We start from the raw sequence: 57,671 nt of genomic DNA on the forward strand, positions 1-57,671 counted from the left end.
AGGGCGCGCCCTAAGCCAGCGACGCACTGCCCCCCGGGACAGCGACATCGCGGTCAAGGCGATGATCAACGCATTGGGCAAGATCGGTGATTCAGCGGCGGTCGAGCCATTGCTCGGCATGCTCGACCACGCCAAGCCACGAGTGATCATCTGGGTGGCCGAGGCGCTCGGCAAGATAGGTGACGTGCGGGCCGCTGAGCGTCTGTCAAGCCTGCTTCTCGGCAACGCCCCTTGGCTCGCTGGCGAACGCGGTCCGGTGACGGGACGAAGCGCGCTCATGACGGTCGCGGCGGCACTCGGCCGGCTCGGTGACAGTCGCCTGGTGGAACCGCTGATCGACGCGTTGGACCGCCAGTACGATGTGGACGTTCGTGCCTCCGCTTTGGTGCTCGGCCGGCTCGGTGACCGTCGTGCGGTGGAACCGTTGATCGCGGTGCTGCGGGGGCCGCGCGACACGGAGGTTCGGGGCGAGGCCGCGACGGCCCTCGGCCGGCTCGGTGATTCCCGTGCGGTAGACCCGCTGATCGACGCGCTCACTGGCGAGCGACACCAGAGCAAGGATGATCTCTTACGGGACGAAATCGTCACCGCGCTGGGGGCGCTGGGCGACCGGCGTGCGGTAGCGCCCTTGGTGACGGTCTTGGACGAGTCGCCCAGGAACGTGATGGCCGCGCTGGGCGACCTGGGTGATCCGCGGGCGGTGCCGCCACTGATCACGTACCTGAACGGAGACAACCTTTACGACCGTGCCGACGCGGCCAAAGCGCTGGGCCGGATCGGTGGCCCCGAGTCAGGCGCGGCATTGCTGGAATCAATCCACACCGACCCACGGCTGCGCGACTCCACGGTCCCGGCGCTGGAGAACACGCTGCGGAACAATGACCGGACGCCAAACGCCGAAGTGCTGGAGAAAATTCTCGAACTCCCGGACAACCTGGACGTGCCGCCATGGACCTTCGACGATCCGACGTCGACCGTGACACTCGGCTCGCTCAAGGACCTGGCCGCAGCCGAACTGAACCGGCACTCCTAGCGCACGGGACGCCGGCCCCCGGGGAAAGTGTCGACATATTCCCCGGGTTATCCGGCGAGGGTGAAGGCCAGCAGCGCGGTGGAGGTGAAATCGATGGCGGGTTCGTTGCTGGGCCACGAAGCCAGGTCGTCGAAGTACCGGGATTCGGGGCTGTCGAAGGACTCGTACGACTTCGTGCATTCCTTGGCACCGGCCGGGAACGGGAGGTCGGCGAAGTTGCCGGCACCGTTCGGGCCGTTGACCACCGCGCCGTAGAGCAGCTTGGTGCTCCCGGCGAGGTTCGCGGCCTGGTGGTGCGGGCACTGCGGGAAACTCGTTCCCGCGCCGACGACAAGGGACACGCCCCAAGCGTTGGCGCCCAAAGTGAAGTTCCGTTGCTGGACACCGAAAGCGTGGTACTTCGAGTCCCCGGTCACGCCCTGGTACAGCCGCGCGGTCGCCGACAGTCCGAAGCTCTTGGTCGCCGCGTCGAACTCCGTCACCTCGACACCGGTCCGGAACGGATTCGCCGACGCGGTCCGCACACCGGCGTCGAGCTGACGCCGAAGGTCACCGGCCAGATCGCTCACCTTGACCTGCGCGCCCGGCACCCCGCGACGCAGCACGTCGGCGAGGTCGGCGTGCGCCAAAGCGCTGGTGTCATAGAGGTTCAGCGTGCTCTTGTCGTCACTCGCGAGGTACGCCTTCGCCCACTGCGTCGCCTGGCGGGCCCAGTCGTTCGCCCGCGGGTCACCGAGTTTCCGGGCCGCCAACGCCAGCTGGGTCGCGCCGAGTTCCATGTCGTCCAGCCACGACGACTCCGGGTAGTACGCGTGCGGGAACGCCGTCACCAGCTCGCCGACGCCGGTCGTCTTGGCCTGCGCGAACAGCGACGCGGCCTCACGCAGGTAATGCCTTGCCAGCGAAGGATTCCGCCACGCCTCGACCTGCGCACCGAGCGCGAAAGCGGCGGAGACCCGGCCGGCGAGATTGGGGCTGATCGGCGCGCCCGCGGGTCCGGCGGGGAACACCGGGCGGTGCTTGACGAAGTACTTCTCGTCGCCGGGCTCGACCTGCAGCGCGTCGTCGTCCTGCGGCTCACGCCAGACGTCGTGGTCGCCGAGGAAGCCGAACTCCTCGCTCCCGGTGCCGATCCCGACCTGCGCGTACAACGTCCCGGACTTCGCGTCCCACATCTTGTCCAGCCAGTTCAGGCCGAACCGGACCTCGTCGGCGAGCGCCGGGTCGTACCGCTCGCGCAGCACGTACCCCATCTCCGCCAGCGAATACGCCGAGTTGGAGGTGAACTTGACGAAGTCGCCCGCGTCGAACCAGCCGCCTTCGACGTCGACCGGGCCGCCGATCGGCTGGAGCGGCTCGGCGATCTCGTCGCCGCCCTCACCGACGAATTTCGGCGGGGCGTAGACGGTCGCACTGCGGTCGGCGAGATGCGACGGCTTGCGGTCCAGCCGTCCGGGGATGACGTCCTGGCCGTCGCGCTGCGCCTGGAAGAACTCGTTGTTGGCGCGGGCGAGCGGCGCGAACAGCGACCGCGCCGGGGCGATCCGGAAGCTCGGCGACTTCGCGCGCACAGCGCCGGAGAACTCGATGCGGTAGGTCCCGGGGAACTTCACCGCGGACACGTCGAGCTGGTGCACGGCCGGGTATCGCGCGTTCCAGCCGCCGAGACCCGCGCCGGCCTGGCCGCGGTAGACGGTTCGGCCGCGCTCGTCGACCACGGAGAACTTGGCGCCATCGGCGGCCGCGGTTCCCAGCAGGTACGCGTGCTTGGTTTCGCCGATGCCGTAGCCGACCTGGTCGACCCGGACCTCGCCGGAGACGGCGGGGGTCGCGGCGGCGGGCACCGCCGTGGCGAGGAGCAGGGACGAGACCATCGCTGTGGTCCAAAACCGAGCGTGCCGCATGGAGGCTTCCCCATTCCGCGAAATAGTTAGGAAACTTTCCTATCTATTTGAGAGGAGAAGTTAGCGCTCGCCGCCACGGCAGTCAATATGTCCGTTTCCGACGAGGTCGGCGGGTTTCAGCTCAGGAAGTCACGCAGGACCTTCGCCACCTGGCGGATCTCCGACGCGGCCACGTGCTCCTGCTGCGTGTGCGCCAGCGTCGGGTCGCCGGGGCCGAAGTTGACCGCCGCCATGCCCAGCGCGGAGAACCGGGCGACGTCTGTCCAGCCCAGTTTCGCCACCGCCTTGCCCCCGGCGGCTTCGACGAGCTCAGCCGCGGCCGGGGCACTCAGCCCCGGAAGCGCACCCGGCGACAAGTCCACAACGGACACTTCGTAACCGTCGAACACCTCGCGCAGATGCTTTTCCGCCTCTTCTGGACTGCGGTCCGGCGCGAAGCGGTGGTTGATCGTCAGCACCGCCGCGTCCGGGACGACGTTGCCCGCGACGCCACCGGTGATCTTGGTGGCCTGCAAGCCTTCGCGGTAGGTGAGCCCGTCGATGTCGACGATCCGCGGCTCGTACGCCTCCAGCCGGCGCAGCGGCTCACCCAGTTTGTGGATGGCGTTCTCCCCCATCCACGCCCGCGCGGTGTGCGCCCGCGTGCCCGAGACGCTCAGCTCGATCCGCATGGTGCCCTGGCACCCGGCCTCGATGTCGGCGTTCGACGGTTCGCCGACGATCGCGAGATCGCCCCGCAACCAGTCGGGCAGCTCGCGCTCGATCCGGCCGAGCCCGTTGCGGGTCGCCTCGACTTCTTCGTTGTCGTAGAAGACGAACGTCAGGTCGTGCCGCGGTTCGGTCAGCGTCGCCGCCAAGTGCAGGAAGACGGCGTCGCCGCCCTTCATGTCGACCGTGCCGAGACCATGCAGTACCTCTTCGTCCCCGGATCCTTCACGGCGGACGGGCAGGTTTTCGTTGAGCGGCACGGTGTCCAGATGCCCGGCGAGGATCACGCGGCTCGCACGGCCCAGGTTCGTCCTCGCGAGCACGGCGTCGCCGTTGCGGACGATCTCGAGATGCGGTGCTTCCTTCTCGAGCGCGGCCTGGACCAGGGCGGCTATCGCCGCCTCTTCGCCGGAGACACTGAAGATGTCCACCAGCGCGGCGGTGATGTCGACGGGGTCGGCGTGCAGCTCGAGGGACGTCATACCGGCACGGTACCCGGGGGTGCGTACGGTGACAGCGTGCGCACACGAAGGGTCATAGCCGCCATCGGCGGTGTACTGGTACTCGTGCTGTCCGGCTGCGGGAGCAACGAAGCCGGCCCGACACCCTCGGGGGCGACGCGGGACGAAGGTCCGGACGCGCTGCCGTTGAAGCTGAAAGCGCTGACGGCCGACCAGTGCTTCGTCGCGCCTGCCCAGCAGCCGCCGAAGACCTGTGAGAAGTACGTCACGGAGCTCGGCAACACCGCGGCCCAGGTGCGCAAACGGGCCGGCGCCAAGGACCAGCCGCTGGCGAACCTGGCCGACCAGCTGGACGTGGGCGTCAAGGCCTTCCGCTCCAACAACTGCCTCACCGTCACCGCCCCCGGCAACGGCCCGTGCACGCAGGCGATCACCGATATCGCCACCGCGCTGCAGGCCATCAAGACCCGGGTCAACGGACAGGCCACGACGGGCTGATCGGCGGGTCTCGGCTACCGTCTGGGCTGTGAGCGAGCAGAGCCCGAACCCCGAAACGACCGGCGCCCGCGGCGTCGGACTGGCCACCGTCACCACCGACGGCACCGTGCTGGACACCTGGTTCCCGCAGCCCCAGCTGATCCCCGCCGACGGCCCCGGCCGCACCGAGCAGCTGACGGACGAGGAAGCCGCCGAGATCCTCGGCCAAGCCGCCGCGAAGCTGCTGAAGCGGGACGACGACCGTGACGTCGAGGTCGTCGCCGTCCGGGTCACGATCGGCGAGCTCGCCGACGCACCCGTCGACGCGTACGACGTCTACCTGCGCCTCCACCTGCTTTCGCACCGGCTCGTCCAGCCGCACGGGCTGAACCTCGACGGCCAGTTCGGCCTGCTGACCAACGTCGTGTGGACGAACTTCGGCCCGTGCGAGGTCGAGGGCTTCGAGGCGACCCGCCTGCGGCTGCGCGCCCGCGGCACGGTGACCGTCTACAGCGTCGACAAGTTCCCGCGCATGGTCGACTACGTCATGCCCAGCGGCGTCCGCATCGCCGACGCCGACCGCGCGCGCCTCGGCGCACACCTGGCCAGCGGCACCACCGTGATGCACGAAGGCTTCGTGAACTTCAACGCCGGCACGCTCGGCGCGTCGATGGTCGAGGGCCGGATCTCCGCGGGGGTCGTGGTCGGTGACGGCACCGACGTCGGCGGCGGCGCGTCGATCATGGGCACCCTGTCGGGAGGTGGCAAGGAGGTCATCTCGATCGGCGAGCGCTGTCTCATCGGTGCCAACGGCGGTATCGGCATCTCGCTCGGCGACGACTCGGTGGTCGAGGCCGGGCTGTACATCACCGCGGGCACGAAGGTCGTCATGGACGGCAAGACCGTCAAGGCGCGAGAGCTTTCGGGCATCTCGGGCGCGGTTTTCCGGCGCAATTCGGCCACCGGCGCGGTCGAGGTCGTGCCGCGGGTGGGTGTCGGCATCGAACTGAACGCGGCGTTGCACGCCAACGACTGATCACTCCCGCGATTTGGTTCACCTAGTATTCACCAGATGACCGCCGAAACTTTGCCCACGAATGCCAAAGCCCGCCGAGGTCCTTCGACGACGCCCACAGCTCTGGGGCTCGGCGAAGAGCCCTCAAAAGCACGTCACGGGGACCCGGCGGCAACCCACGTGCGCGCCCAGCTGGACACGCAGATTCGTGAGTTGCTCGCCAGGGAACCCGGGACGCGCTCGGGTACCGATCCGGAGGACCTGCACCAGATGCGGGTCACCCTCCGGCGGATGCGCAGCGTGCTGAAGATGTCCGGCTCGCTGCTCGGACCGGCCGCCGAGCCGGTACGCGCCGAACTCGGCTGGTTCGGGCAGTCGCTCGGCGAGGTTCGGGACTACGACGTGCTGATCGGCCATCTGCGTGAGCTGGTCGCCGAGTTCGAAGCTCGCGACCAGAGCGCCGCGCGGGAGCTCGTCGGCAAGTTCGTGGCGGACCGGGCTGCGGCCAAACGGCGGCTGACCAGTGCACTGTCCAGCCCGCGGTACGCGACGATGCTGCAGAGCGCCGCGCAGCTCGCCCGCCGGCCGGAGCACGAAGTCTCCGAAGAGTCCACCATCGAGAGCTCGGCCGATCTCGTGGCAGGGCTGAGCAAGCCGTTCAAGAAGCTGTCGAAGGCCGTCTTGGCGCTACCGTCGGATCCGCCCGACGACGACATCCACGCTCTGCGCATCCATGGCAAGCGTTTGCGTTATGCCGCCGAGCTGGCCCAGACCGCGGCGAAGAAGAAGCAGGCCAAGCAGATCCGCGAGCTGATCAAAGCGACCAAGGATCTGCAGACCGTGCTCGGCGACCACCAGGACGCCGTCATCGCGGCCGATCGGATGCGGTCCGTTTTGGACTCGCTCGACGGGCACACCGGCTTCATCGCGGGCCGGATCGCCGAGCTCGAACTGCGCAAGCGCACCCAGGCCCGCGCCGACTGGCCGATGATCTGGACCCGCGTGGACGTCGCCGCCCGCACGGTCACTGCCATTTAGCCACGTAACCGTCCGGCCTGATCGTCACCCTCGCTCCCGCTGACGCGCCGTAAGCCGCGTACGCGTGCCCATCGGTGTCGACGAAGTCGCCGCCCTGAGCGGTCTCGCCGGCGGGAAGGATGCGGTGGACGTGCTCGCCGTTTGCGGGACCGTCGCCGAAGACCAGCGAGGTCGCGTGCGGGCCGAGGAACAGCTCGAACAGGCGAACCTGCTTGCCGTTGACGTCGAACACCGGCGCGTCCGGGGCGCGATCGCCCGCCCGGAGCTTGTCGTCGCTCTTCGGTGACAACGGGCCGCCGCGATAGCTGATGTCCAGCTGACGGGTCCCGGCGCCGCGCTCGTGGGCGTCGGGCTCGCCGTCGGTGTACTTGCGCATCAACTCGGAGCTGAGCCCGAGCACCCGCGCCGCGACAACCCGCCGCTCCGGCTCGTAACTGTCGAGCAGCTCAGGCGAGCCGTCGGCGAGCTTCCAGCCCAGGTTGTAGCCGTCCTGGACGCCGGTGTTGAGGCCCTGACCGCCGGTCGGCGGATGCACGTGGGCGGCGTCGCCCGCGATGAAGACCCGCCCGACGCGGAACCGCCCGGCCAGCCGGACGTTGGGCCGCCACACCGTCGACCAGCTGAGATCGTGCAGCTCGACGCGCAGATCGCCGGTCATCGCGTCGAGCTTGGCCTGCAACGTCGGCAGTGACGCCTCGACCTGGCCGTCGTCGAGCGGGGCGCCGAACTGGAACTGCGCGCCGCCGGAGAGCGGGGTCAGCATGATGCCGGACATCGGGTCTTCGGGTGCGCTGAACCAGTACCCGAAAGCGTGGTCGAGCCCGTCGGCCTGGACGTCACCGAGCAGCATGCGGATCGACTCGTCGGTGCTGCCTTCGAAGGCGATGCCGAGCGACTTCCGCACGAAGCTCCGGCCGCCGTCCGCGCCGACAAGGTAGTCCGCCACGACGGTTTCCTTGATGTCGCCTGCCTCGACGCCGTCGCGGCGGACGGTCGCCCGCACCCCCGAGTCGTCCTGCTCGAAACCGACCAGCTCGGTGCCGAGCTCGACGTGGACCCCGAACTCGGCGAGCCGGTCGCGCAGGATCCCCTCGGTCCGCGACTGCCCCAGGAACCGGACCGTCGGGTACGGCACGTCCGGCGTCGGGTCGACGTGCTCGCCGAACAGCTGCTCGCGGACGAATTCGCCACCGACGTACGCCTTGATCGGCATCGGCGGCAGGCCGACGGCGAGGACGGCGTCGAGGACGCCGAGGTCCTCGAAGACCTCCAGCGTGCGGGGCTGAAGCCCGTCGCCTCGCGAGCCGTTGAAGAAGCTTTCGGCCTTCTCGACGATCCGCACGCCGACGTGTCGGCGGGCGAGTTCGATGGCCAGCGTCAAGCCGGTCGGACCGGCTCCCGCGATGAGTACCTGCTTGGTCATGGCGCCTCTCAGTTGGGTGAATTATGATTCACTGAATACAGATTCATCATGCGCGCTGCTAGCGTTCGCTGTCAAGGAGGCGGGGCGTCAAGGAGGGAGGGGCATGACGGCGACGAGCCGCAAGGAGAAGGCGGCCGAAACCGAAGCCGCGCTGAAGGAAGCCGCCAAGCGCGTGTTCGCCGCGCGTGGCTACCTGAACACCAAGATCACCGACATCACCGCGGAGGCGGGACGCTCGGCGGGATCGTTCTACAACCACTTCGCCGGCAAGGAAGAGCTCCTCGAAGCCCTGCTGGCGGATATCTCGGCGACCGGCGACAGCACCGCCGAGCAGCCGGGGCACAGCCCGGATTTCTCGACCCCGGAAGCCATCCGCTGGCATGTCGCCACGTACTGGCACTTCTACCGCGAGAACGCCGCGACCATGCTGGCGCTGCGCCAGGCGTCGATGATCAACGACGAGTTCGGGCGCAAACTGGCGCGTTTCGGGGCGAACGAACAGGAAGACGTCGCGAATCACCTGGCGTACGTCACCGACGCGGGCCTGCGGTTACCCGCGACACCACAGCTCACGATCGCGATGATGTACCAGCTCATCGACAGCTTCGCGCAGATGTGGCTGCTCAGCCCGATGCCGGCGGGCTGGAACGAACCCACCGACGAAGAGGCGATCGACGCGCTGACGAGGTTCGTCTACCGCGGCTTCACCGGACGGGATTTCTAGCGGCGCTACTGAGCGAGCCGCTCGGCCGCCGCGTCGATGCGCTCGTCCGTCGCGGTGAGCGCGATCCGCACGTGCTCGCCGCCTGTCGGGCCGTAGAAGGTTCCGGGCGCGACCAGGATCCCGCGCTCGGCGAGCCAGCTCACCGTGGTGAACGTGTCCTCGCCGCGAGTGGCCCACAGGTACAGCCCAGCCTCGGAATGGTCGATCTCGAAGCCGTTGTCCTGCAACGCTTTCCGCAGCACCAACCGGCGACGGATATACCGCTCGCGCTGCGCTTCCAGCGATTCGTCGTCGACGAGCGCGGCGATCATGGCTTCCTGGACCGGCCGCGGCACGATCATCCCGGCGTGCTTGCGCACGGCGAGCAGCTCGGCGACGAGCTTCGGATCACCGGTGACGAACCCGGCACGGTAGCTCGCCATGTTGGCCGACTTCGACAGCGAATGGACCGCCAGCAGGTTGTCCGTCCGTCCACCGTGGACAGCCGGGTGGAGGATCGAGAGCGGCTGACTTTCCCAGCCCAGCGCCAGGTAACACTCGTCGGACACGACGATGACGTCCCGCTCGCGCGCCCATTCGACGACCTTGCGCAGATGCTCGGCCCCGAGCACCCTGCCGGTCGGATTCGACGGCGAGTTCAGCCACAGCATCGCCGGACGCTGCGGGCCGATCGCGGTGAGACTGTCCGCGCGCAGAACCGAAGCTCCGGCGAGCAGCACCCCGACCTCGTAGGTCGGGTACGCCAGTTCCGGGATGACGACCGTGTCGCCGGGACCGAACCCGAGCAGCCGCGGCAGCCAGGCGACGAGCTCCTTCGAGCCGATCGTCGGCAGCACCGCGTCCGGCTCGAGACCGTCGATGCCGTGCCGGCGGCGCAGAGCGTCTATCGCGGCGGCCCGCAGTGCCGGAACGCCGTGCGTGGTCGGGTATCCCGGGATCTCGGACACCGACGCGAGCGCGTCACGGATACTCGCCGGGACCGGGTCCACCGGCGTGCCGATGGACAGGTCGACGATGCCGCCGGCATGGGCTCGCGCCGTCTCGGCGTAACCGGACAGCGCGTCCCAAGGAAAATCGGGGAGGGCGACCTTGCTCATTCGCCCTGCGGCGGAAGTGCCTTGATCCAGTCGGGATCGTCGCCGACCTTGCCGACCTTGGACGCGCCGCCGGGCGAGCCCATCTTGTCGAAGTAGTCGACGTTGGCCTTGGTGTAGGCGACCCACTGGTCGGGGACGTCGTCCTCGTAGTAGATGGCCTCGACCGGGCAGACCGGCTCGCAGGCACCACAGTCGACGCACTCGTCGGGGTGGATGTAGAGCATCCGCTCACCCTCGTAGATGCAGTCGACGGGACACTCGTCGATGCACGCCTTGTCGAGCACATCGACGCAGGGCTCGGCGATCACGTAGGTCACTGCGCTCTCCTGCATTTAGTCTGTTATTCCGGTCCAGCCGCGCCCGGAACATTACGCGACCTGAAGGCACATCCGGTGGTGAGGCAACCCTTAGAAACCCCTACCGGACACCGCGATTCTTCCGCGGTTGCGTCCGGTTGTCGCCGGTCACCACGAACCGCGGCTTCTCCGCGGCGGGCTCGCCGTCCTTGACCCGCTTCTCCCCGACAGCGCGGTTGAAGCTGTCGGCGATCTCACCGACCAGGTCATCGTTGTGCCGGTCGTCCTTGCGTGCGACGCTCATCGGCCCTCCTCAGCTCTTTGTCACAATCTATCGCGTGAATCCCGTGGAAACGCTCGAACAGGCGTGTTCGGATGCCTGGCCCCCGCTGAAACAGCACCGGCTGGGGGAATGGCGCCTGCGCTGGGCCGGGGGTTTCACCGGCCGCGCGAACAGTGCGCTGGCCGTGGGCGACCCCGGAATGCCCATCGCGGAGGCCCTGCGAGCGGTCTGTGACTTCGCCCACTCACAAGGCATTCCACCCGCTGTCCAGGCCGTCAACGGCAGCCGGGCCGAGGCGGAAATCCTCGCCGAGGGCTGGCGGGAGAACGTCGAGCACGCCGCCGGATACGAAGTCTCGGTCCTCGTCGGCGTCGCTATGAACGGACCGTTCCTGGCGAAAAACGGTAGGAACGGTCCGTTCATAGCGTCTGTGCGCGACACCCCGACTCCCACCTGGTGGGAACTGAGCGCGGGCACCACCGAGCCGACTCCCGCTCAGCGGCACGTCCTGGGCACCGGAGCGAACGGATACGGCGTTGTCGAGGTCGACGGCGTCACCGCCGGGGCCGTCCGGGTCGCTATCGTCGGACCGGTCGCGCACATCTCGCGACTCGCCGTGCGGCCCGAATTCCGGCGCCGCGGCCTGGCCGCCGAGCTGATGTTCGCGGCGAGTTCGTGGGCGAAGGAACGAGGAGCCGGCCAAGAAGTGCTCCAAGTCTCGGTAAGCAATACGCCCGCGCTGGCGTTGTACCGCGAATTGGGCTTCACCGAACACCACAGGTACCGGTACTGGGTGCCGCCGATGGCCACATGCAAGGATCGGAAATCGTGAAGGTTGTCGTTGTAGTAGGCGGAGTGGGCGGGGCGCGTTTCCTGCTGGGGGTCAAGGCCGCTTTGGGGCTTCCCGCGGTCGGGGAAGCACCGGAGGGCTCGAAGCACGAGATCACCGCGCTGGTGAACACCGGGGACGACGTATGGCTGCACGGCCTGCGGATCTGCCCCGACCTCGACACGTGCATGTACACCCTGGGCGGGGGGATCGACACCGAACGCGGGTGGGGTCACTCCGGCGAGACGTGGACGGTCAAGGAGGAGCTGGCGGCGTACGACGCCGAGCCCAGCTGGTTCGGCCTCGGGGACAAGGACATCGCCACGCATCTCATCCGCTCGCGGATGCTGCGCGCCGGTTACCCGCTCTCCGCGGTCACCGAGGCGCTCTGCGCGCGCTGGAAGCCCGGCGTGAAGCTGCTGCCGATGTCCGACGACCGGGTCGAGACCCACGTCGTCGTCGACGATCCCGACGAGGCCGGTCAGCAGAAGGCGCTGCACTTCCAGGAGTGGTGGGTCCGCTATCACGCCGAGCTGCCGGCGCACTCGATCCTGCCGGTCGGCGCCGAGGAGTCCTCCCCCGGGCCGGGCGTGCTCGACGCCATCTCGAACGCCGACGCCGTGCTCTTCGCGCCGTCGAACCCGGTGGTGTCGGTGGGCACGGTCATGGCCGTGCCGGGTGTGCGTGACGCGCTGCGCAAGACCGACGCCGGAGTTGTCGGCATCTCGCCGATCATCAGCGGGAAACCGTTGCGCGGTATGGCGGACGCGTGCCTGACGGCGATCGGTGTGGAGACCTCCGCCGAAGCCGTCGGCCGACACTTCGGCTCGCGGAAGCACTCCGACGAAGGCCTGCTCGACGGCTGGCTGGTCGCCGAGGGCGAGACCGTGGACGTGCCCGGTGTCGAGGTGCGCGCGGTGCCGTTGCTCATGTCCGATGTGGCCGCGACCGCGGCCATGGCCCGCGCGGCACTGGAACTTTCCGGAGTGCATGTTGACTGATCACGCCTCGGCCAAGCTGGAGATCCTTCCGGTCGAAGGGCTGCCCGAATTCCGCCCGGGTGACGACCTCACCGGCGCCATCGTCGAGGCGGCCCGCTGGCTGCGCTCGGGTGACGTCGTCGTGGTCACCAGCAAGATCGTGTCCAAGGTGGAGGGGCAGCTGATCCGCGTCCCGTCCGATCCCGAAGAACGGGACACCGCGCGCCGGAAGCTGGTCGAGGAAGAGGCCGTCCGGATCATCGCGAGGATCGGCCGGACGGTCATCACGCAGAACCGCATCGGCATCGTGCAGGCCGCGTCCGGCGTCGACGCGTCGAACGTCTCGACCGACGAGGTCGCGCTCCTCCCCGCCGATCCGGACGCTTCGGCACTGGCCCTGCGCAACGGCCTGCGTGAGCGGCTCGGCGTCGAGGTCGCCGTGGTCATCACCGACACCATGGGCCGCGCCTGGCGGATCGGCCAGACCGACGCCGCCATCGGCGCGTCGGGCCTGCGGGTGCTGCATGCTTACGCCGGGCAGATCGACGTCCAGGGGAACGAACTAGCCGTCACCGAGGTCGCGATCGCCGACGAGCTCGCCGCCGCCGCGGATCTGGTCAAGGGCAAGCTCGGTGGCACGCCGGTGGCTATCGTGCGTGGACTGTCCCTTGTGGATGACAAGTCCACCGCGCGCGACCTGGTCCGCCCGGTCGAAGAGGACCTCTTCCGGCTCGGTACCAACGAATCCATCGCCCAAGGCCGGCGCGAAGCCGTGTCCCTGCGCCGCTCGATCCGCTCGTTCTCGGACGAGGAAGTCGACGCCGACGTCCTCCGCCGCGCTGTCGGCGCCGCGCTCACCGCGCCCGCACCGCACCACACGAAGCCGGTCCGGTTCGTCTGGCTGCGCGATGAGGCGACACGGGCCAAACTGCTCGACGCGATGCGGGAATCCTGGCGCGCGGACCTCGTCTCCGACGGGTTCACCGAGGAGCAGATCGCCAAGCGCACCAGCCGCGGCGACATCCTCGTCAACGCGCCCGAGGTCGTCATCCCGTTCCTGGTCCCGATCGGCGCGCACACGTACCCGGACGCGCGCCGCAACGACTGCGAACACACCATGTTCACCGTGGCCGCCGGTGCCGCCGTGCAGGGCCTGCTGGTCTCGCTGGCCGCCGAGGGACTCGGCTCGTGCTGGATCGGCTCGACGATCTTCGCCGCCGACATCGTCCGCGAAACCCTCGGCCTCGGCGACGAATGGGAACCGCTCGGCGCGGTGGCCATCGGTCACCCGGCCGAAGCCGTGGCCCCCCGTGAACCCAGCGCACCCGGCGAAGGACTCCTGGAACTGTGAATATCGACCGAGTGAACCTCCACGACGACACATTGTCCACTTTGGATAAGTGGCGTCCGCCCGTCCCCAGCCAAGAGTCCCTGCGTCAGGCGTTCCTCGGTTTCCTCGCCGCGCGCGAAGACGCCTGCGCCCGCTCGTGCGCGGCCGGGCACATCACCGCGTCCGCGGTCCTGCTCGACGCCGACGGTGAACGCGTGCTGCTCACGCTGCATCCAAGGGTCGGCCGGTGGCTGCAACTCGGCGGCCACTGCGAACCCGAAGACGTCACGCTGGCCGACGCGGCGCTGCGCGAAGCCCGCGAGGAATCCGGCATCGACGACCTGACGATCGACCCGACGCCGGTGCACCTCGACGTCCACCCGATCACCTGTTCACTCGGTGTGCCGACCCGGCATTTCGACGTGCGCTTCACCGTCCGCGCCCCTCGCGGCGCCGAGCCGGTCCGGAGCGACGAGTCCGACGACCTGCGCTGGTGGCCCGTCGGCGCCCTGCCCGCGGGCTCGGAGGACTTGGCCGAACTCGTGACCACGGCGGCCGCCGCGGTGCGACACTAGATCCATGCCTATGGGGGTTTTGACCAGGGTTCGCCTGCACAGCGGTGAAGGCGGCACCGGCACCGGCTGGATCGTGCTCACCGTGCTGGGCGTGCTCGTGGTGGGCTTCATCGTGTTCATGGTGATCAAGGCACACCGCACCAACAAACGCGAAGGCTTCCCCAACCAGCCCAAGCCCAACTTCCCGCCCCCGCCACAACCTGCGCCACCACCACAGCTTCCGCAGCAGCCCTACCCGCCGCAGCCTGGCCCACCTCCCCACACAGGTAGGACTTGGGCAGGTGGCTCGTGAGTGGCGACAAGTTTTAGAACACTCGTAGCCACTCACGAGCCACCCACCCCAGCCGAGCCCGGGCACCCCGCCGCCCCAGCACTCGACCCGCCCTAGGGGATGATGTTCGGGTGATTGTCAGCGTGGACCCCGCCTCCGCCGTTCCCCCGTTCGAGCAGGTGCGCTCGTCGGTGGCCGGGCAGATCAACGACCGCACCCTGCCGGTCGGCACGAAGCTCCCGACCGTCCGCAAGCTCGCCGTCGACCTCGGCATCGCCCCGAACACCATCGCGCGGGCGTACCGGGAACTGGAGGAAGCGGGCCTGATCGAGACGCGTGGGCGCGCGGGCAGCTTCGTGAGTGCTGCGGGAGACCGAAGCCGGGAACGCGCGCGCAAGGCCGCGGCCACTTATGCGAGCACGACCCACAAGCTCGGCCTCAGCCCAGACGAGGCCCTGGCCATCGTGACCGCCGCATTGGCAGCGAGCTGACCCTGGTAGTCACATCGCGCGGTAGTCGCGGATCTCGATCCGGGCGCCGAATCTCGGCCGGGTGAATCCGGCCGCCGAGAGGTACCGGACCGCGCGTTGCCGTTGCGGCGCATAGGGCGCGAGGACTTCGAACATGCCCTCGTCGTCGAGCTTTCCGCCGGTCAGGGCGTGGCCGACCATCGACGGGATGTTGTAGTCGCCGAAGCTGACGGCATCCGGGTCGCCCCAAGCACGCTGAGCGACCTCGGCGGCGGTCCAGACGCCGATGCCGGGGATCTTGCGCAACCACGCCCGGCCTTCCACCCCACCGAGTTCGACGGCCCGTTCGAGCCGGTGGGCGACGCGGGCGGCTCGGATCAGGGTCGAGCGGCGGGTCAGGTCGACGCCGGCGCGATGCCATTTCCAGTCCACAATGGAACGGACGGCGAGCGGGGTCGGCGGCACCCGCAGTCTCGCGGGGGCAGGTCCCGGAGCGGGTTCGCCGTACCAGCGGCACAGTTCACCCCAGGAACGCAGCGCTTCCTTCGAAGTCACCTTCTGTTCCAGGATCGCCAGCATCAGCGCGTCCCAGACCCGGCCGGTCGACCCGATGCGCAGGCCCGGCAGGTTCCGGCGGGCCTGCGCCACGACGTCGTGATGTGCCGTGAAGTCGCTGTCGTCGTCGTTCGCGCCGAGGAGCGCGGGGACGCCGTCGAGCAGCTGATCCGCGCCGGGACCCCACGCTCCGGCTTCGACCTCACCGCCGGAAAGCCGGCGAAGCGCGAGCGTGCCCGGGCCGTCGGCGGTGTTCGCCGCCAGCCAGGTCACGCCGCGCTCGTCGCGGATCAGGTTCGGCGATGCGGTACCGCGGCTCAGCGGACCCAGGACTTCGCCCAGGTCCACTTCGTACAATGGCCGCCAGAGCATGATCAGGCGTCGCTCGAGAACCGCACCGACCCGTCAGGCAGTTCGGCCTTCGGCCACACGCGGGCGCCTTCGAGCAGTTCACAGCCGGCGCCGACGGACGCGCCGTCACCGAGCACGACCCCGCGCAGCACGGTCCCGGCGCCGACGCGGGTGCCCGCGCCGAGCACAGACCGCTCCACGACGGCGTTTTCGGCCACGTAAGCGCCCTCGAACAGCACCGACCCCGACACGCGGGCACCGGCGCACACAACCGCGCCTGCCCCGATCGTGGAGCCGTCGGTCACCGTCGCGTCGTCCGCGACCTTGGCACCGTCGAGAACCAGCGCCGAACCGATCGGCCCAGGCAGGGCCGACGACGGCAGCACGCCACGAACGAGATCCGCGGACCCGCGCACGAACGCCTCCGGCGTACCGACGTCGAGCCAGTACGAGTTGTCGACGAAACCGTGCACGTGGGCGCCGGACGCGACCAGGCCCGGGAACGTCTCGCGCTCGACCGAGACCCTGCGGCCGGCCGGGATGGCTTCGATCACCGAGCGGCGGAAGACGTAGCAACCGGCGTTGATCTGGTCGGTCGGCGGGTTCGGCGTCTTCTCGAGGAACTCGAGGACACGCCCGTCGGCGTCGGTGGGCACCGAGCCGAACCGGCTGGGGTCGTCGACGCGTTGCAGGTGAAGGGTGACGTCGGCGTTCGACTCGCGGTGCGTCCGGACGAGTTCACCCAGGTCCGCGCCCGACAGAATGTCGCCGTTGAAGATCACCGCGTCGTCGGCGCGCAGCTTGTCGTAGACGTTCCTGATCGCGCCACCGGTGTCGAGCGGTTCCTCCTCGACGACGTACTCCAGTTCGAGGCCGAACGCCGAGCCGTCACCGAAATACTCCTCGAACACTTCGGCCTGGTACGACGTGCCGAGCACGACATGCGAGATACCCGCTTCGCGAATTCTCGAGAGCAAATGACTGAGATACGGGATGCCCGCGGTCGGCAACATCGGCTTGGGCGCGGACAGCGTCAACGGACGCAATCTGCTGCCCTTTCCCCCGACAAGCACCACCGCGTCGACACCGAGCTCTGCGGTCACCGGAAATCTCCTCCTCTATCACGCGCCACTGAGCGACAAGCCGCGGGAAACACTGACGGCGGACGCCCGGAGGGCCTACCCTAGACAGCACACAGGCGGCCCTCTTCCCAGAGGGCCCCGGGTCAGTCGGGAGGCCAAGGGGATGGACCCCCGCGATCGGGCGGACGCGTTGCTCGCACGTGCACGGGCACGCGGAGCTTTCGTGGTCACGCCAGAAAACGCGACCTCGCCCATGGACTCCTCGAATACGCAGCAGATTCCGAGAGCCATGGTCAACGAACTGGACCTCGGCCAGGACCCCGACACGACGGGCCGGATCCCGGCGTCGGTCATCGAGGAGAACGATCACCCGCTGGCCGGCCACCAGCCCACCAAACGGCTGGAATTCGGTGGCGACCGCCGCCGTCAGCCCCAGCCCACAGCTCCGCTCTCGCGGCGGCCCCAACCGGCTCCCGTGCCTTCACCGTTGAAGAAGAACCCGGAAAACGTGCCGCCGGAGCCGGCGCCCGAACCCAAAGAAGAGCAGTTCAGCGGCCTGATCCCGACGACCACCCAGTCCACCGGCCGCTCGAACCTCTCCCGCCGCCTCGACGGGATCTAGCCCCAAAGCTCAAAACAAAGCGTGCCGTTCAGCGGGATTCCCGGCTGAACGGCACGCTTTGTTTATGGGGGCTACTTTTCGGTGGTATCTGCGCCTGGGAGGTGGGCCGCATCCCACAGGCGCTCGAATTCGGTCTGGCCGATTTCCTCAGGCGTGAACGGATCCTGAGCCGCGATGTCCTCGACAGACGGCGTGGGCACCTCGCTGAGCCCGGTCTTCCCGGTGGATTCCCAGTCGTCCGCGTACTGCATCCGGCCGTCCGGGAAAACCTCCACCTTACGGATCTCCCAGCGCTCGTCGTCGAGTTCGCTGTAGATGTCGACAGGCGCGTCGGGCGAGTGCTCACGCCAGTTGACGTGCAGGTAGTCCATGGGATGCGCTTCCGTTTCAGGTCGGTTCACCGGCGTCGGCCTGGCCCGTTCGAGGGCCCCGGCGGATCTTCCGGCGCCATACTGCTGCCCAGGTGCGGCCCGTTCGGGTTGGGACCGAAGCCGGTCATCGAGCCGTTGCTGCCGATTTCCACATTGGACGGATTCGGGAAGTTCGTCGGCTGGTTGTCATGGTGCACCACGTAGACGTTCGGCCGGTCCGGCGACTGCGAGACGGTGTACCCCGAGTTTTCCAGCGTATGCGGGTCGACCTCGATGTAGTGCGTGAACCGGTTCCCGGTGAACGGGTTGAGCACCAGCGCTTGCGACAGGTCCTGCTGGGACAGCGAGCCGGGCGCGATGTCGGTGAAGTACCCGCCAGAACCGAAGCGCGCGTGTGCGTTGTTGGGGTTGCCCGGCTGCCAGATCGACGGCCGGACGTTGCCGCTCTGCGAGATGCCGTTCATCCCGCCCGCGTCGGTGTAGTGGTAGAGCATGCCGTTCGGGTTGGTTTCGGTGTGCGGGACCGTCGCGTTCGGTGTCGTGGTCCCCGGCGTGTCCAACCACGGCGGCCGACGCGGACCACGGCCACCGCCACCACCGCCGTTGCCGCCACCGCCGTTACCCCGGCCACCACCGCTGTTGCCGCCGCCGGTGGGCTTTCCGCAGGGCGTGACGGGCGTCAAGCCCAGTGGGTCGATCATCGCCGTGGGGTTGCTGACGTAGGCCTGGGGGTTCGCGCCGCCGCCGAGACCGAGCGGGTCCGCGCTGATGTAGCGCGCGACGCCGGGATCGAAATAGCGGTGGTAGTTGTAGTGCAGCCCGGTTTCGGCGTCGTAGTACTGGCCGGGGAAACGCAGCGGCGTCGATGAAGCGCCGGCGCCGTCCGCGCTCTGGCCCCAGATCGTCCGCGCCGACTGCCGGTTCACGGTCCCGTCGAGGCCGACCAGTTCGGTCGGGGTGCCGACGAGGTCGGTGACGATGGAGTAGAACCGCTGGTCGACGACCTGCTGCGGGCTGTTCTTGCCGATCAGCCGTTCGCTCTGGATCAGCGGGAGCTCGGATCCGGGCTCGACCTCCCAGCTCAGCATCCGCCGGTCCCCACCAGCCGTGAGCTGGTGTTCCTCCGCGAGATCCGTGCCGTCCCAGGTGAAGTCGATCTGCTCGACGACCACGCCGTCGGCGCCGAGGCGCTGTTTGGCGATCCGCCTGCCCATCGGGTCGTAGCGGTAGTGCCACCGCTGACCGTCCGGCGTGACCGCCGCGACCAGCTTGTCTTCGGCGTTCCACTCGAAGCGCCACCGCCGGGCGACGCCGCCGGGGCCGGGGCTGACCCGCTCGACGAGCCTGCCCTGGCCGTCGTGGGTGTAGCCGGTGGCACCGGCCTGCTTGAGCAGGGTGCCGTTGTAGGCCCGCTCGCCCGCCAGCGGATCACCCGCGGCGGCCGAGGACAGTTGGGCGGAGACGACGTTGCCGGTGGCGTCGTAGCCGTAGCGCTCGGCCCAGGAGGGACCGGTGACCGCGGTGATCCGGCCGACCGGGTCCAGCTCGAAGGTCCGGGAACCGGCCAGCGCGTCGTGGGTCCCGGTGAGCAGGCCGTCGGCGCGGTAGTCGTAGGCGCGCCGCTGCAGCATCCCGGCCGCCGACGAAACCGTCTGCGCGCCGAGTCGCCCGGCGGAGTCCCAGTGCTGGCGGATGTCGAGCGCGCCCCACGACCGCTGCACCTCACGCCCCACGAGGTCCCGGCGAAGGGTCATCGTGTGCGTGCCGACCCGGACGCCGATCGGCGCGCCCACCGCGTCGAAGGTCCAGTCGCTCTGCGCTCCCGAAGGCAGGGTCCGCCGGACCCGCCTGCCGAGCAGGTCGTACTGCGAGGTGACCGTGCGGCCGTTGCAGGTTTCGGTGAGCACCCGGCCCTGGGCGTCGAAGGTGTAGCTCAGTTCGGAGTCGGGGTTGACGGCCTTGAGCACCCGCCCGGCGGCGTCATAGCTCACCGTCATCACCGCGTCGCCCATGCGCTGTTCGACCACGCGGCCGAGGGCGTCCCTGGTGAACTCCATCGTCTCGCCGACGCCGTTGGTGCGGTGCACGAGCTGACCGGCGGCGTCGTAGCCGTAGGCCAGGACCCGGCCGTCGAAGTCGGTCTCCTCGACCAGGTTCCCGGACGCGTCGTAGCGGTAGCGCCAGAACCGGCCCTGCTGGTTGCGCACCGAAACCAGGCGCAGCTCGGTGTCGTAGCCGAACTCCATCCGGCCGCCGTCCGGGCCGACCCTGGCGATGGGGAGGTCGAAGTGGTCGACCTCGGTGATCGTCCGCGCCCCGGTCGCGTCCCGGTGCTCGCGGAGGTTGCCTTCCGCGTCATAGGTCCACTGTTCGACGCTGCCGTCGGGCGCCATGGTCCGCAGCGGCAGGCCTTCGATCGTCCACGCGAAGCGGCTGACTTCGCCGACGGGGTTGGTGGCCATGGAAACCCGGCCGAAGACGTCGTACTCGTACTGGGTGCGCGCACCGATCGGATCGATGACCGAGACGACCAGGCCACGCGAGTCGTTGACGATAGTGGTGACGTTGCCCAGCGGATCGGTGACCGACGCGAGGTTCCCCTCGACGTCGTAGCCGAACGTCGTGCGTGCGCCTGCCGGGTCGACGGTCGCGGCGACTTCGCCGCGGGAGCCGTACTCGCGCCGGGTGACCGCCCCGCCCGCGTCGACGATGACCACGGCCCGATGGGCGGAGTCGTACTCGAACCGCTCCGCGAGACCGTCCGGCCGGGTCACTTCGCGCAGGTCGCCGGCGTCGTCGTAGCGGTTGCGCGTGCTCCGGCCGAGCGCGTCGGTCTCGACGATCAGCCGGTGGTGGCGGTCCCACTCGCGCCGGGTCTCGTTGCCCTGCGGATCGACCTCGCGCACGAGCTGCAGCAGCTCGTTGAAGTGGTAGGTAACGGTGTTCCCCAGCGAGTCGGTCGCCTTGGTGATCCGCTCGGTCTGGTCGTACTCCATGGTGTAGCTGAGGAAACCGCCGTCGCCGTCCATCCGGACACAGCGGCCCGTGGCGTCATAGCCATAGCGGTACGAGACCCCGTTGCGGTCGTGCCAGCTCGTGACGCGGCCCTCGGCGTCGTAGCCGAACTGCAGGGGAAGGCCGGAGGAGTTGAGCACCTCGACCAGCCGTCGCGCGTCGTCGTAGCGGTAGCGCACGAGCAGCAGGCCGTCCTGGTCTCCGGCTTTGAGCAGCCGAAACGCCGTGATCAGGCCATTGTCCGTTTCGACGCCGACGCGATAGCCGCCCGAGTGGTCGATCGCGGTCAGCGTGCCCGCCGCGTCGCGCTCGAACTCGATCCGGCCACCGGCGGCACGCACCGCCGCCGTGATCGGCAATTCCCGGCCGCCGGTCGCGGCGAAGTACAGCGTCTGCGCGCTCTCGGGGACCTTGATCACGAACCCGCCCTCGGCGAGCCGGGTCAGCGGCCACCGGGGACCGTGCTCGGGCAGTACCTCGCCGGTCGCGCCCGGGGTCGGGTAGGTCAGCAGCGCGCCGTCTTCGGCGGCGAACCTGATCCCGTCCTCGTCGACCTCGAGCCGCTGGTCCACGGTGGACGCCCAGGTCCGGCCGAAGGACCGGCCACTGCGGTAGTCGGAGAGGTGCGTGCGCGACACCATGAGCGGCATCGACGCGAGCAGCTCGACGTCGACCTGGGTCATGAACATCCGGCCGGTCGCGACGTCCACCGGGTCACCACAGTTCGGCAGGTCCTTGGTCAGGGTCGAGTTGTGCGGCGGGTTGGTGTTCTCGCCCTTGATCCCGCCGTTGCCGCCGGATCCCTTGCCACCGCCCGAACCACCCGAGCCCGCGCCGCTTCCGGACGGCGTGGTGGAGCCGTCCGGCCCGGTGTCGCCGCCCTTCGGCGGCGGCGGGGTGTCACCGCTCCCGGCATTCGGCGAACCGTTGCCACCACCGCCCGCACCGGACGGTGTCGTCGAACCGTCGCCGCCCCTCGGTGGCGGGGGCGCGGACGACGGCGCCGTGTCCCCGCCGCCACCCTTGCCACCGCCGAGCGTGTCCGGCCCCTTCGGGCTGGACGGAAGTTCCTTCGTCTTCACCGGCGGCGCCGCCTTGCCACCCTTGACGTTCTTCAACGCCTTCGCCGCGTCCGCGAACAAATCACCCGCCTTCTTCAACAACGGGATCAACGACTTAAGCGCCTTGACCAACTTATTGGTGATACCCGCGATCTGCGACGCCGTCTTCGCCACCGCCGCCACCACCTGCGGAACCACCCACGTCAACCCAATACCCAGAGTGAACACCACCTGCAACGCCCAGCTGATCATGTGCCCGATCAACTCCGCGATAATGTCGCGCACCAGCGACCGCACCGCCGCGACCACCTCACCAGCGGTCTTCACCCCACTCGACGCACCCTCGGACCCCTCCTTCGCCGAGCCCATCAACGCGACCGTGTCCGACGCCCGCCGCCGATACGCGTCCGCCGCGACCCCCGTCCAACTCACAAGGTCGTTGCTCACCATCGACGTCAGGTCCTCGCCGACACTGCCCAACTCCTTGGCGACGTTCGCCCACGTCTCCGAATTCGCCCGAATCGCATCAGGATTGCCCGCAAGGGCATCCAAAGCCTCCTTCAACGGCCCGACATGCTCGATCAACCAACCAACCCCAGCAGCCAGCGCCGCACCAAACGGGTCCATCGCCATCGACAACGCATCCAGCGCCGTCCCCACCGACCCCATCGCGACCGACGCCCAATCACCACTCTCGATCGCCGACTTCAAATCAACCGCCGACTCCATCAACGAAATGCCGGTATAGGCCTCCGTCGAGCTCTTCACATCGGCCACAAGTGGATTGCTCACGACGAAAACCATCCCTGCTGAGTTGCTGAGTTCAGTGGGACGTCAAACCGTCGCCACGATTTGTCCGTGCTGCCGGCGCCAGCCGCCCGATCACCAGGGTGAGTTGCCTTCGTCGTCCTCGATCGGACCCGGTCGACGGGGCGGCACACCCGGCGCCGGCGGACCGGCGGCGGGTGGCGGGGTCGACGGCGGAGGCGGCGGGATCGGGGCCGGGGGCGGCGGGGCCGCCGGGTCCTCCACCGGTTCGGGGAACCGGCTGCGCAGGCTGTCCAGCATGAGCGACCTCGTCTGGACGTCCTCGTCACCCAGGTTCTCGGCCATCACCGTGGCGACGCGGTTCGCGATGTCGGCCTGTGCGCGGTGCATGGTGGACAGGATCGCCGCGGACAGCTCCGGCAGGGGGAACGACCTGGCCTTGTTGCTGAACACCAGGTCCGTCACCCCGCCGTCGGCGCCCACGGTGACCTTGACCGCGCCGTCACTACTCGTGGCGGTCAGCCGGATCTGTTCCGTCTGCTCCTGAGCGGCCTGGTAGCGCTCCGCCTTCTTGGCGAAACCCTGAGCCCACTCGTCCATCCGCCGCTGTGCTTCATCCGGGTCCCGGATGAAGTCACCGAGTCCGCCCACGCTGGTCATTTCCCGCCTCCACAATCACTTGCCCACTTACCCTGCTGTCGCTTGCCTCCCACGAACCCCCTCGTGGACTTACTACTCGGTCTGTACGGTCCCGATCCGCGGCGTGGCAGCCATCACCGGCTGTACGGTCCCGATCCGCGGCGTGGCAGCCATCGCCGGGGAACTCTCGATACGAGGGCTCGCCAGCTGCTTGGTGAACGGCTCGGCCGCGGTCTTGTCGCCCTCTTCGTACGCCGACGCCGCGGTGCGGACGTTGTCCGAGGTGGTCTGGACCGCCTCGACCGCCGCCTGCAGCGTCTCCTTCGCCTTTTCCCCGGTGGGGTTGATGATCGGCGGGAGGAAGGCGCAGAGCAGGCCGTAAGCGTCGTCGTTCATCGCCGTGTCCGCGGCCGAAACCGCGGTACCCAGGCGTTCGACCAGCCCGTCGAGATGACTCGCGTGCGCGACCAGATCGCCGGGTTCTACTTCGGTGTCCATGTCAGATCACTTCCAGTCCGTGTTCTTCCAGTCACCGATGACCGGTGGGGCGACCACCTGGTCAGGAGCGAAGATCGACGGGTCGTCGGGCTCCAGGTAGTCGGCGAGCTTGTGTTCTTTGTCCTCTTCGCCGCCCTTGCCGGCGCCGCCCATACCGCCCATCGGCATTCCGCTGGAGCCAGGCCGTCCGGCCGCGCCTCCGGCCGCCGCACGAGCCGCCGCGGCTTCCGCAGCCGCCGCCGAACCCGCCGCACCGGACGCGGCGCCCGCCCCGAGACTTCCGGCGCCGGAACCACCGACGCTGCCGCCACCGGCGCCACCACCGGAACCGAGCGACGGGATGCCGCCCTTGCCGAGACCACCGGCACCGCCGCCGGCACCACCACCGGCGCCACCGCCGAGCCCGCCACCACCGGAGCCGCCGAGCCCGCCGAGAGGCGAACCCTTGATACCGCCGGGTTCGATCGGGTTGAGCCGGTTGCCGATGCCGCCGTTCACGCCGCCGTCACGGCCGATGCTCCCCGGCAAGCCGCCGGGGATGCCGCCGGGGGTGAACCCGCCCCCACCCGGGGGGAACGCACCGGGACCGCCGATACCACCGAGAGGCGAGCCGCCCCTCGGGGAGCTGGGGTCATTGAACGACGGGACGTTGAGACCCGGGGCGCCGCCGATACCGCCACCACCGCCGCTAGGGATCGTCGAAGACGGCGGGGTGAAACCGGACGGGTTGGTCGAACCGTCGAACGACGGAACATTGAGACCCGGCGCGCCGGAGCCGGAGAAACCGCCGCCGCCAAGACCACCACCGCCACCGCCACCGCCACCGAAGTTCGCGCCGCCGGCCGCACCCGAAACGTCGAGACCGGGCACCTGCGACGGGTCGAACGCGCCACCACCGGCGCCGCCGCCCGCGCCACCACCGGCACCACCACCGAAACCACCGAGACCTGCGCCGCCTCCGCCTCCGGAAGCCGCGTCGAACTGCGGAACACCACCAGCGCCCGCGCCACCGGCACCACCCGCGCCCGCACCGCCCGCACCGCCGCCCTCCAGCCCCGGAACACCCGAGCGAGCGCTCATCAGGGCCGGTGTGCTGCCGTCAGTGGCGCCGTTCGGCAGACCTGCCGCACCGCCACCACCACCGCCCGCGCCGCCACCGGAGGGCGCGCCCATCACCTTGGCGGCCGTCCTGACGGCAAGTTTCGGCGGGGCCGGGAAGGACGGCGTCTCGACTGCGCCGCCGACAGTGCTGTCGAAGTCGCTCATCACCCGGGCCGCCTGCTCCCGCGCGGCCTGCTGTTCCTTGTAGACAGCCATTTCCTGACCGGCCGCCTGGGCGTACTGGACGGGATCGGTGATGGTCTGCAGCCGCGCGTTGGCGTCCTGCACCGAGAACGCCACCGGCGGGTTGGCCTCCATCCGCTTCTGCGTTTCGTTCAGCGCCTGGGAGTGAAGCTGCTGCTGGTGCCCGGTCAGCGTCGCGCCCTGCGCGGTGGTGCCGAGCCACTTGCCGACGGCCGCGAGGTGTTCACGCGCCGCGTCACCACCGGCGCCCTGCCAGTTCGACGTGCTGTCGGTGATCGCTTCGGCGAGGTTCTTCTGGTGATCGGCGAGCTGGTTGCCGACCACGACCCATTCCTCGGACGCCACCGCGACCTTCGACGCGTCGGCGTTCTGCGAAATGGCCTCGTTCATCTGCTCATGCGTGGCGTTGGCCCACATCGTGCTCGGTGCGCCGCCGGTCTGCCGGATGTCGAGGCCTTCTTTGGCGCTCTCGCGCCGGTCCTCGATCTTCTCCTCGTACTTGTTCTGGATGGTGGGGTCACGGAAGATCGGGTCGAGGATCTTCTGCAGCCAGTTGTCGTGGGTGGCGTTCTCCTGGTCGACCTCGCGGGTCACCTCGTTGCGGATCTCGTCCCCGGACGGGGAGGTTTCCACGATCGGTCCCACGTAGAACTTCGACGACGAGTCGGCGGTGGAGTCGTAGTACGGGCTTTGGGCGTTGTAGTCCGGAGAACTTGGATCGGAAACCGACCGGGTGCGCTCCGTAAATTCCGCGGATTCGGCCACGGGGTTCAACTCCTCGATTTCTCCGGATACGGCAAAGCGGGATGAAGCAGACTTCGGGAAACAATCAGGACAGGGTCTTGAACTGGCTCATCGAAGCCCGGACTTTCTCGTCCTGCTCCAGGTAGTTCTTCTTCGCCAGGTTGATCGCTTCGACGTAGGTCGGGAACTCGTCCCGCGCCTGCTGCAGCTGCGTCAGCAAGCCGCGCTCGTCGTTCGCGGTCTGCTGCATGTGCGTGGAGACCCAGCGCGCCGTCGCCGTCGAGCTCATCGGCGGCGATTCCTGCAGCTTCTCCAGCTCACGCCAGCGCGCCGCCAGGCTGTCGATGACCCCTTCGAGCGACTGGATCATGCGATCGCCCGTGGCATCGTCGACCGCGAACCCACCCTGGACCGCCATGCGCTTCAGCGCGACGCCGCTGAGTGCTTCGCGTGGCGTGGAGGCGACCGTTCCCACCTTGAGCATCGGGGCCGCCGCCGTCATCCTGGGCGTGGCCGCCGACATCCTGGAGGTCGCCTCCATGATCTGGTCTTCCTCGCTCATCGCCAGTCCCTCCCGAGTGTCCGTTACCGCTCACTTCTTAACGCTGTCTTCGAATAGCTGACTTCAGTAGATCGACGAGATGACCTGACGGATCGCTTTGGCCACGTCGGTGAACCCGGCCGGGACGTACTCGGCGGCCGTCGCGCCCTGGTCGCCCTCGGCGGTCCGGACCAGATAGCGGCCGTCCTCGGTGTCAAGCCAGGTCAGCGGCTGCGCTGTCAGGTGCTCACCGCGACGCCCGGTCCCGGTGGCGACGATGTATCCGCCGCCCAGCCGTTTGCCCGTCATGACCCGCTCCAGCACGTCGACGTCGGCGTCGCTCTCCCTGGCGTTGACCCCGGCCCTCGGGCGAACCACGCCCATGAGCTGGATGTTGCCGAAGGCATCGGTTTCTTCTTCGTCTTCTTCCGCCTCGGCGAGCCGCCGCGCGGTCATCGCCGACACCGAACGCTGCGCGCGCTGCTCGACCCGGTGGGTGCCGGTGCTCGCCGGCCTCGCGGGCGGCAACGCCCCCGCCAGGATATCGACGAGCTTGTCGTCACTGAAGAGGTTGAACCACAGTTCGTCCTCGCCCGGCGCCTGGGTGATCGCCAGCGCCTGCGCGCCATCCGTGGCCGACAGCACCGCGATGTCGTCGCCGCGATCGTCGATCCCGCTGATCGCCACCGAAACATGCGAATTCCCGAGCAGGCCGAACGCTGTCCGCACCGGCTCGATGAGCTCCCCGCCGACCGAAAGCCGCGTGGACTCGAGCTCCCGGTAGACCTGCACGGCGACCTTCGCGAACCGGACCGGATCGATCGAACTGTTCCGGATACGCAACGGAAAGCGGCGTACGTCGACGTCCAGCGCCTGGCCGACGATGGTTGCTTCGACGCTCCCCAGCGTGAATTCGAACCTCTCCGCCATAGCCTGAGCGCTACCTTTCTGACCAAGCATCCGAAGCACCTCTCCGCCGGACAGCGAAGGGTGAGCAGTTAGTTGAGGAGGCAACAAAATCGAAATCTATCATGTTGCCACCGGGGTCCGGTGTGAGCCCGGCCGCCCCTCGGGGTACGACTATTGCCGCTGGTCAACCAAGTATTCCGGCGGATCCACTGAGGACATTCGCCCGATTTCGGGGACCACCGTGTCAACCTCTGGAAGCATCCCTACCTCCCCTGTTCATCCCCTCTTACTCTAAAAGCCCCGGTAGCCGCAGACTGATATGTCACTCGTTCGGGAGCCACACAGAGCAACACGAACACGAAGAGCGAACGGTTCATGTCAGTTCCTGAAAATTTTCACCCAACTGCCGTGTTGACGTGACCACCGTGCCACAACGATAGGAAGGCCGTCGCAAGGGACTCCAAGTCCATCAAGATCGCCTTCACGGCAAGCCAGGTGGGCCACGGAGCCGGTGGCGAGCAGCGAATTGCCAGGTCAGGGCAGCTTTGGGCGGCTCGCGCAGTGCGGCACAAACCGCCACACGGGCGCCGGAGGGGTGGCCGGACATGGTATGACCCCATGCGACTCGTCCCTCAAAGTCGGGGAGGTCGTCCATCAACTGTGCCCGTTTGGGCCGAGTTACCACGATCACCTTGTCGGGAAAAGCCTCGCTGTGCTGGAGAGGCGCGGATTGTCGGTGGGGGATGCGAACATGTGTTCGTGTCGATCGAAGGCCCCATCCTGCACGCCGACCTGGACGCGTTCTACGCGTCCGTCGAGCAGCGGGACGATCCGAGCCTGCGGTCGCGGCCCGTCATCGTCGGGGGCGGTGTGGTGCTGGCGTCGAGTTACGAGGCGAAGGCCTGCGGCGTCCGCACGGCGATGTCCGGCAGGCAGGCCAGGGCGCTCTGCCCGCACGCGATCGTCGTGCCACCGCGGATGTCGGCGTACGCCGAGGCCAGCAAGGCCGTGTTCAAGGTGTTCGAAGAGACGACACCGCTGGTCGAAGGCCTCTCTATAGACGAGGCGTTCCTGGACGTCGGCGGGCTCCTCCGTATCTCCGGCACCCCGGCCCGCATCGCCGCCCAACTGCGCCACGACGTCGCCGAGCAGGTCGGGCTGCCGATCACCGTCGGCGTGGCGCGGACGAAATTCCTGGCGAAAGTCGCCAGCGGCGTCGCCAAACCCGACGGGCTGCTCGTGGTCCCGCACGACGGCGAACTGGCCTTTCTGCATCCCTTGCCGGTCGAGCGGCTCTGGGGCGTCGGCCAGGTGACCGGTGGAAAGCTGCGTGAGCAGGGCATCACCACCGTCGGCCAAGTGGCCGAGCTCGGCGAGACCGTGCTCGTGTCGATCCTCGGCAAGGCCTCAGGACGGCATCTCCACGCGCTGGCCCACAACCGCGATCCACGCCCGGTACAGGTAGGCCGACGCCGCCGCTCAATGGGAGCGCAACGCGCACTCGGCTCCAAACGGCGAACCCCGGACGAACTGGACGCCATCCTCGTCATGCTGGTAGACCGCCTCGCCCGCCGCCTCCGCGCCGCCCGCCGCGTCTGCCGGACAGTCGTGCTCCGGATGCGCTTCACCGACTTCACCCGCGCCACCCGCTCCCACACCCTGCCCCAGTCCACCGCCAACACCGAAGCCCTACTCGCCTCCGCCCGCGCTCTCGTCACCACCGCCGCGCCGATGATCACCACCCAGGGTTTGACGCTGATCGGTGTCGCGTTGTCCAACCTGGACAACGACGACGCGATTCAGTTGGCGCTTCCCTTCGGCAACTACGAATCGGGAGCGCTGGACACCACGTTGGATGACGTACGGGATCGGTTCGGGTCTGGTTCCATCACCCGAGCCACGTTGCTGGGGCGCGATCCTGGTACGTCCGTGCCGCTGCTTCCGGATTGATCGGGGCGTCCCGGCACGCTCGCCTATCCTGGACCGCATGGAGCGAGTACTGACGTCACGGGGAGCCGCCACCCGGCAGCGGATCGTCGAAGGCGCGGCCGCCCTGAGCCGGGACCGCGGGCCCGCGAACGTCGGTCTCGACGACATCCGCGCGGTGACGGCGACGAGCAAAAGCCAGCTGTTCCACTACTTTCCGGACGGCAAGGCCGCGCTTCTGCTGGCGGTGGCCGAGTACGAGGCCGAGCAGGTGCTCGCCGACCAGCAGCCGATGCTCGGCGATCTGACCACCTGGCGCAAGTGGCAAGCCTGGCGCCGTCGCGTGATCGAGAAGTACGACGCCCAGCGTCAGCACTGTCCACTGTCGGCACTCACCGCGCAACTGGGCCTGGCGAACCCGGCCACGCAGACGGTTTTGACCGATCTGTACGACCGCTGGCACGGCCATCTCGCCGTCGGTGTCCAGGCGTTGAAGGACTCCGGAGAGATCGACTCCGGGATCAACGTCGGCCAAGCCGCCACCGCGATCCTGACCGCGGTCACCGGCGGTGCGACGCTGCTGCAGGCGACCGATCGGATCAGCTACCTCGAAGTGGCACTCGCCGAAGCGCTCGACAGCCTGCGCCGCCCAGGTCCTCGCCCGCGCCGCAAGGTGAGTGTCGCGTAAGAATAGTCCTAACAGGACTATTCGCGGGCTCGCGCTCATCGTGAGACCATGCGCGCGGCGCTGGTCCGGCAGCCATCTGTCGACAGATGGCGAATATCCCGACTGGCCAGATACGTCATAAGAGCCACAGATGGCGGTCAGGGCATCAGCTGGGCGAGGTTCGCGGCGGTGGCGGCCGCGGAACCGACGTCCTTGGCCGGTTTCGCGGTCTCCCCCTCGGTGGCCCACTCGACCGCGGTCGGGACCTGGCTGCCGGTCGCGATGGTGCCCTGCATGACTTTGCCGAGGTATTCGCCGTCGGCGGCCGGGCCGAACCGCGGCGCGACCGAGTCACCGATCGCCTTCCAGCTGGGCGCCACCTCCGACGCCTGCTGCCCGACTTCCCGCGCACCGGCCAAAAGCGCCTCCGACCGCGTCGCCGCCGGGCCGACAGCGCGCATCGCGTCGAGCACGGCACCGGCGCCCTTCACCCCGGGGATCAGCCCGGCGGAGTCGCCTGCCAGGTCCGTCCACGCCGACGGGTCGTCCCATTTCTCCTCGGTCACCATCTCCGTCCCGTGTGCCACCAACGCGACCGCGCCCGACGCCAGCGCGATCGGCCCGGCGACCGGCGCCAGCACCGGGATCAGCGCCAACGTCCCGGACACCGCGGAGATCATGCCCGCGACATCGCCGACCGACACCTCGCTCTCGGGTTCCGGCGCCGCCGGCGGCAGGTCGGGGATCTCCGGCACCTGGACGCCCGGACCCTCCCCGCCGATTTTCGCGGCCACGACGTCGATGAAACCGTTGACGGAGTTGGCGACCGACGCGACGAACGCGTCCTGCGCGCCTTGGTCCGCGCCGCCCGGCAGGTTCGCGAACTGGGCGTAGAGCGGGATGTTCTCCCTGATGAAGTTACCGATCTCGGTCTTCACGTGCTCGACGTCGGCGGCGAAAGCGTTCACGCTCGCGGTGAGTTGTCGCATGGCCTGCTCGCCCTGTGCCGCGGTGTCGAGGATTTCCTTGGCACGGGCCAGGAACGCGGTGCCGGCTTCGTCCGGCCAGGCGGCGACGATACCGCTGACGTTCGTCCGGCCCGCTTCACCGAAGCCGGTGCCCGCCTGTTCCCAAGCGGCGCCGAGGGCACGCATCCGGTCTTCGTCGGTGTCGGGCCACCCGGTGATGGCCTTGACGCGCGGCCAGAGGTCGTCGTCGCTCGGGGGTTCGGGAACCATGGCGACGAGTCTTCGCCGCCACGTCCCCGCGCGCAGGCCGATGACCGGAAGCGGCCAAAGCTACTTCTGCACGGCCTGGATGTTGAGCCGGATCTCGACGGTCGAACCGACCACGACCACGCCCTTGGCGAGTGTCTGTTGCCAGTTGATGGCGAAGTCCTCGCGGTGCAACTCGGTCTTCGCTATCGCGCCGAGCCGGTTGCCGTTCCATGTCTGCAGACCGAGGTACGACGTCTCGAGGTTCACCGCGCGGCTGGACCCGCGGATGGTGAGGTTCCCGGCCACGTGCCACTTGTCGCCGGAGCCCTCGCCGAAGCTGTCGCTGATGAAGTGCAGATGCGGAAACCGTTCCACGTCCAGGAAATCCGCCGACCGCAGATGCGCGTCCCGCTTCTCGGACGCGGTTTCGATACTCGCGGCCTCGATCAGCACCTCGACGTACGAATCCTGGATGCGCTCGCCGACATGGATACTGCCGTTGAACCGGGTGAACCGGCCGTACACCTGGGAAAGCGCGATATGCCTCGCGATGAACTGGATCGAGGTGTGGTCCGGGTCGAGTTCCCACTCACCGGGTGCGGGCAGCCGCAGATCGGCGTCCGGCATCAACTGGACGACGTCGAGCGCGGCGTGGTCGCCGGTGATGACATCGATGACATGGGTCACCGGACGATAGCCGCCGGCTCTGATCGCCACCGTGTAGTTGCCGGGAGCGAGCGTGGCGACCAGCAGGCCGAACTCGTCGGCCGTCGCCTCGGTGACGCGCTGGGTGCGCCGATTCACGATCAACCCGCGTGCCCCGGAAAGCGGCTGGTCCTTCTCGTCGCGCACTCGCGCGCTGAACAGGCCTCCGTTGACCGCGACCGTGACGGGCTCGCTGTCCGCCTGCCTTCGGCGTGAGCGACCGAACATGCGACCTCCAAGTTTCTCAGATCGCACTCGCGTGGACCCGGACCGCATTGACCCAGCAGTCCAATAATACGCGGCGTCCCCCGGCGTTCGGTTACCGCCATCCACTCAGAGTCACTACGCGCGTTGGATCACCGCCTTGAGGAACTCCTGGGTGCGCGGCTGCGACGGTTCGGTGAACAACCGCTCCGGTGTGCCCTCCTCGACGACCTGTCCCTGGTCGAACATGATCACCCGATCCGAAACGTCCCGCGCGAACTGCATTTCGTGCGTGACACACAGGATCGTGATGTCCGTGGTAGCGGCGATCTGCTTGAGCACCGCGAGTACGCCCGCCACCAGTTCCGGGTCCAGCGCCGAGGTGACTTCGTCCAGCAGCAGCACATCCGGGCGCATCGCCAGCGCACGCGCGATCGCGACCCGTTGCTGCTGCCCGCCGGAAAGCTGTGTCGGATGCGCGTCCGCCTTCTCCGACAGGCCGACCATCTCCAGCAGGTCGACGGCCCGCGCCTCGGCTTCGCCCTTGGACAGCCCCAGCGAGCGGATCGGCGCTTCGGTGATGTTCTGCAGGACCTTCATATTGGGGAACAGGTTGAACTGCTGGAACACCATGCCGATCCGGCGGCGGATCCCGCGCAGGTACTTTTCGTCCGCGGGCACCAGTTTTCCACCGCGTTCACGATGACTGAGGTACTCGCCGCCGACCTGGATCGTGCCGGAGTCGATCTTCTCCAACGTCATCAGCAGCCGCAGGATCGTGGTCTTGCCCGATCCGCTTGGCCCGATGAGCGTCACGAATTCCCCTGGCGCCACGGTGAAATCGAGCTCTCGCAGGACGACGTGGTCGCCGTAGGACTTGACGACCCGGTCGAAGCGGATCATTTCAGAGTTGTCCGGCACGGCGCTCCAACCTTCGTACGGCGATCGACGCGGGAAAGCTGATCAGCAGGAACAGAATCCCGGCCATGGTGTAGGGCTCGACGACCCGGAAGGTCTCCGCGCCGACGGCCTTGGCACTGCTGAGCACGTCGACGACGCCGATCGCGAGCAGCAACGGCGTCTCCTTGAACATCGAGATCGTGTAGTTGCCCAACGCGGGCAGCACGCGCGGAACCGCCTGCGGCAGAATGATTCCCGTCCACACCCGGCGTCGCGGGAGGCTCAGTGCCGTCGCCGCCTCCCACTGTCCTTTCGGGACGGCTTCGATCCCGGCCCGATAGACTTCCGCGGTGTAGCAGGCATAGTGCACGCCCAGCGCGACGACACCGGTGACGAACGCGGACATCTTGATCCCGGTCGTCGGCGGAAGCAGGTAGTACAGCACGAAAACCTGGATCAGTAGCGGGGTGCTGCGGACGAACTCGACGAACAGGTAGACGAGCTGGCTCACCACGGGGATCCCCGCGCGCCGCACCAAGGCGAACACGACACCGAGGACGTAGGCCACAAGCGAGCCGAGCAGCGTCAGCTCGAGTGTGACGACAAGTCCCTTGAGCAGCAACGGGATCGAGTCGACGGCGTTGTTCCAGTCCCAATCCATCAGCGGCCCGCCGTCTCTAGCGCCTTGCCACGGCGATTCCGTTTCACCGGAGTGCGGCCGAGCCGCCGCGCGCCGCCGCGTTCCAGCGCGCGCATGATCATGGTGATCACCACGGCCAGCAGCAGGTACAGCACCAGCTCGATGCCGTAGATCGTCACGATCTCACTGCCGAACACCGGTCTCAGCAGCTCACCGCGTTCGGTGATCTCCCCCGCCGAGATGAACGAGAGCAACGCGGTGCTCTTCAGCAGCTGGATGAAGAGGTTGTTGAACGGCGGCAGCATCTCCACCACCGCCTGCGGAAGGAGCACCCGGAACATCCGTTGCGCGGACGTCAGGTTGAGCGCCACCGCGCCTTCGTACTGCGCCCGTGGCACGGAATTCACCGCGCCACGCACGATCTCCGCGCCGTACGCGCCGTGGTTCAGGCCGAGCACCAGGATGCCCGCGAACAGCGGCACGAGCTTGAACCCGACCAGCGCCGGAAGCACGAAAAAGAGCCAAAAAAGCTGCACGACCTCGGAGGTACCGCGGAAGATTTCGACGTAGAGCCGGCTGACGAACCGCACCAGCCGTACCGGGGAAAGCAGCGCGAGGCCCGCCACGAACGAGAGGACAACGGTCAGCGCGATGCCGCCGAGTGCCGCCCAGATCGTGGCGTTGAGCCCCTCCAGTATCGACGACAGAATCTGCCGGAAATGCTCGGACATCTCAAGCGGCGCAAAGCTTTTCGGTGGTCACGTCGGGTTTGGGCAGATTGCCCTGGCCGAACCCGAACGGTGTCGCGATCTTCACCCACTCGCCGTTGTCGTGCAGCTTCTGCAGTTCGGTGTCGAACGCCTGCCGCAGGCTGTTGTCGTCCGTGCGGAAGACGAACCCACCCGCGGAGAGCACCGGACTACCGTTCGCGACCGGGTCGAAACCGGGCGTGACTTCGACGGCGGCGTCGGGATTCTTCTGTGCCAGCCACTTCAGCGAGATGTCGGTGAGCGCGGCGCAGTACACGCGGCCGTCGGTCACCGACCGCAGCATGTTGTCCTGGGTGTCGAGGGTCTGGATCTGGTCCTCGGCGACGCCGGCGCCGGTCAGATAGCCCTTTTCGACCGCGGCGGAAAGCACCGCGACCTTCACCTTCTTGGCTGCGACGTCCTCGAGCTTGAAGATGCCCTGCGGGTTCCCCTTCGGCACCAGCAACGCGGTGAGCGCCGAATAGTCCGGAATCGAGAAAGCGGCCGCACCACACCGCTGCTTGGTGATGTTCATGCCCGCGGCGACGACGTCGAACTGTCTCGCGCTCAACGCGGGAATGAGCTGGTCAAAGGGCACGACACTGGCCTGCACGTTGTCGATCCCGAGGGCTCTGAACACCGCCCTCGCGACCTCGGGTGCCTCACCGGTGGTGTTCCCCGAGGCGTCGGCGAACCCATACGGGGCCTCGTTCGCGATCCCGATCTTGATCGTTTTGGCGTCTTTGGCCGCCTGCAAGGCGTCCACGCCACCACTTCCCGTGCTCTGACATGCGGAAAGCAGGGTGGAACCACCGAGGGTCACCGCACCCGCAATCGCCGACCGGCGGAAGAAGTCCCGCCGCGTCCATTCACCGTGCGCCACAATCGCACCCCTTTTCGAATCCGTTGTGGTTACCGAACGTAGGACCAGTACCCCAGTTGGATCAACGTCGTTACCGGAACGTGATACGCGCGGGCGGTGGGTGGCTTCGGGTCACGCCGTCCCGGCGTAGAGGTAGGTGCCCGGCTGCTGGGGGTTGGCCAGCAGCAGGACCTGGTCGCCGGGCCGCGGGATGCGCGGCTTCGAGACGATGGGCTGGAGCTCGATGCGTTCCGCGGTCCCGGCGAGCCGCACGACCGGGTCGAAGTTGACCAATCGGCCGGTGCCGAAGTCCTCGGCGCCGACGTAGGCGCAGGTGGCCCGGCCGACCTGGAGGTGGCCGACGCTCACCCCTGTTGTGGGGCGCGGTGACCACTCTCGTCACGTAAAGCGTTGGCGCGCTTGAGAAACAGCGAACGCTCGCCTTCATTGCCGGTGAGTTCCGCGGCGCGCTCGAACTCGCCGCACGCCTCGGCGTGGTTGCCGAACTGGGCCAGCAACTCACCGCGGACCGCCGGAAGCTGCGGATAATCCTTGAGTACCTTCTCCGCGACCAATGCGTCGGCGAGCTCGAGCCCGCGCGCCGGATCACCGGCCATACCGACCGCCACCGCCCGGTTGAGCAGGACCACCGGTGACGGCTGGACGAAGGCGAGCACCTCGTACAGCGCGGCGATGCGCGACCAGTCGGTTTCCTCCGGTCGATGCGCCTTGGCGTGACAAGCGGCTATCGCGGCCTGCAGGGTGTAGACGCCACCGCCGAGCGTTTCGGCGCGGTCGAGGGCGGCGAGACCGCGTCGGATGAGCAGGCGATCCCATCGGCGTCGGTCCTGGTCGAGGAGGAGCACGGGATGGCCGGCGGTGTCCGTGCGAGCATGCAGGCGCGAAGCCTGGATCTCCATCAGTGCCACCAATCCGTGGACCTCGGGCTCGTCCGGGAGCAGTCCGGCGAGGATGCGGCCGAGCCGGAGAGCCTCCTGGCACAGCTCCGGGCGCGTCCAGTCTTCGCCGCCGGTCGCGGAGTAACCCTCGTTGAAGATCAGGTAGACGATCCCGAGCACCGACGACAACCGCTCAGTCATCTCCGACGGCGTGGGCATTTCGAACTGCACCCCCGCGGCGGCCAGCGTGCGCTTGGCCCGCACAATGCGTTGCGCGGCAGTGGTTTCCGGGATCAGGAAGCCCCTGGCGATCTCGCCCGTGGTGAGACCTCCGAGCAGGCGGAGCGTCAGCGCCACCTTCGCTTCGGTGGCCAGGACCGGATGGGCCGCGGTGAAGATGAGGCGTAGCAGATCGTCGCCGATGTGATCGTCCAACGCGTCCACGTCCGGTTCGGCGTTCTCCCGGATCTCGACGTCACGGCCGAGCAGGTTGAGCTTGGCGGTGAACCGCTCCTGGCGCCGGAGCAGGTCGATCGCGCGGTGCTTGGCCGTCGCCATCAGCCACGGCCCGGGGTCGACCGGCACGCCCGTCTTCGGCCACTGTTCGAGGGCGATGACCAGCGCGTCCTGCGCGAGTTCCTCCGCCACGCCGACGTCGCGCACCAGCCTGGCGAGTCCCGCGATCAGCCTCGCCGACTCGATCCGCCAGACGGCTTCGACCGCTCGATGGGTCGCGCTCGGTGGATCGGTAGCCGTCACGGCTACCGATCCAACCACCGCTACGACCGCGGCGCGAAGTCCTCAGGCCCGAACACCTTCCGGACCTCGGTCTCGCCTTCCCAGCCGGGCCACAGGTCGAGATGCAGTTTCATGAACCGCGTCGCCCATTCGACGGCCTCTTCCTTCGTCCGTGTCTCGTACAGCGCGTAACTGATGACCTCCTTCGCCTCGGCGAACGGCCCGTCGATCACGGTCAGGCTCCCCGCGGCCACGCTGACCTGCGCGCCCACCGCACTCGGCGCCAGTCCCGCGGTGTCGAGCAGCACACCGGCGTTGGTCGCGTCCTCACCGAGCTTCATGATCGCCGCCATCAGCTCGGGCGGGGGCGGGGTGTTCGGCTGGACGGCCCTGAGCAAAGTCATGTATCGCATGGTCTCTTCTCCCTTTTCCGGTTTCGGTCAGGCCGTGCGGCCGTAGTAGTGGCGCGAAATCGACGACAACCAGGTCCACGCCAGCAGGATCACCGCGGTGAACACGAGGATCGCCCAGCTGCCCCCGGTCGCCACCGCGGCGAACCCGGCCAGGAACAACACTCCCGTGGCACGCGAGAACGTCGCCCATCCCCGCAGATCGTCGGCCACGAACCGCCTCGCGAGCACGAAACACGCCGCGACGAGACACAGGAACCCCACCCCGGACACCGCGAAGTGCACCATCCCGTGCCAGCTGACGACGACGTCACCCGTCCCTGCGGGGAACCCCGGCTGCGGATCCGCCCGGAAGATCCCGGCGCCGACCGTCCCCAGCCCATACCCCGTCAGCAGCCGCGGCCCCCAAACACCCGCACCCGCGCGGCGCAGTCCGATGGCCCCGGCGACGATCATCAGCCCGGTCAGAACGAAGTTGGCGACCTGGATCCAGCCGGGGCCACCGTTGGCGAGCGTGCTCCAGGCGTGCCGCGTCAGGTCGAAGCCTTCCCTGGTCAGGGCCTGGATCAACGATACCGCGACGTAGAACGGACCGGCGATGACGCCGTAGCCGAGGAGGCTCTTCGTGACCCGTGTGGCCGGGTCGCAGACCTGCGTGGATGTCTCGGTCATGTCCTTCTCCTTCGAGTTCGAGGGGTCCCTCTACTTGAAGCTCGAACGGGAAGACCGGCTTTCGACACCGAGGTGAGATTTTCTTGGAAAAATCTTCTGGCGCTGGTCAGCGCACTGCGCCGGCTGCCTCGGCCAGCCGGCGCACGGTGTCGGCGTCCAGGCTGAGCCCGAACACCTCCGCGATCACCTGCGACCAGCCGTGGATGAAGTAGCGCCAGCCGTCCACCACGGTGAGCCCGTCGTGGCGCTTGGCCGTGGCGAGGAACTCCAGGCTGCCCCGGTAGTTCAGCTCCCAGGCGAAGCCGCCATCGGGAAAGCGGGCTTCGTCGCTGATCGGCGAACCCGGGCGGTCCTTGCCAAGCCCGGTCGCGTTGACCACCAGACTGCCTGGCGGCAACGCGGCCAGCAGCTCGTCCGCCGGTGCGTCGACCAAGACGGTGTCGACGTCCATCACGGCGTTCAACGCCTTGAGCCGCTCGGCCGAGGTGTCGGTACACACGATCCGCTTCGGCGCGTCGTCACGCCGGGACAGGTACCAGATGATCGCGGTGCCCGCTCCCCCGGCACCGAGGCACAGCAGCTCGCCACCTGTCTCGGCGAAGTGGCGCGGCGGCAGGAACTCCTCGATGGACAGTCCCGCGGTGATCGGGTCCTTGGCGTGCCCGATCAGCCGTCCCTCCCTTTTGGACACCGACGAGATCTCGCCACACAACGCCGCGAACTCGTCCAGCTCGTCGAACAGATCCGCGGCGGCCTGGTAAACCCCGATCTTGTGCGTGGTGATCAGCGCCCCGAACATGCCCGGATCCCCCGCGATCCGCCCGACCACATCCCGATACTGCGCACGCGACGCGTCCAGCGGCAGGTCGAACCCGGTCAGCACCGCCGACGGCAGCCCCAGCACCCGAACCCACTCCGGAAACACCTTCACGATCGATGACTGACCGGTACTGACGCCGACAAACCCCATCGCAGGCTGAGTCACTTGATGATCCACAGTCACCCACCCTAGCCACCAAGATCCCCCATCCCCCTGGAGCCCAAACTAGGGTGACCAACCACAAGCCCGGCCCGCGTAGGGCAAAACACGCACGCGGCTAAGTCTCGACCTACCGCAGCCCCTGGGATTACCCCAAAGCGGCGTTGGGGGCACTCAACGCCCCCAACGCCGCTTTGGGGGCACACCGCGAGCACCTCCCACCCAGCACCCCTCGTGAGTGTTTCGCGGAGTTATTGATGGGAAAGGCAGGCATGACGCGGCTCGGTACGCCGCTCAAGGGGGTGCGAGGTGAAGCAGACGGACGACGGTCGTGCCGAACGTTTCCGCTTCCCATGGCACGCCAGGCCCGTCACCGCTTCTTGGGCTTGCTCGGGGCTTCCAGCAGCCGCGCGATCTCTTCCGTCTTCGACGTGACGGCCTTCATGGCCACTCCCAGGTCCGCCCCCTGCGAAGAGTTGCTCAGCACCACGACGATGTACCGATCCTTCTCCCCCACCAACCCGCTCGTATGCGCCTCAGTACCGCCCTGCCCCGAAGCCCACCCCTGCTTGACCGCCCAGGGCCAAGCGTCCAGCGCCCGCGGAATCCCGAAGTACTGGTCCATCCCGTCCGCCGCCACCCTGGGCACCGCCCGCAACGCCTTCAGCAAAAAATCCCGTTTCGCTTGCGGCAGCGCCAAAATGTACTCGTACGTGGTCACCACGTCCGCGGCCGAAAGCAGGGTGTCGCCCCAACGCCCGGCCACCGCGGGCGGCTCGGTGTGCTTCAGTCCCATGGTCTTCGCGGTTCGGGTGACAATCGTTTGCGCGCCGTTTTGCGACCATAGGGTGCTGGCGATTTTGTCGTCGCTCAAGGACAGCATCCGGCTCACCTGCGGATCCCACTTGGACCTGGTCAGCGCATCGACTGCGATGAGCAGCTTCACCAAGGAGGCCGATCGGAACTGTTCCTCCGAATCGCTCTCGACGAGAGTCGCCCCGGTTTCCCGGTCGACCACCATGGTGGCGGTACGACCGGCCGTGTCAGCGGCCGCGCTGGGGTCCGAGGACTTCGCCGCGCTCAGCGTGAGGGCGGCGACGAGCACGGCACAGCCGCCCACCACCAACCACAACACTTTCCGGGGTAGCGGACGGCGTTGCCGCCTGGGGTGATTGAGCGGCTGGGTCCGATCGTCGAACATGACTCAACGGTGGCCGCCGGTTATCCGTGTGAAGTCGCTGTTATGTCATGGTTGCGTAACAGCGTTCAAGGCGGTCAGCGGTCTTTGTACGATTCCTGTACGAGCCGTTCCTATCGTTCTCCCGGGTTCCAGGCAGCGCATCCCGACGAGAACGGAGACCCGTCTGTGCTCGTTACCATGACGTTCTTGCTGGTGGCGGTCGTAGTGGTCGGTGCACTGTGCCTGGCCGACGTGCTGCTCACCGTCGCGGTACTGCGGCGCGTGCGCGCCCAGTCGGCCGAGATCGCCGTTCTCCAGGCGAGTTTGAAGCGCTACGACACCGAGGTGCTGGTGGGGCGCGAGGTTTTCGGCGTTGTCGCCGCCCACGACCTGGTGGGCTTCCTCGACGCCAGCTCGGCGGCCTCCGTGGCGGAGGTGCCGAGGTTCACCGACAAGGCCACCGGCACCAGCGCGCTCGCGGTCATCGAGGGCGACCCGCCGGATATCAAGGCGCTGATCGCACTGCTGTCCCCGGTGGCGAAGATCGTCGTCGGGAACCAGGCGCCCGCGCTCGCGAAAATCGTGGGGATTCCCGGGTTTCCGACGTTCCTGCGCATCGACGACGGCCGCATCGGGCACGCCGCCACGGCGATGGCCGACCTCGCCGAGCCGGCCACGACGGTCAAGATCCCGTCCCAGTAAGCCGGTCCGCGGTGGGCACGGGTCCCGCGCCCACCGCTTTCCCGGCGTCAGCCCTCGTCGCCGCCGTCGTCGTCCCCGTCGAGCATTTCGCCGATCATCATGCCGCCGACCACACCCACCGCGGCTCCCGCGACGACTCCGCCCATGCCCATGCCGCGGCGCTGGCCGCGGTGGCCGTACTCGTCATCGTCATAACCGTCGTGGTGGCCGTAACCGTGGTGCGCCTGACGACTGTTCGCCACCTCGTCGAGCCACTCACCGAGCAGGCGCGCCCAATCGGTGTCGACGGCTTCGTCGTGACCGACACCGAAGCGGCCCACCGGGCTGCCACCGAATCCGCCGCGCTTGTCCGCGACGAGGACCACCTGCACGCCCTCACGGTCGGCGACGAAGGACAGCTCGACCTCGGCGATCCGGCCCGCGTACCGCGCCGGCGGGTGGAACTCGGTCTCTTGGTAGAAAGGAAGTTCCTGCCGGACACCGTAGAGCTGCCCGGCTTCGAGCTCGGTCGACTTGAACTGGAAACCGCGCTCTCCGAAGGCATCCAGCACCGCGTCCTGTGAGGCGAGCGGCGTCACGATGACCGGGTCGAGGTCGCCCTTGTCGACGGCTTTGGCGATCGACAACTCGGTGCGCAGGCCCAGCACGATGCCCGGCAGCGGCTGACCGCCGACCTCGGTCAGCGGCGTTTCCCACGGCATCGGGATGGTGAACGAGACGACGCGCTGCTCCTTCGCGGTGAGCCGGGTCGCCCCGCACACCACCGCGCGATGGAACTCCGCCGACCCGCTGCGCGCGGACCGGACGACCAGCGACAGCGCGATGTGTTCGATTTCGGAGTCGGCCTCGCCGCCGGTCAGCCGCACCTCGCCGGACAACTGGCCACCGGGTTGAACCCGCGGATCGGTCAACACCGTGTCGACCGACGGGCCGCCGACGCCGATTTTCTGCAGCATCTTCTTGAAGACCATGCTGGGGTTCTGCTCCTTCTCGACTTCATGGGTTTGCTGAACCACTACAGGAACGCACCAAGAAGCCTGTCAGTTCCGAACAAAATCCCCAATCAGGACGCGCTGAGCCGAGCCTCCAAGCCGTCGAGAACGCGGTCCAGCCCATAGACGAAGTTCTCCTCGCGAACCTTCGCCGGATCCTTGCCCACGTGCGACGCGTGCCCGTCCTTCAGTCGCGGGTACTCCCGCACGGCCTGCTCGACGGTCGAGCTCAGGCCTTCCATCCATTCCCGCTCGTCCTTGCCGCTGCGCGCGATCATCGACAGGTACGCGGCTTCGCTCGTCGCCACCCCGACGACGTATGCGATGACCGCACTCATGGCCTGGTCGGCCTCGTCCAGCGCGAACCCGGCCGACTCGAACAGCGCGAGCATGCGGTCGGACATCCGCATGACGTTCGGGCCGAGATAGGCCAGCCCGACTTGGCCGAGCACGGACGCGACCCAGGGATGCCGCAGCGCCATGGACCGCAGGCTGTGCGCACTGCCCGCGGTCGCCGCCCGCCAGCCCGCGGGGTCGCCGGCATCCGGGACCTCCAGTTCGCCGTAGACCTCGTCCGCGACCAGTTCGATCAGTTCGTCCTTGTTGGCGACATGCCGATAGAGCGACGTCGCGCCGGCGCCGAGCCGGGTACCGAGCTTTCGCATGCTCAGCGCCTCGATGCCTTCGGCGTCGAGCAACAGGACGGCCTCGGACACGATCTGCTCCCGGCTGAGCTGCTCCCGCTGCTTGCGCGGGCGCGTCCAAACCGAGGCGATGGGCTTCTCGTCGGCTGCCATGGGAAACCTACCTTTCCGTCGTCGACCAGCGTAGCGCACGGTGTACGCACTTGCGCACACGCAACGCTATGAGTACAGTGTGCGCAAGAAGAGAACGTCGTACGCACCGCTCGGAACTTCGAAAGGTCTCCCGATGGAAAACCGTCATCCACGCCGCTGGCTGATCCTGATCGTGCTTTGCCTCAGCACCCTGGTGCTGGTCATCGACAACATGGCGCTCACCGTGGCCGTCCCACCGCTGGCGGCGGACCTGGGCGCGAGCGCACAGGACGTCCAGTGGGTCCTGGACTCCTACATCCTGGTTTTCGCCGGCCTGCTGCTCACGTCAGGAAGCCTGTCGGACCGGTTCGGCAGACGGAAAGTCATGATCATCGGCCTGGCGCTGTTCGGCGCGGCCTCACTGATGGCCACGCTCGCCGCGGACCCGGGCCAGCTGATCATCGCCCGTGTGGTGATGGGCGTCGGCGGCGCGCTGATCATGCCGAGCACGCTGTCGATCCTCATCACCGTGTTCGACGAAACCGAGCGGCGCAAGGCGATGTCGGTCTGGAGCGCGGTCGCCATGGTCGGCTTCATCGGCGGCCCGGTCCTCGGCGGCATGCTGATCGCGTGGTTCTGGTGGGGCGCGGTCTTCCTGATCAACGTCCCGATCGCCATCGCGGCCATCGCCGCCGCCATCGCCTGGATGCCGGAGTCGAAGGGCCCGTGGCAGAAGCCAGACCCGCTGGGCGCGTTCCTTTCCGTGGCGGGCATGACCGCGCTGGTCTGGATGATCATCGAACTGCCCAAGGCGGGCCTCGCCGACGCCGGCACCCTCACCGCGCTCGTCGTCGCCGTGCTCGGACTCGGCGGGTTCGTCGCCTGGGAACTGCACACGGACTCCCCCATGGTCCCGCTGAAACTGTTCCGTGACCGCAACTTCAGCGGCGGCAGCCTCTCGCTTTCGCTGGTGCAGATCGGCAACGGCGGGCTGCTGCTGGTGCTCACCCAGTTCCTGCAGTTCGTGCTCGGCTACTCGCCCACTCAGGCCGGTCTGGCCTTCATCCCGATGGCGATAGCGTCACTCCTCTTCAACACCCTCGGCGCGACGCTCGGCCAGAAGATCGGCAACCGGATGCTCGCCGTGCTCGGACTCGCGGTGATGGCGGCCGGATTCGCCACCCTGGCCGCCGTTCCGGCGGACGCGGACTTTGCGGTACTCGCCGTCGCCCTGTTCGTGCTCGGCGCCGGGGGCGGCCTGGCGATGCCCGCGGCCATCTCGGCACTCATGGGCGCCGTGCCGCCGGAGCAGGCCGGTGTCGGCTCCGCGCTCAACGACACACTCCAGCAGATGGGCGCGGCCCTCGGCATCGCCGTCCTCGGCAGTGTCCTTTCGAACAGCTTCACCACGTCGATGCCCGCGTCGGTCCCCGATCAGGCAAGGCATTCGATCAGTGACGCGCTGAAGGTGGACGGCCTCGCCGACACCGCCCGTGAAGCCTTCACCGGCGCGATGTCCACCACCTTCGCCGTCAGCGCCGCCGGTGTACTCGCCGCGGCCGTGCTCGCCTTCTTCGTCATGCGGGACCGCGAACCCGCGCCGGTCGAGGAAGAACTCGTCGGCGCGAGCCACTGACCTATCCTCGGCCGCCAAAGGCGAGTCTCCGAAGGCCATCATGAGGGCGTCTAGTCCCTCATGATGGCCTTCGGAGACTCGCCCGGACGGCCTCAACCCGGAATCAACCCATGGGTCCAACCGCGGCTTCAAGACCGCACCCCTCTACGCCCGCGATCCTCGAAACATGTTCAGAACAGTAACCACACTCGTTATCGCAGCCCTGCTCACAACCACTTCCGGTGGCGCCGTCGCGCAGGCAAATGACCAGCTCACGCTCCGGCTTCCCGCCCCGACCGGCCACCATCAGATCGGGACGACAGCGCTTCATCTCGTCGATCCCACCAGGAAAGACCCGTGGAACGACGCCCCGAAACGGGAGCTGATGGTCTCGGTCTTCTACCCCGCTAAGGACGTCCGCGGTAGACAGGTGGCGCCGCAGATGACACCCCGCGCGGCCGAGTCGTTCAAGGCGTTCGCGCCGCGCGTGCACACGCAGCTGCCCAAGGACGGAGTCGATTGGGCGGCCACGAAAACGCACTCGTACGTCGACGCCCCGGCCCAGACCACGCGCAGACCGGTCGTCCTGTACACCCCGGGCGGCGCTGAACCGCGCACGCTGGGCACCGGGGTCGCCGAAGAGCTCGCGAGCAACGGGTTCGTGGTGGTGACCATCGACCACTCCGGCGAAGCCAGTGAAGTCGATTTCCCGGGCGGGCTAAGGCAAATCGACCTGCCACCGGATCCCGCGCAGTTCCCGCAGACCATGCGGACGGTGATCGACACCCGGTTCGCGGACACCAAGTTCGTGCTCGGCCAGCTGGAAGTGCTTGCGGCGGGCCGGAATCCTGACGCCGATCGGAAGCCGCTGCCCCAGAACCTGGGCCGGGCGTTGGATCTGCGCAAGATCGGTATCTACGGCCATTCCGTGGGCGGCGGCACCGCCGCTGAGACGATGCACGAAGACCGCCGCGTCGACGCGGCGATCAGCATGGAGAGTTACCTGAGCTATTACCCGGCGCCCGCGGGACAGCCGCTCGAACAGTTCCCGATCGCGCGCGACGGCACCGATCGGCCGTTGCTGGTGCTCAGTTCCGACTATTGGGACGCGGACATGCAGCACGACTGGGCACCGCTGGTCGAAAACCGGACAACGCGCCGGATCGACTGGGACAACGCTCAGCACTACGTGTTCACCGACTACGCGGCGATGCTCCCGCAGCTTCAGCGCGCGGGCCTGATGACAGCGCAGGGCCGCCAGGAACTCGTCGGCGCGATCGATCCCGCGAGGTCCGTGCCGAGCGTGCGGAAATCGATCGTGGACTTCTTCGACTGTCACCTCCGCTGAAGTGCCACCAGGTCACCCGGCTGACACCACCGCACCCAAGGCTTCGAAGACTTAGGCTTTCGGTATGAACGCCGGATCCACCAAGGGGCAGCCCATGATCGAGACGCGCCCACAGGCGAAGTTGCTCGCCCTACTGCGGGACGAGGGGCCCCTGTCGCGAGTGGAACTCGGTGAGCGGCTGGAGCTGCCGCGGACGCGGGTCGCCGCGGAAGTGACCAGATTGGGTGAATTGGGGCTCGTGGAGGCGGCGGGGCCGTCGGCCAGCCGCGGCGGGCGGCGCTCGACGATGGTCCGGCTCGGCGGGGACCTGCGCATCCTCGGCGTGGACGTCGGCGCGACTTCGGTCAGCGTGGCCGTCACCGACGCTTCGTGTGAGGTACTCGCTTACACCGTCGAGGACTGCGATGTCCGGCTAGGACCGCACGTCGTCCTGGGCCGCGTCGCCGCGCTCGCCGAAAAGGTGCGCGAGCAGGCTCCCGGACGGCTGCTCGCGGCGGGGATCGGGCTGCCGGGGCCGGTGAGTTTCGCCGAGGGAATGGCCGTGGCGCCGCCGATCATGCCGGGCTGGGACCGGTTTTCCGTACGCGACCACCTCGGCGCGCTGCTCCACTGCCCGGTGTCGGTGGACAACGACGTCAACGCGATGGCGCTCGGGGAACGGCACGCCGGGGTCGCGCGCTCACTGGACGATCTCGTGTTCGTGAAGGTCGGGACCGGGATCGGCTGCGGCATCGTGATCGAGGGCAAGGTCTACCGCGGCGCGGCCGGCACCGCGGGCGACATCGGGCACATCCGGCTCGACGACACCGGGCCGGCGTGCGCGTGCGGGGAAGTCGGCTGTCTGGAGGCTTACTTCGGCGGAGCGGCGCTGGCCCGCGACGCGATGGCGCTCGCACGCGGCGGACGGTCACCGTTCTTGGGTGAAGCCTTGGCACACAAAGAAAAGGTCACCGCAGTCGACGTCGGCCGGGCCGCCGAGGCCGGGGACGTCGGTGCGGTGAACCTCATCCGTGAAGGCGGCAAGCGCCTCGGGCAGGTGGTGGCCTCCCTGGTCAGTTTCATCAATCCGGGCATGGTGGTCATCGGCGGCGGGGTGGCGCAGCAGCTGGGACACCGGCTGCTGGCCGAGGTGCGGAGTGTGGTCTACCGGAGGTCGCTGCCGCTGGCCACCGGCAACTTGCCGATCGTGCTGTCGGAGCTGGGCGAAACGGCCGGGGTGATCGGCTCGGCTTGGTCGGGCACGGACCGTGCCTTCTCGCTGAGCACCTGAACGTCCCTGTCCGCCGTCTTGTCGGTCTTTTTGTCCGCCTTCTTGTCCGGCTTGACCGACTGTTCCTTACCCTGCTTCTGCGCGTCACCGGCCTCATCCGGGAAGCCGCCGATGCCGGACTCGATCGCCGCGGTGACGATACGGTCCCGCTCCCAACCCGAGAGCACGCCGTTTTCCACCAGCTCCGCCGTCACCGCTTCGACGTAGCCGACGAACTCCGCGTTCGAGGCGTACTCCGAGTCGTCGTCGATGACGTCGTTGATCGTGCAGCCGTTTCCGGTGTCCACGTTCGACACCTGGCTGTCGACGGTCCCGATCATCACGGTCTCCCGCGTATCGGACCGCGGACAGACGTCCTGTCCGGGAGGCGGCCCGACGGCCACCACCTTGAACGAGCCCGATTGCGCGGCCGACACGTTGCCCGCCTTGTCGGTCGCCCGGTAGCTCACCGTGTGCGCGCCGACCGCGGAGACCACGAACGGGACGGTGTAAGCACTCCACGCGCCACTGTCCATTTTGTACTCGATACCGGCCACGCCCGACTCCGTGTCGGCGGCCGATACGGTCACGGTCACCGTGCCCACGTACGCCCAGTCACCGTTCTGGGTACCGGACAGCCCCACGGCCGCCGTCGGCGCCGTGATGTCACCCGAGGACTTGACCACGGTGAACGTCACCGTGCCCTCGGTGGAAGCGTTGCCCGCCTTGTCCTTCGCGCGGTACAACACCGTGTGCGCACCGGCGGCGGTCACCGCGACCGGCGCGGTGTACGCCGTCCACGCACCGGCGTCCAGCTTGTACTCGACCGTGTCCACACCGGATCCGGCGTCGGTGGCCGTCACCGTCACCGTCGCGGTGTCGACGTAGTTGCCGTCACCGTCCTGCGTGCCGGTGGCAGCGGCCGTCACGGTCGGCGGAGTGGTGTCCTCACCCTGGCCCGCGACGATGACGAAATGGGCCATGCCTTCCGGCGAGACGTTGCCCGCCTTGTCGGTCGCCCGGTAGGACAGCATGTGCATTCCGGCCGTGTTCACCACTACCGGCGCGGAGTACGGCGCCCACGCGGCGTCGTCCAGTTTGTACTCCATCGTGTCCACACCGGATCCGGCGTCGGTGGCCGTCACCGTCACCGTCGCGGTGTCGACGTAGTTGCCATCGCCGTCCTGCGTACCGGTGACGGCGGCCGTCACTGTCGGCGGCGTGGTGTCCTCACCCTGGTTTTCGACCACGGTGAACGACGACATGCCTTCGGCGGAGACGTTCCCGGCGACGTCCGTGGCCCGGTAGTGCACCATGTGCGCGCCGAGCGTGGACACCGCGACCGGTGCGGTGTAAGCGGTCCACACCCCACTGTCCAGTTTGTACTCGACGGTGTCCACACCGGACTCACCGTCGGTGGCGGTCACGGCCACCGACGCGGAGCCGACGTATTCACCGGCCGGGTTCTGCGGCCCGGTGACCGCGGCGGTGACCGTCGGCGGGGTGGTGTCGGCACCGCCACCATCGCCGACGGTGAACTCACCGGTCATCGTGCTGTGGCCGGGAATCGAGCAGAAGTACCGATACTTGCCCGGCGTGAGCGTCACGGTCGCCTCGTGACGCCCGTTGTTGGCGTCGAACGGACTGGACAGGATGTTCAGCGACACATCGTGGTTGTACCCCGGCGTCGACGTGTCGAAGGTCAGCGTGTGGGTCATCCCGGAGGTGTTCCCGGTCGCCGCGCTGTTCTCGAAGACGATCGTGGTCTCGCCGGGTACCGCCGTGGTGGGCGCGGACTTGTACTGAGTCGTGCTGTCGTTCGCGGTCCAGGTCAGGGTCTGGACCGGAGCGAAGAACGGCTCCGGGGCCGAGGGCGGGGGCGACGCCAGCGACGGCGACGCCACCACCCCCAGCATGGTCAGCACCGCGACCAGCACGGCGAGTACTCGACGAGACATAGCGGGAAAACCCTTCTGAGAAAGAGTTACAGCTGCCGGACGCGGATGTTGCGGAACTCGGTCAGATCGTTGTCGCTGTGGTTCTGCAACCCGATGAAACCGCTGGCGAACTGCCGCAGATCCGTGGGCGGGTCACCGGCCCGGGACGACTGGATGCCCGGGGTGTTGTCGAACTCGTTGATCACCACGCCGTTGCGCAGGATCGTGTAGTGCTGACCGACGACCCGGACCTCGTAGTCGTTCCACGTCCCCTTCGGACGTGCGCCGGCGTTGGCCAGTGGCTGCGGGTCGAAGTTGTAGATCGACCCGGTCTTCTGCGGCTCACCGGTTTCACCGTCGTACATCTGGATCTCGTGTCCACAGTAGATCGCGACCCAAGCCTGCGAAGTCCGCGCGGAACCGGTGGTGCCGCAACTACCCGGCGGACGCTGGTCCAGCGGTGTCCGCGGATCCGGGAACCGGACGAAGACCCCGCTGTTGGAGCGGAACCCTTCCGGTGCGATGTCCTTGAACTGGAGCTTCACCGAGAAGTTCCCGTACTGCTGCTGGGCGTACCACAACATGCCCAGCCCGCCGGACGGTCGTAGCGACCCGTCGGGCTGGATGGCGAACTGCCCGGAGGGAGCCTGTTCCCAGCCGCGGAACGACTCGGCCGTGCCGTCGTAGATCGAGATGTACCCGGTGCTGCCGGGCTTCCCGATCGACGACGCCGCTGCCGCCGCGTTCAAGGTGTCGTACTCGGCTTGGCTGAGCACACCGAGATCCTTGAGCGTCCCGGTGGCCACCTTGACGTGGTTGACGAACCCGGCGTGCGAGGACCACGCGCTTTCGTCGTCGATCAGGTCGTCGACCTTGCAACCGCTACCGGCGTTGTAATTCGGCACCGTTGTCCCGGTGTCGCCAAGGGTCACGTTGACGCCCTGGTCGGCCACCTGGCAACCGACGTTCGTGGTCGTCCTGGTCGTCACCGTCTCACCGTTCGCGTAGGTCACGGTCAGCTTGGCGGTGAAGAACCCGGTGCGAGTGTAGGCGTGGCGCGGGTTGGCCTCGGTCGACGTCGTGCCGTCGCCGAACTCCCACTTGTACGACACCCCACCGGACTTGGAACCGTTGAACGCCACCGTCAGCGGCTTGTTCTGCACCATCGTCGAAGACGCCGCGGGTGCCGGCGTGGCCTCGCCACCGGTGTAGGTGATCCGGATCAGCTTCTGGTTCTGGTCGAGGCTGAAGAAACCACTGCCGTAGTCGAGCATGTACAGCGCGCCGTCCGAACCGAACTTGGCGTCCATCCAGCTCTGCAGCTTGTTGTCCCCCGAACCCGACGGGATGATCTGCCGCAGCGTTTCGGCGAACGCCGGCGGCGTGTGCGTCGGCACGCCCGCCGGGTCGACGGTCACCGCGACGCGGTTCTGCGAGTTGGACTGGTCGCCGATGAACCACTTGTTTTCCCAGTACGACGGCCACGCGACGCCGCTGGCGGTGTTCACCAGCGAACGGTGATACGTCGGCCCGGACATGATCGCCTGGCCGCCACCCTTCAGGTACGGCTGGGTGTAGGTCGCGTCCGCGGCGTTGTACGTCGGGATGGAACTGTTGGGGCGGTTGGGGAAGACCGGGCCGCCGCCGTCCGGCGAGTACCAGATCATGTTGTCCTTCACCGGCGGCAGGTTCACCAGACCGGTGTTGCGCGGCGAGGTGTTCACCGGGTTGTTGCAGTCGTACCAACCGGTCAGGACAGCGGCGTTGGTGCTGCTGCGATCCCGGTACGGCTGCCGGTTGCCCATGCAGTACGGCCAGCCGTGGTTACCGGCTTCGGTGATGATCGTCGCGGTTTCGTACTTCGCCGGGCCGAGTTCCGGGCTCGGCGAACTCGCGTCCGGGCCGACCCAACCGGCGGTCAGCCAGCCGGTCACCGGGTCGATCGCCAGCCGTGCGATGTTCCGCACGCCCATCACGTAGATCTCCGGGCGTGTCTTGTTCCCGGGGTCATTGGCCTCGGGGAACAGGTTGCCCGCCGGGATCGAGGCGGTGCCGTCGGCGTCCGGGTGGATCCGCAGGATCTTTCCGTTGAGGTCGTTGGAGTTACCGGCGGTACGCCGCGCGTCCTGGAAGGACAGACCCTTGTAGTCGGCGGTCCAGTTGTTGCCGGAGTAGCCGTTCGAGCCCTCCGACGAGTTGCTGTCGCCGGAACCGATGTAGAGGTTGCCCGCGGCGTCGAAGGTCATGCCGCCACCGGCGTGGCAGCAGCTGTGGATCTGCACGTCCCACGACAACAGGTCCTTGCGCGTCGCCTGGTCGATCGTCTGCTTCGCGGCGTCGTAGGTGAAGCGCGACACCGTGCGCTTGCCGACCTGCTTGTCCCTGTCGACGGACTCGTGCGGCATCCAGTAGGCGTACATCCAGCCGTTCTCGGCGAACTTCGGGTCGAGGGTGAGGCCGATCAGGCCTTCCTCGTTCTTGACGAGTTCGTCGCCGCTGCCGCGGTTACCCATCACCTTCAACGTGGTCAACAGCTTGACCTGCTTGGTGGCGGGGTCCCACTGGTGGATCGTGCCGCAGCCGAGGCCGACGTTCGGGTCGTCCCAGCTGGGTATCGGGCCGGTCGCGCAAGCGGCCTTGCCGATGTAGAACACCTTGCCGTTGGGGGCGATCGTGAGGCCGTGCGGCTCACCGATCTGGTCCATCTGGCCGGTCGTGTTCTTCAGGCTGAGCCGTTCGACCTTGTAGTTCGACGCGATGGTCGCCTTGCAGTCGCCGCGCACCAGGCCGGTCGTCCAGCGCAACGCGCCGAGCAGGTGGGTGCGGAACTGCGCTTCGCCGTAGCTGCCTTCGGTACGGCCCATGCCGGTGTAGAAGGAGCGGCCGCCGTCGTAGTCACGGCACCAGGAAATCGGGTGGAACGCGCCGTTCGCGCCCACGCCCGGGTTGTAGCCCTTTTCCTCGACCTGGGCGATCGTGTGCACGGTGCCGACCGGGTTCACGTCCCAGTTGAGCCACCGGTCGGTGCGGGTCCAGTTCAGCGGCAGGCCCTCGTTCGCCGGGTGCTGCCTGTCCAGCACGTCGACCACGGCCTGCTGCGGAGCCGGCTCCGGTGGCGGCGGGGTCTGCGAATTCGCCTTGTACAGCTCGAAATCGGCGAGCTGGGTGGCCGGCTCACCGGCGTTCGCGGTGATGTTCAGCCGGTAGCGCGGGTACACCGTGGTGTTGGTGAACTCGAAGGTCCGCGACTGGAAGCGGTCGGAGAAGACCTGGTTGGTCCGCTTGTCGAGGTCGACCCAGGTGGTGCCGTCGGCGGAACCCTGCAGGGTCCAGTCCTTCGGGTCGCGGCCGGTGAAGTCGTTCGCCGACGTCAGCGAGTAGCTGCTGATCGCGGCGGGTGTGGTGAGCTGGTAGCCGATCCAAGCGGCCTTGGTGAACGCCAGCCACTTGGTGTTTTCGTTGCCGTCGGCCAGCTTTTCCTTGCCCTCGTTGGGCGGGTTCTCCGCGCTGGCTGTCACCGCGGTGACCGCTTCGGGCGCGGGACGGCTGCCGACCGGGCGGGCACCGATCAGGCCGGTGAACCAGTCGGACCCGTCCTGGGCGCGCGCGGCGTCGGACAGGCCGACGAAACCACCGCCTGCCTTCATGTAGTTCTGCAGCGCGGTTTCCTGGTCACGGCTGAGCGTCACGCCCTCCGCGGACAGGAACACCACCCCGCGGTACTTCTCCAGGTTCGCCGAGGTGAACACGCCCGGGTCCGATGAGGACGCGACCGCGATCCCGTTGTCCTGCCCCAGCCGCGCGATCGCGTCAACCGCGCGGAGCACCGGGTCCTTCTGCTCCGCGGCCGGGCCGTGGAAGACCAGTACGGACACCGGCACCGCCGCGGCCACCGCCGCCTGTGCGGCGGGCGCCACGGCCAGTGGCACACCGATCGAGCCGAGCACTATCGCGGCGGCCAGACCGGCCATCGTCCGCCGTCCCCGGAACCGCCCTGACGAGACTCTTCGCCTCATTACCCTTGCTCCTTCATTGGTTTTCGGGCCGCCTTGACTGCTTTGGGAACTCACAGATGACCGGCGTGCTCGGCGTGTCCTGACATCTCGGGCTGCGCGGTGTGGTCGTGGTGTTTGAAGCGGTCGATCGCGTCCTGCGCGCCGGCGGGCAGGCTGCCGTCGGGGTTGCGGACGAGGAAGAGACCGACCATCCCGCCGTCCGAGTGGGTTTGGACGTGGCAGTGGTACATCCAGGCGCCGGGCCCGACGCCGTCGCCGGCGATCACCTGGAACCCGAACGAACTCCCCGGGTCGAGGTTCTTGTTGTCGATCACCTGGGCGTGGAAGTCGCCCTCGGAGAACATGCCGGTGCGGGTGTCCGCCCAGCGGTGCGCGTGCAAGTGGAAGGTGTGCGGCAGGTTGCCGTGCCCGATGCAGATGAACTCGACGCGTTCGCCTTGCAGCGCCTCGAAGATCGGGGTGTCCGGCGCGACCTTGTGGTTGATCATCATCTCGTTGAACACCACGGTGTACTGCCGCATCGGCAGCAGGTCACCCCGCTTGCGCACGATCAGGCCGCCGTAAAGACCTTTGGCCAGGCCACCGCTGCCGTGGTCGGTGCCCATCGCGTGGTCGTGGTAGTGCCAGTAGCCGGCGCTGCCCGGCATCGTGAACCCGTTGCTCGCCTGGGTCTGCGTGCGCGTGCGCCAGACGTAGATACGGGTCTCGCGCGGGTTGTTGAAGGAGGCGTTGAGCGGTGCGCCGTCCGAGGCGGTGTCGTAGTTGACGCCGTGCGGATGGATCGACAGCCGCTGGTCGGTGTTGTTGACCAGTTCGATCTCCAGGGTGTCACCCTCGTAGATCTCCAGCAATGGCCCCGGAATCGTCGCCTTTCCCGGTTCCAGCCCGTAACCGTAGAGATTACCCGGCAGGGCTTCGGCGTAGATCGTGATCTGGCGGGTCTGCCCGGCCGCCGCGGCCGCGGGCGCCGCGGAAGCGGCGATGGCGGCGGACGGGACGAGCACCCCCGCCGCGGCACCGGCCAGCACCGACCGGCGCGACAACCCGGTGCGGGCAACCTGAGCGCGTGCGTCCATTACAGAACTCCATTCGGGGACTGAGGAGTGAAGAAAAGCGGCTCAGGACTGCCGCGGTGGGATTCGGGGCGTCGCTCGTTCGCGAAACGCGGATGGTGGCCAACGCGGTGACTTCGCTGTCACGCTGCCTCGCCTTCAAACTCGAGCAGCCCCCGACGGCGCGGACTGCCCCTTCCGATCAAATGACCAGAACTTATGTCGGTTCCGGGCGAAAGTTAAGGGCCAACCGGGCTAACAGGCGAGACAGTTAGTCGACAACAAACAAGACAAGACACCAAGTGGACAACCCACAGCTCCGAGGCCGCTGGGAGCCCTCCCATGAACACCCGCGAAAACATTGCCTCGCGCGCAAGACGCCGCCATCTGTCGACAGATGGCGGCGCTCGAAAACCTCAGGTGCGGCTAGGCAGCCGCTCGTTCTTGCGCGGCATGGACCACTGGCGCGCCTGGTTACTTGCACGCTCGGCGAGCCGCTCCGGTTGCCCAGGCCGGCTGTGCGTCTAATCGCAGCTCCACCTGCGGTTTCCCGCCCTACGCTGAGCGCATGACACTGGGGATTGACCACTCGGAACCACGAAGACTGCGGCGGAAGCGGACGGCGTGGTTCGTCGCGTCCGGCTTCTTCACGTCGGTGTTCCTGCTCTTCGTCGGCGGCACGACCTACGCGCTGACCGCGCCCGGCTACGCGTGGGGAGAGGGCGAGCTCCCGATCGAGATCATCATGATCGTCGTGTCGGCTTTGTTCGCCCTGTTCGCCGGTCTCCGCGGCCGGCGTCTCGGTGACCAAGCGGCCGATCTCGAGGACGAACTTTCGCCGTACGAAACGCTTTGGCTGCCGTCCGATCCGGAGCCCGTCGATGCCGAGGTCGCGGCGATGACCCCACGGCTGCGCGTCTACAGCCACCGGGCGGCCCTGCTCTGCGGGGCCTGGGTCGTCGCGCTGACACTCGGTGTGTCCGGGTTCTTCCTGATGGAGCTACTGGGCCAGCGACTACTCGACGAGGGCGCCCGTACCGTCGGAACAGTGGTGAGCGTCCACGATGCGCGCAGGGGCACGTCGACGATCACGGTGGAATACGTCGAGCGTGACGACGTCCGGCTGGCCATTGTCAACCGCGACTCGGATCGGGACTACACCCCCGGTCAACTGGTGACGGTCGTCTACGACCCGGCGGATCCCGAACGCGTCCGGACCCTCAGCGAGCGAAACGACAACGGGTTCCTCACCTTCGGCTCATATTTTCTGGCCATCGTGGCGTGCATCGGGATCCCGTGCTCAGCCGTAGCCGCACAGAACTGGCGGCGGCGACACCAGGCTGTCCTGGGTTCCGGATGGCACGCGGGCCGCGCGCACATCAGCCACTATTTCAGGCAGGTACCCAGAATCTCCGTGACGTACCGAGATGGCAGCGGGATCGAACTGAAGGGGTCCACCTCCACGCATGCCCCTCCCGCCTTCGGCGAGGTCTCCGACGTGCCGGTCTGGGTCGGTGGCGAGAGCCGGAGCATGGTCGTCCTCCTGCCCCGCGGCCGGATCCGCGACGCCCTCCACGCCGTACCGGTCTACGCCGACGGCCCGCGCCGCCATCTGTCGACAGATGGCGGCGCACCCGTCACGGAGTGAGGATCGCGCGGCCGCGGATACGCCCGGCGCCGAGGTCGTCGAGCGCGTCCTGGAACCGGTCGAGCGGGTACTTGCTGGTGTGCAAGCGAACCAGCCCCTGTGCGGCCAAGACCATCAGCTCGCACAGGTCGTTGTAAGACCCGACGAGGTTGCCGATGAAGTTGATCTCGGCGGAGATGACGTCGATCGTCGGCACGTCGATGTTCTCGCCGTAACCGACCACGTGGTAATCCCCCGCGCGCCGCAGCATCGCGACACCGTCCTTGGTGGCACCGCCTTCGCCCACGAAGTCGATGACGGTTTCCGCGCCCTGCCCGGCGGTCAGTTCCAGCACCTGCTCGACCTGACCGCCGTCCGCGACCACACCGTGGTCGGCACCGATGGACACCGCGAGCTTCACCGCGTCGGGGTTGCGGTCGACAACGACGAGTTCGGCGGCCGAGATCGCCTTGAGCACCTGGATTCCGATATGCCCGAGCCCGCCCGCACCGATCACCACACACTTGTCACCGGGCCGGAGCTTGCGAGCCGCCTTGGCCGCCGCGTGGTACGCGGTCAATCCGGCGTCCGCGAGCGCCGCCACATCGGAGGGCTCGAGGGAGTCGTCGATCCGCACCACACTGCGGGCCGAGGTCTTGAGGTAGTCCGCGTAACCCCCGGCCGTATCGATCCCGGGGAACGCCGACTGCTCGCAGTGCACGTCGTCGCCGAACCGGCAGGCGCGGCACAGCCCGCAGGTGATCAGGGGATGCACGATCACCTTGTCCCCTTCGGAAACGTTGCTGACCGCGCTGCCGACGGCGTGCACCCAGCCCGCGTTCTCGTGCCCGATCGTGTAAGGCAGGGTCACCCCGGACTTCTCCGCCCACTGGCCTTCGAGGATGTGGATGTCGGTGCGGCAGACTCCGGCCCCGCCGATCCGGACGATCACGTCGAACGGCCCGGTGACCTCCGGGGCCGGCACCTCCGTCATCCGGAGTTTCTCGTCGTAGCCGACGACCTGCACTGCCTTCATGATGCCTTCGCCTTTTCTGTCGTGGTAACGGATTCCTGCGCTCGCGGCGCCTGGTCCGCGCCGGATTCGGGATACCGGGTCCGCAGCAGGCCCCGGCAGAAATGCGCGTTGCCGTCGATGGAGATCCGGACCGCACGGGCGAACCGCAGGCGCAGCGGGACTTCTTCGCGGGGATAGGCGCGCCCCTGGTCGTCCACGAGCACCTTGGCCGTACCCGCGACACCCAGCCCGAGGTTTTCGCGCCGACGCAGCAAAGCCCGCTTTCCCAGTGTGTCAGGGAGATCGGACAGGGTGACGTCGTGCAGCTCCTCTTCGGCGAGCTCCGCGTTCTGCCGGAGCAACTGCGTCAGCACCCGTTCCATCGCCGCGGCGTGTGCCTTGCGACGAAACGTCAGCCGCAGCTCGTCGAGGTCCTTCTCCGCTTCATCACCGAACGTGCCGCGGTAACCGGCGTCCGCGGCCAGTCCCCGGTTGATCAGGTCCGAGTCGTGGTGGTCGTCGAGGAGCACCTCGACCGCCCGCGCCCGCGGCAACGCCGAGAGCACGTCCTTCGAATCGGATGCCATCAGGTAGGCGAAGTTCGGTGAGCAGAACGAAGTCGGGAGTCGCAAGTGGACGGTCAACACCCCGTCTTCGTCGACCTCGATGGAACGGACGAACCCCAGATCGGTGATCGGTTCGTCCAGCTCCGGATCGAAGACCCCGGCCAACGCCGTGCGCGCCTCCTGCTCGAGGGACATCTCAGACCACCGCCGGTTCGGCGACACCCAGCCCCGCGGGAACCTCGATGCCGTACATGGAGGCCGCGTTCAGGCCGAGGATCTTTTTCTTCTGCGCCAAGGTGATCTGCGGGTACTCGGTCATGTCGGCCGGGATCTGGAAGTCGACGAACCGCTCGATGAGCCACTTCGGCGTCCACAGCGCGTAGTCGCTGGAGAACTGGATCCGGTCCTCGCCCAGCCAGTACAGGAGTTCGCCGATGATCTGCGCGAAGTACCGCGGCCGGGTGTGGATGAACGGCATGGCGACGGCGAGCCCGGCGTGCACGTTCGGCTCCTGGGTCGCGATCCAGCAGAAGTCCTCGAGCCGCGGCAGGCCGCAGTGCTCGACGACGAAGTTCAGCTCGGTGAAGTCGGTCGCCGCCGCGTCGACGTCCGCGACGTCGAACGCGTCACGGTCGAGCGGGCGGATCGTCGGT

The 57,671-nt window shown here is 68.0% G+C and carries 53 protein-coding genes and 1 pseudogene (1 of these 54 running past the window's edge); 19 read left to right on the plus strand and 35 right to left on the minus strand.

Going from position 1 to position 57,671, the window contains the following annotated elements; all coding sequences use genetic code 11:
• Positions 1–1,033, plus strand: a 1,033-nt coding sequence (locus VGP60_RS14440) for a HEAT repeat domain-containing protein (RefSeq protein ID WP_327548498.1), incomplete at its 5' end; no start/stop codon positions are given.
• Positions 1,034–1,080: 47 nt separating this feature from the next.
• Here VGP60_RS14440 and VGP60_RS14445 read toward each other — a convergent pair.
• Both VGP60_RS14445 and dapE read right to left on the minus strand, forming a co-directional pair.
• Entirely contained in the window at positions 1,081–2,907 is a 1,827-nt protein-coding gene (locus tag VGP60_RS14445) for a glycoside hydrolase family 9 protein (RefSeq protein ID WP_327548499.1), read from the minus strand.
• Positions 2,908–3,053: 146 nt separating this feature from the next.
• A complete protein-coding gene (dapE, locus tag VGP60_RS14450; RefSeq protein WP_327548500.1) occupies positions 3,054–4,127 on the minus strand; it encodes a succinyl-diaminopimelate desuccinylase in 1,074 nt (357 codons plus the stop codon).
• A gap of 36 nt (positions 4,128–4,163) precedes the next feature.
• On the opposite strand from dapE, the gene VGP60_RS14455 reads away from it, so the two are divergent.
• From VGP60_RS14455 to VGP60_RS14465, 3 genes are read left to right on the plus strand one after another with little or no spacing between them, the layout of a single operon-like run.
• Positions 4,164–4,604 (plus strand): hypothetical protein, encoded by a 441-nt coding sequence (locus VGP60_RS14455; RefSeq protein WP_327548501.1) that lies wholly within the window; start codon positions 4,164–4,166, stop codon positions 4,602–4,604.
• A gap of 28 nt (positions 4,605–4,632) precedes the next feature.
• The gene (gene dapD / locus VGP60_RS14460) at positions 4,633–5,619 is read left to right on the plus strand and encodes a 2,3,4,5-tetrahydropyridine-2,6-dicarboxylate N-succinyltransferase (protein WP_327548502.1); all 987 of its coding nucleotides are present in this window, start codon (positions 4,633–4,635) and stop codon (positions 5,617–5,619) included.
• 36 nt (positions 5,620–5,655) lie between these two features.
• Positions 5,656–6,636 carry a CHAD domain-containing protein gene (locus tag VGP60_RS14465; RefSeq protein WP_327548503.1) on the plus strand — a complete coding sequence of 327 codons (981 nt, stop codon included), beginning with the start codon at positions 5,656–5,658 and terminating at the stop codon, positions 6,634–6,636.
• On the opposite strand, the gene VGP60_RS14470 is transcribed toward VGP60_RS14465, so the two are convergent.
• A complete protein-coding gene (locus tag VGP60_RS14470) occupies positions 6,623–8,059 on the minus strand; it encodes an FAD-dependent monooxygenase (protein ID WP_327548504.1) in 1,437 nt (478 codons plus the stop codon). The two genes, VGP60_RS14465 and VGP60_RS14470, sit on opposite strands and share 14 nt — an antisense overlap.
• Positions 8,060–8,162: 103 nt before the next feature.
• Here VGP60_RS14470 and VGP60_RS14475 point away from each other — a divergent pair, with 103 nt between their 5' ends.
• A complete protein-coding gene (locus tag VGP60_RS14475) occupies positions 8,163–8,783 on the plus strand; it encodes a TetR/AcrR family transcriptional regulator (protein ID WP_327548505.1) in 621 nt (206 codons plus the stop codon).
• Between the two features lie 5 nt (positions 8,784–8,788).
• Here VGP60_RS14475 and dapC read toward each other — a convergent pair whose 3' ends face one another.
• The 3 genes from dapC to VGP60_RS14490 form a co-directional block, all read right to left on the minus strand.
• Positions 8,789–9,880, minus strand: a complete 1,092-nt coding sequence (dapC, locus tag VGP60_RS14480) for a succinyldiaminopimelate transaminase (protein WP_327548506.1) — start codon at positions 9,878–9,880, stop codon at positions 8,789–8,791.
• A complete protein-coding gene (gene fdxA, locus VGP60_RS14485) occupies positions 9,877–10,197 on the minus strand; it encodes a ferredoxin (protein ID WP_327548507.1) in 321 nt (106 codons plus the stop codon). The genes dapC and fdxA overlap by 4 nt, the downstream gene beginning before the upstream one ends.
• Before the next feature lie 100 nt (positions 10,198–10,297).
• Positions 10,298–10,480, minus strand: a complete 183-nt coding sequence (locus VGP60_RS14490; RefSeq protein WP_327548508.1) for a hypothetical protein — start codon at positions 10,478–10,480, stop codon at positions 10,298–10,300.
• Between the two features lie 34 nt (positions 10,481–10,514).
• Between VGP60_RS14490 and VGP60_RS14495 the strand changes: the two genes are divergently transcribed.
• The 6 genes from VGP60_RS14495 (at position 10,515) to VGP60_RS14520 (ending at position 14,935) form a co-directional block, all read left to right on the plus strand.
• Positions 10,515–11,291, plus strand: coding sequence for a GNAT family N-acetyltransferase (locus VGP60_RS14495; RefSeq protein ID WP_327548509.1), 777 nt, complete (start codon positions 10,515–10,517; stop codon positions 11,289–11,291).
• The gene (gene cofD, locus VGP60_RS14500; RefSeq protein ID WP_327548510.1) at positions 11,288–12,289 is read left to right on the plus strand and encodes a 2-phospho-L-lactate transferase; all 1,002 of its coding nucleotides are present in this window, start codon (positions 11,288–11,290) and stop codon (positions 12,287–12,289) included. Before VGP60_RS14495 ends, cofD begins: the two co-directional genes overlap by 4 nt.
• On the plus strand, positions 12,279–13,619 hold the full coding sequence (locus VGP60_RS14505) for a coenzyme F420-0:L-glutamate ligase (protein WP_414640347.1): 1,341 nt from the start codon (positions 12,279–12,281) through the stop codon (positions 13,617–13,619). The genes cofD and VGP60_RS14505 overlap by 11 nt, the downstream gene beginning before the upstream one ends.
• A gap of 11 nt (positions 13,620–13,630) precedes the next feature.
• Positions 13,631–14,173: an NUDIX hydrolase gene (locus tag VGP60_RS14510; protein ID WP_327548551.1), complete on the plus strand. Its 543-nt coding sequence runs from the start codon at positions 13,631–13,633 to the stop codon at positions 14,171–14,173.
• 4 nt (positions 14,174–14,177) lie between these two features.
• A complete protein-coding gene (locus VGP60_RS14515; RefSeq protein WP_327548511.1) occupies positions 14,178–14,465 on the plus strand; it encodes a hypothetical protein in 288 nt (95 codons plus the stop codon).
• Between the two features lie 110 nt (positions 14,466–14,575).
• Positions 14,576–14,935, plus strand: a complete 360-nt coding sequence (locus tag VGP60_RS14520) for a GntR family transcriptional regulator (protein ID WP_327548512.1) — start codon at positions 14,576–14,578, stop codon at positions 14,933–14,935.
• Between the two features lie 9 nt (positions 14,936–14,944).
• Here the strand turns inward: VGP60_RS14520 and VGP60_RS14525 are convergent, their stop codons facing one another.
• On the minus strand, positions 14,945–15,841 hold the full coding sequence (locus VGP60_RS14525) for a DNA-3-methyladenine glycosylase 2 family protein (protein WP_327548513.1): 897 nt from the start codon (positions 15,839–15,841) through the stop codon (positions 14,945–14,947).
• A 2-nt stretch (positions 15,842–15,843) separates the two neighbouring features.
• Positions 15,844–16,923, minus strand: a complete 1,080-nt coding sequence (locus VGP60_RS14530; protein WP_327548514.1) for an NDP-sugar synthase — start codon at positions 16,921–16,923, stop codon at positions 15,844–15,846.
• Between the two features lie 142 nt (positions 16,924–17,065).
• Between VGP60_RS14530 and VGP60_RS14535 the strand changes: the two genes are divergently transcribed.
• Complete coding sequence (locus tag VGP60_RS14535; RefSeq protein ID WP_327548515.1) at positions 17,066–17,524, plus strand: hypothetical protein; 459 nt, start codon at positions 17,066–17,068, stop codon at positions 17,522–17,524.
• Between the two features lie 71 nt (positions 17,525–17,595).
• On the opposite strand, the gene VGP60_RS14540 is transcribed toward VGP60_RS14535, so the two are convergent.
• The 7 genes from VGP60_RS14540 to VGP60_RS14570 all read right to left on the minus strand — a co-directional run bounded on the left by VGP60_RS14540 (position 17,596) and on the right by VGP60_RS14570 (position 27,396).
• Positions 17,596–17,925: a DUF6881 domain-containing protein gene (locus VGP60_RS14540; protein WP_327548516.1), complete on the minus strand. Its 330-nt coding sequence runs from the start codon at positions 17,923–17,925 to the stop codon at positions 17,596–17,598.
• Positions 17,922–22,763, minus strand: coding sequence for an RHS repeat-associated core domain-containing protein (locus VGP60_RS14545; protein WP_327548517.1), 4,842 nt, complete (start codon positions 22,761–22,763; stop codon positions 17,922–17,924). Before VGP60_RS14545 ends, VGP60_RS14540 begins: the two co-directional genes overlap by 4 nt.
• Positions 22,764–22,853: 90 nt before the next feature.
• Positions 22,854–23,399 (minus strand): YbaB/EbfC family nucleoid-associated protein, encoded by a 546-nt coding sequence (locus VGP60_RS14550; RefSeq protein ID WP_327548518.1) that lies wholly within the window; start codon positions 23,397–23,399, stop codon positions 22,854–22,856.
• A 72-nt stretch (positions 23,400–23,471) separates the two neighbouring features.
• Positions 23,472–23,876, minus strand: coding sequence for a type VII secretion target (locus VGP60_RS14555; protein WP_327548519.1), 405 nt, complete (start codon positions 23,874–23,876; stop codon positions 23,472–23,474).
• 6 nt (positions 23,877–23,882) lie between these two features.
• On the minus strand, positions 23,883–25,946 hold the full coding sequence (locus tag VGP60_RS14560) for a hypothetical protein (RefSeq protein ID WP_327548520.1): 2,064 nt from the start codon (positions 25,944–25,946) through the stop codon (positions 23,883–23,885).
• A gap of 64 nt (positions 25,947–26,010) precedes the next feature.
• The gene (locus tag VGP60_RS14565; protein ID WP_327548521.1) at positions 26,011–26,487 is read right to left on the minus strand and encodes a hypothetical protein; all 477 of its coding nucleotides are present in this window, start codon (positions 26,485–26,487) and stop codon (positions 26,011–26,013) included.
• A gap of 63 nt (positions 26,488–26,550) precedes the next feature.
• Positions 26,551–27,396 (minus strand): ESX secretion-associated protein EspG, encoded by an 846-nt coding sequence (locus VGP60_RS14570; RefSeq protein ID WP_327548522.1) that lies wholly within the window; start codon positions 27,394–27,396, stop codon positions 26,551–26,553.
• A gap of 732 nt (positions 27,397–28,128) precedes the next feature.
• Here VGP60_RS14570 and dinB point away from each other — a divergent pair.
• Both dinB and VGP60_RS14580 read left to right on the plus strand, forming a co-directional pair.
• A complete protein-coding gene (gene dinB, locus VGP60_RS14575) occupies positions 28,129–29,325 on the plus strand; it encodes a DNA polymerase IV (RefSeq protein WP_327548523.1) in 1,197 nt (398 codons plus the stop codon).
• A gap of 37 nt (positions 29,326–29,362) precedes the next feature.
• Complete coding sequence (locus VGP60_RS14580; RefSeq protein ID WP_327548524.1) at positions 29,363–29,989, plus strand: TetR/AcrR family transcriptional regulator; 627 nt, start codon at positions 29,363–29,365, stop codon at positions 29,987–29,989.
• A gap of 137 nt (positions 29,990–30,126) precedes the next feature.
• Here VGP60_RS14580 and VGP60_RS14585 read toward each other — a convergent pair whose 3' ends face one another.
• The 12 genes from VGP60_RS14585 to VGP60_RS14640 all read right to left on the minus strand — a co-directional run bounded on the left by VGP60_RS14585 (position 30,127) and on the right by VGP60_RS14640 (position 40,144).
• A complete protein-coding gene (locus VGP60_RS14585) occupies positions 30,127–31,206 on the minus strand; it encodes a hypothetical protein (protein WP_327548525.1) in 1,080 nt (359 codons plus the stop codon).
• Between the two features lie 60 nt (positions 31,207–31,266).
• Positions 31,267–32,118, minus strand: coding sequence for a YceI family protein (locus tag VGP60_RS14590; RefSeq protein ID WP_327548526.1), 852 nt, complete (start codon positions 32,116–32,118; stop codon positions 31,267–31,269).
• A gap of 114 nt (positions 32,119–32,232) precedes the next feature.
• A complete protein-coding gene (gene ehuA / locus VGP60_RS14595) occupies positions 32,233–32,997 on the minus strand; it encodes an ectoine/hydroxyectoine ABC transporter ATP-binding protein EhuA (protein WP_327548552.1) in 765 nt (254 codons plus the stop codon).
• Position 32,998: 1 nt separating this feature from the next.
• A complete protein-coding gene (ehuD, locus tag VGP60_RS14600; RefSeq protein WP_327548527.1) occupies positions 32,999–33,655 on the minus strand; it encodes an ectoine/hydroxyectoine ABC transporter permease subunit EhuD in 657 nt (218 codons plus the stop codon).
• Positions 33,655–34,365 carry an ectoine/hydroxyectoine ABC transporter permease subunit EhuC gene (gene ehuC, locus VGP60_RS14605; protein WP_327548528.1) on the minus strand — a complete coding sequence of 237 codons (711 nt, stop codon included), beginning with the start codon at positions 34,363–34,365 and terminating at the stop codon, positions 33,655–33,657. Before ehuC ends, ehuD begins: the two co-directional genes overlap by 1 nt.
• Position 34,366: 1 nt before the next feature.
• Positions 34,367–35,266: an ectoine/hydroxyectoine ABC transporter substrate-binding protein EhuB gene (gene ehuB, locus VGP60_RS14610; RefSeq protein WP_327548529.1), complete on the minus strand. Its 900-nt coding sequence runs from the start codon at positions 35,264–35,266 to the stop codon at positions 34,367–34,369.
• Positions 35,267–35,377: 111 nt separating this feature from the next.
• On the minus strand, positions 35,378–35,614 hold the full coding sequence (locus VGP60_RS14615) for a hypothetical protein (RefSeq protein WP_327548530.1): 237 nt from the start codon (positions 35,612–35,614) through the stop codon (positions 35,378–35,380).
• Positions 35,611–36,903, minus strand: coding sequence for an RNA polymerase sigma factor (locus VGP60_RS14620; protein WP_327548531.1), 1,293 nt, complete (start codon positions 36,901–36,903; stop codon positions 35,611–35,613). Before VGP60_RS14620 ends, VGP60_RS14615 begins: the two co-directional genes overlap by 4 nt.
• Before the next feature lie 20 nt (positions 36,904–36,923).
• Complete coding sequence (locus VGP60_RS14625) at positions 36,924–37,286, minus strand: YciI family protein (protein WP_327548532.1); 363 nt, start codon at positions 37,284–37,286, stop codon at positions 36,924–36,926.
• 36 nt (positions 37,287–37,322) lie between these two features.
• Positions 37,323–37,964, minus strand: a complete 642-nt coding sequence (locus tag VGP60_RS14630) for a DUF998 domain-containing protein (RefSeq protein WP_327548533.1) — start codon at positions 37,962–37,964, stop codon at positions 37,323–37,325.
• 106 nt (positions 37,965–38,070) lie between these two features.
• Positions 38,071–38,895 (minus strand): shikimate dehydrogenase family protein, encoded by an 825-nt coding sequence (locus VGP60_RS14635; protein WP_327548534.1) that lies wholly within the window; start codon positions 38,893–38,895, stop codon positions 38,071–38,073.
• 418 nt (positions 38,896–39,313) lie between these two features.
• Positions 39,314–40,144 (minus strand): serine hydrolase, encoded by an 831-nt coding sequence (locus VGP60_RS14640; protein WP_327548535.1) that lies wholly within the window; start codon positions 40,142–40,144, stop codon positions 39,314–39,316.
• A 177-nt stretch (positions 40,145–40,321) separates the two neighbouring features.
• On the opposite strand from VGP60_RS14640, the gene VGP60_RS14645 reads away from it, so the two are divergent.
• Entirely contained in the window at positions 40,322–40,825 is a 504-nt protein-coding gene (locus VGP60_RS14645) for a hypothetical protein (protein ID WP_327548536.1), read from the plus strand.
• A 47-nt stretch (positions 40,826–40,872) separates the two neighbouring features.
• On the opposite strand, the gene VGP60_RS14650 is transcribed toward VGP60_RS14645, so the two are convergent.
• On the minus strand, positions 40,873–41,796 hold the full coding sequence (locus tag VGP60_RS14650) for a sporulation protein (RefSeq protein ID WP_327548553.1): 924 nt from the start codon (positions 41,794–41,796) through the stop codon (positions 40,873–40,875).
• 92 nt (positions 41,797–41,888) lie between these two features.
• A complete protein-coding gene (locus VGP60_RS14655) occupies positions 41,889–42,614 on the minus strand; it encodes a TetR/AcrR family transcriptional regulator (RefSeq protein WP_327548537.1) in 726 nt (241 codons plus the stop codon).
• Between the two features lie 133 nt (positions 42,615–42,747).
• Between VGP60_RS14655 and VGP60_RS14660 the strand changes: the two genes are divergently transcribed.
• The 3 genes from VGP60_RS14660 to VGP60_RS14670 all read left to right on the plus strand — a co-directional run bounded on the left by VGP60_RS14660 (position 42,748) and on the right by VGP60_RS14670 (position 46,826).
• Positions 42,748–44,229 carry an MFS transporter gene (locus VGP60_RS14660; RefSeq protein WP_327548538.1) on the plus strand — a complete coding sequence of 494 codons (1,482 nt, stop codon included), beginning with the start codon at positions 42,748–42,750 and terminating at the stop codon, positions 44,227–44,229.
• A 166-nt stretch (positions 44,230–44,395) separates the two neighbouring features.
• Entirely contained in the window at positions 44,396–45,556 is a 1,161-nt protein-coding gene (locus VGP60_RS14665) for an alpha/beta hydrolase (protein ID WP_327548539.1), read from the plus strand.
• A gap of 64 nt (positions 45,557–45,620) precedes the next feature.
• A complete protein-coding gene (locus VGP60_RS14670; RefSeq protein ID WP_327548540.1) occupies positions 45,621–46,826 on the plus strand; it encodes an ROK family transcriptional regulator in 1,206 nt (401 codons plus the stop codon).
• Here VGP60_RS14670 and VGP60_RS41695 read toward each other — a convergent pair.
• The 3 genes and pseudogenes from VGP60_RS41695 to VGP60_RS14680 all read right to left on the minus strand — a co-directional run.
• Positions 46,826–48,763 (minus strand): annotated as a pseudogene (locus VGP60_RS41695) (OmpL47-type beta-barrel domain-containing protein); the annotation flags it as partial. The gene VGP60_RS14670 and the pseudogene VGP60_RS41695 sit on opposite strands and share 1 nt — an antisense overlap.
• Positions 48,764–48,789: 26 nt before the next feature.
• Positions 48,790–52,758, minus strand: a complete 3,969-nt coding sequence (locus VGP60_RS14675; RefSeq protein ID WP_327548541.1) for a ThuA domain-containing protein — start codon at positions 52,756–52,758, stop codon at positions 48,790–48,792.
• 50 nt (positions 52,759–52,808) lie between these two features.
• A complete protein-coding gene (locus VGP60_RS14680; RefSeq protein WP_327548542.1) occupies positions 52,809–53,834 on the minus strand; it encodes a multicopper oxidase domain-containing protein in 1,026 nt (341 codons plus the stop codon).
• 544 nt (positions 53,835–54,378) lie between these two features.
• Between VGP60_RS14680 and VGP60_RS14685 the strand changes: the two genes are divergently transcribed.
• Positions 54,379–55,458 carry a DUF3592 domain-containing protein gene (locus tag VGP60_RS14685; RefSeq protein WP_327548543.1) on the plus strand — a complete coding sequence of 360 codons (1,080 nt, stop codon included), beginning with the start codon at positions 54,379–54,381 and terminating at the stop codon, positions 55,456–55,458.
• On the opposite strand, the gene VGP60_RS14690 is transcribed toward VGP60_RS14685, so the two are convergent.
• The 3 genes in view from VGP60_RS14690 to VGP60_RS14700 are tightly spaced (at most 1 nt apart) and all read right to left on the minus strand, a layout consistent with a single transcriptional unit that may run on beyond the window.
• Positions 55,448–56,473, minus strand: a complete 1,026-nt coding sequence (locus tag VGP60_RS14690; RefSeq protein ID WP_327548544.1) for an NAD(P)-dependent alcohol dehydrogenase — start codon at positions 56,471–56,473, stop codon at positions 55,448–55,450. The two genes, VGP60_RS14685 and VGP60_RS14690, sit on opposite strands and share 11 nt — an antisense overlap.
• On the minus strand, positions 56,470–57,213 hold the full coding sequence (locus VGP60_RS14695) for an iron-sulfur cluster assembly protein (protein WP_327548545.1): 744 nt from the start codon (positions 57,211–57,213) through the stop codon (positions 56,470–56,472). The genes VGP60_RS14690 and VGP60_RS14695 overlap by 4 nt, the downstream gene beginning before the upstream one ends.
• Before the next feature lies 1 nt (position 57,214).
• Positions 57,215–57,671, minus strand: the end of a protein-coding gene (locus tag VGP60_RS14700) for an amidohydrolase family protein (RefSeq protein ID WP_327548546.1). Its footprint extends 542 nt past the window's final position; the window shows 457 of its 999 coding nt (coding positions 543–999); the start codon falls outside the window, past its right edge; the stop codon is at positions 57,215–57,217.

The organism is Amycolatopsis sp. (genome assembly GCF_036008905.1).
Taxonomy (GTDB): domain Bacteria; phylum Actinomycetota; class Actinomycetes; order Mycobacteriales; family Pseudonocardiaceae; genus Amycolatopsis.

Coding starts and splice junctions, on each gene's coding strand:
- VGP60_RS14445 (WP_327548499.1), bottom strand. CDS start 2,907: ATGGTCTCGTCCCTGCTCCTCGCCACGGCGGTGCCCGCCGCCGCGACC.
- dapE (WP_327548500.1), bottom strand. CDS start 4,127: ATGACGTCCCTCGAGCTGCACGCCGACCCCGTCGACATCACCGCCGCG.
- VGP60_RS14465 (WP_327548503.1), top strand. CDS start 5,656: ATGACCGCCGAAACTTTGCCCACGAATGCCAAAGCCCGCCGAGGTCCT.
- VGP60_RS14470 (WP_327548504.1), bottom strand. CDS start 8,059: ATGACCAAGCAGGTACTCATCGCGGGAGCCGGTCCGACCGGCTTGACG.
- VGP60_RS14475 (WP_327548505.1), top strand. CDS start 8,163: ATGACGGCGACGAGCCGCAAGGAGAAGGCGGCCGAAACCGAAGCCGCG.
- dapC (WP_327548506.1), bottom strand. CDS start 9,880: ATGAGCAAGGTCGCCCTCCCCGATTTTCCTTGGGACGCGCTGTCCGGT.
- VGP60_RS14490 (WP_327548508.1), bottom strand. CDS start 10,480: ATGAGCGTCGCACGCAAGGACGACCGGCACAACGATGACCTGGTCGGT.
- VGP60_RS14505 (WP_414640347.1), top strand. CDS start 12,279: ATGTTGACTGATCACGCCTCGGCCAAGCTGGAGATCCTTCCGGTCGAA.
- VGP60_RS14515 (WP_327548511.1), top strand. CDS start 14,178: ATGCCTATGGGGGTTTTGACCAGGGTTCGCCTGCACAGCGGTGAAGGC.
- VGP60_RS14525 (WP_327548513.1), bottom strand. CDS start 15,841: ATGCTCTGGCGGCCATTGTACGAAGTGGACCTGGGCGAAGTCCTGGGT.
- VGP60_RS14535 (WP_327548515.1), top strand. CDS start 17,066: ATGGACCCCCGCGATCGGGCGGACGCGTTGCTCGCACGTGCACGGGCA.
- VGP60_RS14550 (WP_327548518.1), bottom strand. CDS start 23,399: ATGACCAGCGTGGGCGGACTCGGTGACTTCATCCGGGACCCGGATGAA.
- VGP60_RS14555 (WP_327548519.1), bottom strand. CDS start 23,876: ATGGACACCGAAGTAGAACCCGGCGATCTGGTCGCGCACGCGAGTCAT.
- VGP60_RS14565 (WP_327548521.1), bottom strand. CDS start 26,487: ATGAGCGAGGAAGACCAGATCATGGAGGCGACCTCCAGGATGTCGGCG.
- VGP60_RS14570 (WP_327548522.1), bottom strand. CDS start 27,396: ATGGCGGAGAGGTTCGAATTCACGCTGGGGAGCGTCGAAGCAACCATC.
- VGP60_RS14580 (WP_327548524.1), top strand. CDS start 29,363: ATGGAGCGAGTACTGACGTCACGGGGAGCCGCCACCCGGCAGCGGATC.
- VGP60_RS14585 (WP_327548525.1), bottom strand. CDS start 31,206: ATGGTTCCCGAACCCCCGAGCGACGACGACCTCTGGCCGCGCGTCAAG.
- VGP60_RS14590 (WP_327548526.1), bottom strand. CDS start 32,118: ATGTTCGGTCGCTCACGCCGAAGGCAGGCGGACAGCGAGCCCGTCACG.
- ehuA (WP_327548552.1), bottom strand. CDS start 32,997: ATGATCCGCTTCGACCGGGTCGTCAAGTCCTACGGCGACCACGTCGTC.
- ehuD (WP_327548527.1), bottom strand. CDS start 33,655: ATGGATTGGGACTGGAACAACGCCGTCGACTCGATCCCGTTGCTGCTC.
- ehuC (WP_327548528.1), bottom strand. CDS start 34,365: ATGTCCGAGCATTTCCGGCAGATTCTGTCGTCGATACTGGAGGGGCTC.
- VGP60_RS14625 (WP_327548532.1), bottom strand. CDS start 37,286: ATGACTTTGCTCAGGGCCGTCCAGCCGAACACCCCGCCCCCGCCCGAG.
- VGP60_RS14630 (WP_327548533.1), bottom strand. CDS start 37,964: ATGACCGAGACATCCACGCAGGTCTGCGACCCGGCCACACGGGTCACG.
- VGP60_RS14640 (WP_327548535.1), bottom strand. CDS start 40,144: ATGTTCGACGATCGGACCCAGCCGCTCAATCACCCCAGGCGGCAACGC.
- VGP60_RS14645 (WP_327548536.1), top strand. CDS start 40,322: ATGACGTTCTTGCTGGTGGCGGTCGTAGTGGTCGGTGCACTGTGCCTG.
- VGP60_RS14650 (WP_327548553.1), bottom strand. CDS start 41,796: ATGGTCTTCAAGAAGATGCTGCAGAAAATCGGCGTCGGCGGCCCGTCG.
- VGP60_RS14655 (WP_327548537.1), bottom strand. CDS start 42,614: ATGGCAGCCGACGAGAAGCCCATCGCCTCGGTTTGGACGCGCCCGCGC.
- VGP60_RS14660 (WP_327548538.1), top strand. CDS start 42,748: ATGGAAAACCGTCATCCACGCCGCTGGCTGATCCTGATCGTGCTTTGC.
- VGP60_RS14665 (WP_327548539.1), top strand. CDS start 44,396: ATGTTCAGAACAGTAACCACACTCGTTATCGCAGCCCTGCTCACAACC.
- VGP60_RS14670 (WP_327548540.1), top strand. CDS start 45,621: ATGAACGCCGGATCCACCAAGGGGCAGCCCATGATCGAGACGCGCCCA.
- VGP60_RS14675 (WP_327548541.1), bottom strand. CDS start 52,758: ATGAGGCGAAGAGTCTCGTCAGGGCGGTTCCGGGGACGGCGGACGATG.
- VGP60_RS14680 (WP_327548542.1), bottom strand. CDS start 53,834: ATGGACGCACGCGCTCAGGTTGCCCGCACCGGGTTGTCGCGCCGGTCG.
- VGP60_RS14685 (WP_327548543.1), top strand. CDS start 54,379: ATGACACTGGGGATTGACCACTCGGAACCACGAAGACTGCGGCGGAAG.
- VGP60_RS14690 (WP_327548544.1), bottom strand. CDS start 56,473: ATGAAGGCAGTGCAGGTCGTCGGCTACGACGAGAAACTCCGGATGACG.
- VGP60_RS14695 (WP_327548545.1), bottom strand. CDS start 57,213: ATGTCCCTCGAGCAGGAGGCGCGCACGGCGTTGGCCGGGGTCTTCGAT.